Annotated in this window: 33 protein-coding genes; 14 read left to right on the top strand and 19 right to left on the bottom strand. The window is 77.1% G+C overall.

From position 1 onward, the window contains the following. Window positions 1-205 precede the first annotated feature (205 nt). Window positions 206-679, top strand: a complete 474-nt coding sequence (locus ACFY07_RS15645) for a thioesterase family protein (RefSeq protein WP_230650143.1) — start codon at window positions 206-208, stop codon at window positions 677-679. 98 nt (window positions 680-777) lie between these two features. Continuing rightward, on the top strand, window positions 778-1,644 hold the full coding sequence (locus ACFY07_RS15640) for a hypothetical protein (protein ID WP_390869143.1): 867 nt from the start codon (window positions 778-780) through the stop codon (window positions 1,642-1,644). Window positions 1,645-1,826: 182 nt separating this feature from the next. Here ACFY07_RS15640 and ACFY07_RS15635 read toward each other — a convergent pair whose 3' ends face one another. From ACFY07_RS15635 to ACFY07_RS15625, 3 genes are all read right to left on the bottom strand, one after another. Continuing rightward, window positions 1,827-2,231: a globin gene (locus tag ACFY07_RS15635; RefSeq protein WP_390869142.1), complete on the bottom strand. Its 405-nt coding sequence runs from the start codon at window positions 2,229-2,231 to the stop codon at window positions 1,827-1,829. A gap of 83 nt (window positions 2,232-2,314) precedes the next feature. Next, complete coding sequence (locus ACFY07_RS15630) at window positions 2,315-3,664, bottom strand: ABC transporter permease (protein WP_390869141.1); 1,350 nt, start codon at window positions 3,662-3,664, stop codon at window positions 2,315-2,317. Continuing rightward, complete coding sequence (locus tag ACFY07_RS15625) at window positions 3,661-4,578, bottom strand: ATP-binding cassette domain-containing protein (RefSeq protein WP_390869140.1); 918 nt, start codon at window positions 4,576-4,578, stop codon at window positions 3,661-3,663. Before ACFY07_RS15625 ends, ACFY07_RS15630 begins: the two co-directional genes overlap by 4 nt. Before the next feature lie 122 nt (window positions 4,579-4,700). Here ACFY07_RS15625 and ACFY07_RS15620 point away from each other — a divergent pair, with 122 nt between their 5' ends. Beyond that, window positions 4,701-5,873, top strand: coding sequence for a methyltransferase (locus tag ACFY07_RS15620; protein ID WP_390869139.1), 1,173 nt, complete (start codon window positions 4,701-4,703; stop codon window positions 5,871-5,873). Window positions 5,874-5,973: 100 nt separating this feature from the next. Here ACFY07_RS15620 and ACFY07_RS15615 read toward each other — a convergent pair whose 3' ends face one another. The 6 genes from ACFY07_RS15615 to ACFY07_RS15590 form a co-directional block, all read right to left on the bottom strand. Continuing rightward, window positions 5,974-7,104 (bottom strand): FHA domain-containing protein, encoded by a 1,131-nt coding sequence (locus ACFY07_RS15615; protein WP_390869138.1) that lies wholly within the window; start codon window positions 7,102-7,104, stop codon window positions 5,974-5,976. Window positions 7,105-7,388: 284 nt separating this feature from the next. Beyond that, window positions 7,389-8,678, bottom strand: a complete 1,290-nt coding sequence (locus tag ACFY07_RS15610) for a PP2C family serine/threonine-protein phosphatase (RefSeq protein WP_390869137.1) — start codon at window positions 8,676-8,678, stop codon at window positions 7,389-7,391. Between the two features lie 528 nt (window positions 8,679-9,206). Then, window positions 9,207-10,613 carry a hypothetical protein gene (locus ACFY07_RS15605; RefSeq protein WP_390869136.1) on the bottom strand — a complete coding sequence of 469 codons (1,407 nt, stop codon included), beginning with the start codon at window positions 10,611-10,613 and terminating at the stop codon, window positions 9,207-9,209. Between the two features lie 341 nt (window positions 10,614-10,954). Next, window positions 10,955-11,956, bottom strand: a complete 1,002-nt coding sequence (locus tag ACFY07_RS15600) for a glycosyltransferase family 2 protein (RefSeq protein WP_390869135.1) — start codon at window positions 11,954-11,956, stop codon at window positions 10,955-10,957. 214 nt (window positions 11,957-12,170) lie between these two features. Continuing rightward, complete coding sequence (locus tag ACFY07_RS15595) at window positions 12,171-12,452, bottom strand: DUF4190 domain-containing protein (protein WP_230650114.1); 282 nt, start codon at window positions 12,450-12,452, stop codon at window positions 12,171-12,173. An 876-nt stretch (window positions 12,453-13,328) separates the two neighbouring features. Further along, window positions 13,329-14,453, bottom strand: a complete 1,125-nt coding sequence (locus ACFY07_RS15590) for a mechanosensitive ion channel family protein (RefSeq protein ID WP_390869134.1) — start codon at window positions 14,451-14,453, stop codon at window positions 13,329-13,331. Between the two features lie 310 nt (window positions 14,454-14,763). Here ACFY07_RS15590 and ACFY07_RS15585 point away from each other — a divergent pair, with 310 nt between their 5' ends. Then, on the top strand, window positions 14,764-15,426 hold the full coding sequence (locus ACFY07_RS15585; protein WP_230650111.1) for an HNH endonuclease: 663 nt from the start codon (window positions 14,764-14,766) through the stop codon (window positions 15,424-15,426). Window positions 15,427-15,567: 141 nt separating this feature from the next. On the opposite strand, the gene ACFY07_RS15580 is transcribed toward ACFY07_RS15585, so the two are convergent. Continuing rightward, window positions 15,568-19,860, bottom strand: a complete 4,293-nt coding sequence (locus tag ACFY07_RS15580; RefSeq protein WP_390869133.1) for a beta-N-acetylglucosaminidase domain-containing protein — start codon at window positions 19,858-19,860, stop codon at window positions 15,568-15,570. 398 nt (window positions 19,861-20,258) lie between these two features. Between ACFY07_RS15580 and malQ the strand changes: the two genes are divergently transcribed. Further along, window positions 20,259-22,481, top strand: coding sequence for a 4-alpha-glucanotransferase (gene malQ / locus ACFY07_RS15575; RefSeq protein WP_390869132.1), 2,223 nt, complete (start codon window positions 20,259-20,261; stop codon window positions 22,479-22,481). 56 nt (window positions 22,482-22,537) lie between these two features. After that, a complete protein-coding gene (locus ACFY07_RS15570; RefSeq protein ID WP_230650105.1) occupies window positions 22,538-22,771 on the top strand; it encodes a hypothetical protein in 234 nt (77 codons plus the stop codon). 202 nt (window positions 22,772-22,973) lie between these two features. Here ACFY07_RS15570 and ACFY07_RS15565 read toward each other — a convergent pair whose 3' ends face one another. Next, window positions 22,974-24,038, bottom strand: coding sequence for an asparaginase (locus ACFY07_RS15565; protein ID WP_390869131.1), 1,065 nt, complete (start codon window positions 24,036-24,038; stop codon window positions 22,974-22,976). An 84-nt stretch (window positions 24,039-24,122) separates the two neighbouring features. On the opposite strand from ACFY07_RS15565, the gene ACFY07_RS15560 reads away from it, so the two are divergent. Continuing rightward, on the top strand, window positions 24,123-24,575 hold the full coding sequence (locus ACFY07_RS15560; protein ID WP_230650100.1) for an Lrp/AsnC family transcriptional regulator: 453 nt from the start codon (window positions 24,123-24,125) through the stop codon (window positions 24,573-24,575). Between the two features lie 295 nt (window positions 24,576-24,870). On the opposite strand, the gene pepN (ACFY07_RS15555) is transcribed toward ACFY07_RS15560, so the two are convergent. Beyond that, window positions 24,871-27,459: an aminopeptidase N gene (pepN, locus tag ACFY07_RS15555; protein ID WP_390869130.1), complete on the bottom strand. Its 2,589-nt coding sequence runs from the start codon at window positions 27,457-27,459 to the stop codon at window positions 24,871-24,873. Window positions 27,460-27,618: 159 nt separating this feature from the next. Beyond that, the gene (gene pepN / locus ACFY07_RS15550) at window positions 27,619-30,234 is read right to left on the bottom strand and encodes an aminopeptidase N (protein ID WP_390869129.1); all 2,616 of its coding nucleotides are present in this window, start codon (window positions 30,232-30,234) and stop codon (window positions 27,619-27,621) included. Window positions 30,235-30,524: 290 nt separating this feature from the next. Here pepN (ACFY07_RS15550) and ACFY07_RS15545 point away from each other — a divergent pair, with 290 nt between their 5' ends. Together ACFY07_RS15545 and ACFY07_RS15540 are read left to right on the top strand one after the other, a co-directional pair. After that, the gene (locus tag ACFY07_RS15545) at window positions 30,525-31,208 is read left to right on the top strand and encodes a DsbA family protein (RefSeq protein ID WP_390869272.1); all 684 of its coding nucleotides are present in this window, start codon (window positions 30,525-30,527) and stop codon (window positions 31,206-31,208) included. Window positions 31,209-31,762: 554 nt separating this feature from the next. Beyond that, complete coding sequence (locus ACFY07_RS15540; protein ID WP_230650089.1) at window positions 31,763-32,362, top strand: biotin transporter BioY; 600 nt, start codon at window positions 31,763-31,765, stop codon at window positions 32,360-32,362. A gap of 92 nt (window positions 32,363-32,454) precedes the next feature. Here the strand turns inward: ACFY07_RS15540 and ACFY07_RS15535 are convergent, their stop codons facing one another. Next, a complete protein-coding gene (locus tag ACFY07_RS15535) occupies window positions 32,455-33,978 on the bottom strand; it encodes an amino acid permease (protein ID WP_390869128.1) in 1,524 nt (507 codons plus the stop codon). A gap of 205 nt (window positions 33,979-34,183) precedes the next feature. On the opposite strand from ACFY07_RS15535, the gene ACFY07_RS15530 reads away from it, so the two are divergent. The 4 genes from ACFY07_RS15530 (at window position 34,184) to ACFY07_RS15515 (ending at window position 37,572) form a co-directional block, all read left to right on the top strand. Further along, complete coding sequence (locus ACFY07_RS15530; RefSeq protein ID WP_230650083.1) at window positions 34,184-34,672, top strand: ribose-5-phosphate isomerase; 489 nt, start codon at window positions 34,184-34,186, stop codon at window positions 34,670-34,672. Window positions 34,673-34,689: 17 nt separating this feature from the next. Next, window positions 34,690-35,499, top strand: a complete 810-nt coding sequence (locus ACFY07_RS15525; RefSeq protein WP_390869127.1) for an Fpg/Nei family DNA glycosylase — start codon at window positions 34,690-34,692, stop codon at window positions 35,497-35,499. A 277-nt stretch (window positions 35,500-35,776) separates the two neighbouring features. Continuing rightward, complete coding sequence (locus tag ACFY07_RS15520) at window positions 35,777-36,958, top strand: PP2C family protein-serine/threonine phosphatase (protein ID WP_230650080.1); 1,182 nt, start codon at window positions 35,777-35,779, stop codon at window positions 36,956-36,958. A gap of 488 nt (window positions 36,959-37,446) precedes the next feature. Beyond that, window positions 37,447-37,572 (top strand): hypothetical protein, encoded by a 126-nt coding sequence (locus ACFY07_RS15515; RefSeq protein WP_390869126.1) that lies wholly within the window; start codon window positions 37,447-37,449, stop codon window positions 37,570-37,572. A gap of 69 nt (window positions 37,573-37,641) precedes the next feature. Here the strand turns inward: ACFY07_RS15515 and ACFY07_RS15510 are convergent, their stop codons facing one another. The 5 genes from ACFY07_RS15510 to ACFY07_RS15490 form a co-directional block, all read right to left on the bottom strand. After that, window positions 37,642-38,457 (bottom strand): DUF6348 family protein, encoded by an 816-nt coding sequence (locus tag ACFY07_RS15510; RefSeq protein WP_390869125.1) that lies wholly within the window; start codon window positions 38,455-38,457, stop codon window positions 37,642-37,644. Between the two features lie 242 nt (window positions 38,458-38,699). After that, window positions 38,700-39,062 carry a hypothetical protein gene (locus ACFY07_RS15505; RefSeq protein WP_390869124.1) on the bottom strand — a complete coding sequence of 121 codons (363 nt, stop codon included), beginning with the start codon at window positions 39,060-39,062 and terminating at the stop codon, window positions 38,700-38,702. A 341-nt stretch (window positions 39,063-39,403) separates the two neighbouring features. Beyond that, window positions 39,404-40,609, bottom strand: coding sequence for an NAD(P)/FAD-dependent oxidoreductase (locus ACFY07_RS15500; protein ID WP_390869123.1), 1,206 nt, complete (start codon window positions 40,607-40,609; stop codon window positions 39,404-39,406). Window positions 40,610-40,743: 134 nt separating this feature from the next. Beyond that, the gene (gene sigJ / locus ACFY07_RS15495) at window positions 40,744-41,688 is read right to left on the bottom strand and encodes an RNA polymerase sigma factor SigJ (RefSeq protein WP_390869122.1); all 945 of its coding nucleotides are present in this window, start codon (window positions 41,686-41,688) and stop codon (window positions 40,744-40,746) included. 338 nt (window positions 41,689-42,026) lie between these two features. Further along, a complete protein-coding gene (locus ACFY07_RS15490) occupies window positions 42,027-42,209 on the bottom strand; it encodes a hypothetical protein (protein WP_390869121.1) in 183 nt (60 codons plus the stop codon). Between the two features lie 198 nt (window positions 42,210-42,407). Between ACFY07_RS15490 and ACFY07_RS15485 the strand changes: the two genes are divergently transcribed. After that, window positions 42,408-43,022: a DUF2785 domain-containing protein gene (locus ACFY07_RS15485; RefSeq protein WP_390869120.1), complete on the top strand. Its 615-nt coding sequence runs from the start codon at window positions 42,408-42,410 to the stop codon at window positions 43,020-43,022. Window positions 43,023-43,075: the final 53 nt, after the last annotated feature.

Raw genomic sequence — 43,075 nt, 5'->3', positions numbered from 1 at the left:
CGCCCAACCACCACTATCCCCCCCCGGGGCGGCGCCCCCCCCCCCGCCCGCGGGCCCGGGGGCCCCCGGGGGCCCCGGCGGCACCCGGCCCGGCGGGCCGCCCGTGCGGCGGCCCGCCGGGCCGGTGCACGTAGGCTTGCGGGACGACGGGGCTCCGGTACGGCTGCGGGCCTCCCGCAGGACGAGGACGAGGAGAGCACCACCCGTGGCACGCCACATCTACGCATGCCCGATGCGCTGGTCGGACATGGACGCCTTCGGCCACGTGAACAACGTGGTCTTCCTCCGCTACCTGGAGGAGGCCCGGATCGACTTCATGTTCACCCAGGCCGCCGAGGCCGGGGCCGGGGAGTTCGCGGGCGGATCGGTGGTGGCCCGCCACGAGATCGACTACCTCAAGCCTCTCGTCCACCGGCCCGAGCCGGTCACCGTGGAGACCTGGGTGACCCGGCTCGGCGCAGCCTCGCTGCACGTCTCCTACGAGGTCAAGGACACCGACGCCGCCGGCCGCGAGACGGTGTACGTCCGCGCGTCCACCGTGGTCGTCCCCTACGACCTGGCGGCCGGCCGCCCCCGCCGGATCTCGCCCGTGGAGCGCGCCTTCCTCAGCCGCTTCATGGACGGCGCCGACGACGACGCCGGCGTGCGCGCCGGTGCGGCCGAGGGGGCGGCGGCCTGAACACCGCACCGGCCCCCACCGCGTCCGACGCGCGCACACCCGCCGCCTCGGGCGCCGCCGCCTCCGCGGAAGCCCCGCGGACGGGCGGCAGGCCCGCCGTGACCGCACTCCGCCTCGCGGACGCCGGGGAGGGCGCCGACCTGGCGTCGTTCCTCCAGCGGCTGCTCCGCTACGACCGCGCGGCGGCGGTGCGGCTGCAGGCCGCCCCGGTACCGGCTCCCGGGCCCGTCCCCGGTCGTGCCCCCGCCCCCGGGTCCGTCCCCGCTCCCGGGCCCGCTCCCGCTCCCGGGCCCGCTCCCGCTCCCGGGTCCGTCCCCGGTCCCGGGTCCGGCTCCGCACCGGGCGGGGACGCCCGCCCCGGCGCCGCCGGAACGCCGACCGGAACGCCCGCCGGAACGCCCGCCGGGGTGCTCGCCGTCTTCGGGCGCCTGCCCCTGGGGGCCTCGGGCACCGTGGCCGTCCGCGCCGTCCGCCTCGCCGGGCCCGTCGAGCCGCTGGACGCCACCGTCTCCGCCGGGCAGCTGCTGGAGGCCGTCGACGAGTCCGGCCCCTCGCTGTCCGTCCCCCCGGGCGTCACCGGACCGGCCTGGGCGGGCATGCTGCCGCCCCGCGGCGGCTGGCGGCCGCTGGGCGGTCCGCTGCCCGGCGAGCGGATCGCCGCATCCGTCGCGGCCGCCGTCGCCGAGTTCCGCGCCCGCAGCGAGGCCCTGGCCCCGGAGGATCGGACCCGCGCGGCACTCGACGCGCTGGCCGACGAGATCTGGTCCCGCCCGCTGGAGGACGCTCCCGAGCTCCCGCTGCGGGCCGCACACGCCGCCCGGGTGCTGGGCTTCGTCCGTCCCGGGGCCCCGCTCGGCGCCTTCGCGTCCGGCGCGTGGCTGCGCCTGAGCGCCCCCCACGGGTCGGTCGCGCTGCGCCGCGCTCCCGCCCCGGGCAGCGGCCTGGGCCTCACCCCGCTGGGCTGACCCCGCCGTCCCGGCCCGCAGCCCCGTCCCCCGTCTCGCGCCCGGCGCCCCCGCCTGCTGGCGCCGCCGGGGGACGCCGGGGGAGGGCCGAGGGCGCCGGGGCCGCCCCGGCACCCGCACCCGGCCGCCCGCACCCGCCCGCTCCGACCGGTCGTCGGGCGGGTCCGGGCGGGCCGGGTGCGTCAGCCGGGGGTGTTGACCATCGAGGCGGCCGCGTAGGTGAGGTAGTCCCACAGCTGCCGCTCCTGTTCCGGGGCGAGCCCGAGGCCGTCGAGGGCGGTGCGCATGTGGCGGAGCCAGGCGTCGTGGGCGGCGCGGTCGACGCGGAACGGCACGTGCCGCATCCGCAGCCGCGGGTGGCCGCGGCGCTCGCCGTAGGTGCGCGGGCCGCCCCAGTACTGCATCAGGAAGAGGGCCAGCCGCTCCTCGGCCGGGCCCAGGTCCTCCTCCGGGTACATGGGCCGGAGCAGGGGGTCCTCGGCGACGCCCTGGTAGAAGCGGTGCACGAGGCGGCGGAAGGTGTCCTCGCCGCCGACCGCGTCGTAGAAGGTCTCCTCGCCGGTGGTGCCGCGCCCGATCTCTGTCACCCCACCATGGTCGCAGAAGCGCCGGGCGGGCCGGCGAGGGCGTCCCTCCCCGGCCCGCCCGCCCGCCCGTGCGGCGGCACCGGTCAGGCGTCCTCCCAGCTGAAGAGGCGCCAGGCGATCCCGGTGAGCACGGCCGCGAACAGCAGCAGGCCTCCCATGGTGGGCAGGGCGTCGCCGAAGCCGCCGCCCCGGGTGAGCACGCTCTGCACCGAGGTGACCAGGTGCCGCAGCGGCAGCACCTCGGAGATCCCCTTGAGCCAGGAGGGCGCGTCGTCCATGGGGAAGAACGACCCGGACAGGAACGACATGGGGAGCACGATGCTCTGCGCCATGCCGTTGGCCGCCTCCTGGGTCTTGGCCACCGCGCCGACCACCAGACCGATCGACATGAACGCGATGATGCCGCAGACCACCAGGGGGACCGCCAGCCACCAGTGCCCGGTGAGCCTCAGCCCGAAGAAGGGCAGCGTGGCCACCGAGACGAAGATCGCCGTCTGCACCAGCCCCGTGAGCAGGCTGACGCCGACCCGGGAGGCGACGATGGCCCCCGCGCTCACCGGGGCGAGCCGGAGCCGGCGCAGCAGCCGCTTCTTGCGCCAGGAGACCAGGGTGAGCGCGGCGCTGAAGACGGCGCCGGTGGCGATCGCCCAGCCCAGCAGGCCCGGGGTGAAGAACTGGATCGCCTTGATCGACTCGTCCTCGACCTGCGCGCTGCGGAGCCGGTACGCCGGGGGCCTCCCGCTGGCGTCCTGGTTGGCCTGCTGGACGAGGGCGTTGACGACGCCCTGGACGGCGCCCGCGCGGACCTGGTCGGCGGCGCTGAAGCGGAGCACCACGGTGCCGGAGCCGTCCTGCTCGATCAGGGCGTCCAGGTCGCCCTTGCGGACCTTGCGCAGCGCCTCGGCCTCGTCCGGCATGCGGGTCACGGTGAGGACCTTGTCCAGGTCCTCCCTGGCCGGGCCCTTCAGCGAGTCGACCACGGCCACCGGGCCGACCTGGGCGACCTTGGCGTGGGGGCTGGAGGCGCTCTTGAAGAGGGTGCCGAAGAGCACCAGGAACATGAGCGGGAAGAGCACCACGAAGAAGAGCGCCGACCGGTCCCGCAGGAAGGCGACGACCATCACCTTCGAGAGGCTCCCGAAGGCGCTCACGCCACCGCGTGAGGCGCGCGGCGGGTGCGGGTCGCGCGGGGCGGGCGGGGCCGGGGCGGCGGTCCGGCCGTCGGGGTCGGGCGCCCCGGGGACGGGCGCCCCGGGGACGGGTGCCCCGGGGGCGGTGGCGGCGGCGGGTGTGCGCGCGGCCGGGAGGCCGGCCGCGCCGCGGGGGACGGCACCTCCGGGGGCGGCGCCGTCGTGGGTGTCCCTGCCGGGCGCCGTGCCGTCGGGGGCGGCGCCGTCGGCGGGGCCCCGTACACCGGTCCGGTCGTCGGTCATGCCCGGTACTCCCGTCCGGTGAGGTGGAGGAAGACGTCCTCCAGGGTGGCGCCGCGGACCTCGAGCCCGCGCAGGGCGTTGCGCTCGGCCAGGGCGGAGAGCACCGGTGCGGGGGTGCGGGTCGAGGCGGAGAGCGTCGTGCCGTCGTCCTCGACGCTGACGTCCCCGGCGCCGGCCGCGGCCAGCGCCTCGCGCAGGGCGTCGGCGCCGACCACCCCGGACTCCACGCTGACCCTGACCTTGTCGTCCAGCTCCCGGACGAGCGCGGCCGGGGCGCCGGTCCGCAGGACCCTGCCGTGGTCCATGACCGAGACGCGGTCGCAGAGGATCTCGGCCTCGTCGAGGTAGTGGGTGGTGAGGACGACGGTGCGACCCTCGGCGTTGATGCCCCGCAGCAGGTCCCACAGGTTGCGCCGGGCCTGCGGGTCGAGGCCCGTGGTGGGCTCGTCCAGGAAGACGAGTTCCGGGTCGTGGACCAGCGCGCAGGCGATGGAGAGGCGCTGGGCCTGGCCGCCGGAGAGCTTCTCGGCGCGCACGCTCCCGAACCCGGCCAGCCCGACGCGGTCCAGCATGGTGTCCGCGGCCCCGGCCCCGACCCCGTAGAGGGAGGCGAAGGTGCGGATGGTCTCACGCGCCGTCAGGCGCTCGAAGAAGGCGGAGGCCTGGAACTGCACGCCGATGCGCGGCAGCAGGCGCGGGTTGCGCGGCCACGGGCTCTCGCCCAGCAGCTCGACGCGGCCCTCGTCGGCCTCGCGGATCCCCTCCAGGATCTCCAGCGTGGTGGTCTTACCCGCCCCGTTCGGCCCCAGGATGCCGTAGAACTCGCCCGACTCGACGGTGAGTGACACACCGTCGACGGCCTGGATGTCCCCGTACCGCTTCCGGATTCCCTCGGCGGCTATTGCAGCTGTCATGACACACCACCCTAGGGGCGCAAAGTGACCACCGATGGTTTTTTGCCCGGCCTTCGGGACCACTTCGCGGCAACGCGCCGCCGGGCAGCGCGGCGGGCTGCCGGAGGTGCAGAGTAGGGCCCATGAAGCAGCGGTCAGGGGAGGCCGGCGGGGTGCGGGAGCCGTGGGCGGGGCTGGTGGCGGAGCTGGCGGCGCAGGGCGCCCTGGACGATCCGGCGTGGCGCACGGCGTTCGAGGAGGTGCCCCGCCACGCCTTCGTGCCCGCCTTCCACCGGCCCCTGCCCGGGCAGGGCTGGGTCCGGGCCGCCGCGGACGACCCCGACCCGCGGCGGCGCGCCGACTGGGCCCGGGGGGTGTACGAGGACACGGCGCTCGTGCTGCGCCTCGACGGGGGCGCGGCGGCGGCGTGGTGCCGGAGGCCCTTGCAGACCGCCCGGCTCCTGGACGGCATGCAGGCCGGGGACGGGCAGCGGGTGCTGGAGGTCGGCACCGGCAGCGGGTACGGCGCCGCGCTGCTCGCGCACCGGCTCGGCGCGGAGCGGGTGTTCACCGTCGGCCCCGGGCCGGCCGAGGAGCCGGCGCGGCGGCTGGCCGACGCCGGGTACGGCGGTGTGACCGCCGTGTCCGGGGACACGGCCAAGGGGTGGCCGGCCGGCGCCCCGTACGACCGGGTGGTGGTCGCGGGCGACGTGTCCGGGCCGGCGGCCGTCTCCGCCGACTGGGTGGCGCAGTGCCGCCCCGGGGCCGCCGTCCTGGTGCCGGTGGGCGGCGCGCTCGTCCGGCTGCGGGTGGCGGCCGACGGGACGGCCGCCGGGCGCTTCCTGCCCGTACCGGTGCGGCTGGGACCCCTGCACGGACCGCCGGGTGCGGGCGGCGGCGCGGGTGCCGGCGGCGGCCGCGACGGGACGAGGGCGGCCCGCCGGACCGGCTGGCTGCGGGCGCGGCGCTCGCGGACCGGCATCCGCCCCGAGGGCCCGGCCTTCCTCTTCGCCCTGGGACTCGCGCGGCCGGAGCTGGAGGCGCGGGCCGCGTACGACCGCGGGCGGCGCAGCACCTGGCTCACGGTGGCGGCGCCCGACGGCTCGACGGCGCGGGCCGCGCCGGACGGCGCGGTGAGCCGGACCGGCCCGCAGGAGGTCTGGCCGGCCGTGGAGGAGCTGCACGACCGGTGGACGGCCGAGGGCCGGCCCGGGTGGGAGCGGTTCGGGCTCACCCTGGCCGGGGACCGGCAGTGGGCGTGGCTGGACCGGCCGGACCGCGCGTGGGCGGCACCGGGGCGGCCCGGGGCGCCCTGAGGCGCCCGGGCTCCCCGCCGCCCCCGGTCCGTCCCGTGCCCCGGTCGGCCCCGTGGCCCCGGTCCGCCCCGTGGCCCGGCCGGCCGGGGCACGGGGCCGGTCAGACGCGGTGGACGGTGATGGTCGTCCAGGCGCCCACGTGGATGCGGTCGCCGTCCCGGAGCGGGACCGCGGTGTGGGGGGACACGGGATCCGCGCCGCCGTTGACGGTGGTCCCGTTGGTGGAGTCCTGGTCGACCAGGATCCAGCCGCCGTCGGGCTGCTCCTGGAGCAGGGCGTGCTGGTGCGAGGCGCCCGGGTCCTCCGGCGGCACGGAGAGGTCGATCTCGGGCACGGTGCCGCGGTGGTGGCTGCGGCGGCCGATCCGCAGCTGCCCCCGGCCCGTCATCGGGATGCGGCGCTCGGGGCAGTAGGGCGGGAAGTACAGGCCCTGCGCCTCGGGGCCGCTGCGGGCCATCATCTGCTCGAAGTACTCGCGGTCCGCGCTCACGACCGCGACCCACGCGGTCCTGGCGGGCTGCGGGGGCTCGGGGGTGTGGTCCGGGCGGTCCGGGCGGGACGCCTCCCGGGGCTGCCCGTACTGCCCGTAGCCGTCGGACTGCCCGTACCGGTCGGACGGCCCGTACGGCTCCGGCCGCCCGTACTGCTCCGGCCCGCCGTACGGGTCGGCCTGCCCGTACTCCCCGGGCCGGCGCGTGGGCGGGACGAGGCGGAAGTCGGTGTCGTGGCCGCCGTAGGAGGGGGCGGACCCGGGCACGCCGGGACCGCCGGCCCCCGGGCCGCCCCTGGATCCCGCGCCGGGCGCCTGCGCCGGGGCGGCCGGCGCGCCGCGGTCCGCGTAGGGGGCCGCACCGAACGGGTCGGCGGCGGGCTGCCCGGGCTGCCCGGGGTGGCCGTAGCCGTACTCCGGCCGCTCCTGCCGCCGCGGGGGCTCGGCGGCGGGCTGCCGCGGCGGCGAGGAGAGGTCGTAGTCGTAGCCGCACTCCTCGCAGTACCGGCCGCTCTGGGGCGTCCGGCAGATCGGGCAGGTGGCGAGGACGTCGGTGGCCTCGGGCTCGGCGAACGGAGGGGGCGCCATCGCCCCGGCGGACGGCGGCGGTGCGGCCGCGTAGGACGGCCCGCCCCGGCCGCCCTGGGCCATGGGGAAGCCGCAGACGTCGCACCAGTCCTCCGCGTGCGAGTCGTGGCCCCGCGGGCAGATCGGCATCAAGGCCCCCTGTTGCTTCTTCACACGTACGGTCTTCGTCGAGCGGATGCCGGGGCCCCCGGACCGGTCCCGCCCGCATGCTTCCGGAACCGAACGGTACCTTCCCGGCCCCCGGCCGCGCCGACCAGCTCGGACGGTGGGCGGAAGGCGTGCCCGCCGCCCGGGGCGCCGCCGGGCCCAACCCCTCAGCCCGCAGGGCCGGTTGGCGGATCAGGGCCACCGTGCCGGTGCGGCCCGGCGCCCCGCGGACGCCGCCCCGGCCGGGACCCCGGCCGGAGTCCGTCCCGGACCCCGGCCGGGGCCGCCGCTCAGGCGGTCGGCGGCTCCGCGACGGGGAGGTCCACCAGGGTCGGCTCCGGCGGCGTCTCGGGACGGCGCCCCGGGGCGGGCGGGAAGGGCAGGACGGCCACCGTGATGTTGTCGTGCCCGCCGCCCGCGAGGGCGAACCGCACCAGCTCCCGCGCCGCGTTCAGCGGCTCGGTGCGGGCGTCGGCGGGGACGGCGTCCGCGAGGTCGGTGGCGGCCTCGGCGTAGTTCCACAGGCCGTCGGTGCAGACCAGCACCACACCGGGGACGTGCGGCGTGAAGCTGACGGTGTGCGGGTCCGGCTCGCCCGCGTCGGCGCCGAGCCAGCCGGTGATGGCGTGGGCGCGGGGGTCGGCGTACGCCTCGGCCTCCTCCATCAGCCCGGCGGCGACCATGCGCGCGGCCCACGAGTCGTCCTCGGTCAGGCGGTAGGGCTCGGCGGACTCGCGGTCGTCCGGGATCCAGTAGGCGCGGCTGTCGCCGACCCAGCCGATCGTCACCGCGCCGCCGGCGGCGACGGCGCTCACGCAGGTGCAGGCCGGGGAGTTGCGGCCCGGTTCGGGCTCGCCGCCGTCACGGGCCAGGGCGTCGACGGCGCGGGCCGCGTCGAGGAGCGCGTCGTGCATGGCGCGGACGGGCCCGGTACCGGACTCCAGGGCGGTGAGCAGGGACTCCGATGCGGTGTCGGCCGCGGTCCGTGACGCCTCGTCGGGGCGGGTGGCGGAGGAGACGCCGTCGCAGACCACGGCGACCACGGCGGAGCCGCCGTCGGGCAGCGAGGTGGCGGCGACGGCGAAGGAGTCCTCGTTGCGGTGGTGCCGCAGGCCGCGGTCGCTGACCCCGGCCACGCCGTCCAGCGCCTGCTCCGTGCGGTCCCCGGAGCTGCCGGGCGCGGTGCCGCAGGCGCCGCACCGGCCGTCGGCGGCGGCGCGTCCGCCGCACCGCGGGCACGGCGGCCCGTCCGCGGCCTCCTCCCGGTCCCGGCCGGACGCCGCGGCCCCGCCGTCCTCCCCGTGCGCCGCCCCGCCGTGCGCCGCCCCGCCGTGCGCCGCCTCGCGGTCGCGGTCGTGGTCCCCGTCGCGGCCGCCGTCCTCGTCGTCCTCGCCGTCCTCGTGGTCGAGGAGCAGCCGGGCTGGCGCGGCGAGGACGAAGTCCCCGGTGCCGCCCCGGGGCGCGGCCGGAGGCGCGGACGGAGGCGCGGCGCCGGCCAGTTCGGCTCCGCACGCGCCGCAGAACGCGTCGTCGGGCTCCAGCGGCTCCGCGCAGGAGGGGCACACGGTCATCTGCGGCATCCTTGTCACACCCACGTCCTGGGCCGGGTACGGTCCGTGCGCTCCACGAGGACGGACCGGGTCTCCTGCCGGTCCGCCAACCGGGCCGGCACCCGGTAGGAGTCCTTTGGGGCCCTGCGCAGTTCCCGCTGCGGGGCGGAACCTCCCCGCAGGGCGGGGGGCGTGCCCCGGCCGGGGGCCGCCGGAGGCGCGGCCGCCGCACCGGCGGCGGCCCGGCCCGCGGTCCGGGCCGGATGCCCGATGGCGGGGTGCCCCGTGCTGTGGTGCCCGATACCGGGGTGTCCTGTGCCGGGGTGTCCTGTGCCGGGATGCCCTGTGCCGGGGTGCCCGGGGCCGCCGCGCACGGCGCCCCGGGGGGCAGGCCCGCGCCCGGCGCGGCACCCGTCCGTGCCGGCCCCGTGCGTGCGGCCCGCCCCTGCTCCTGTCGCGCCCATGTTCTCCTTCCCCCTGTTCCCCCTGGTCCGGGCGGTTCCCCTGCCCCGGACGCCGTGCGGCCAGTCCCGTGCGCGGCCGGCCCCCCGGGTGCCGTCAGTCCGCCGGCCCGCCCGCACCCTGCTCCGCGACAGGCTCCGCGACAGGCTCCGCGACAGGCTCCGCGACAGGCTCCGCGACAGGCTCCGCGACGGACTCCGCGGCGGGCTCCGGCACCGGCCGCAGCGCCTGCTGGTAGCGCGCCACCGCCGACTCGGCGGCCCGCAGGTCGCACGGCGCGCTCCACAGCAGCCGGCGCGCCTTCTCGTACCGCTCCACGATCTCCGGGTCCCCGGAGAGCCCGAGCCGGGCGGCCACCGCCCGGTACGCGTCCAGCCGCCCGCGCAGCTCGGCCCGGACCGCCAGCGGCCCGGTCACCGCCGTCAGCGCGTGGCGGGCCCGGACCAGCTCCTTGGCCGCCGCGTCCTCCAGCGCGTCGAGGAGCGGCGCCAGCCGGTACCACTGGCCCTGGCGGCGCAGTCCGGCCGCTGCCGCCACCCGCTCCCGGAGCGCCGACGCGGGGCCGGGCACCGCCGGCACCTCGGCCCCCGCGATCCGGGCCAGCACCTCGCCGCGCGCCCGGCGGGCCTCCGCCAGCGTCGCGTCCGCGCGGACCAGCAGCTCGGCGACCTGCTGCAGGCGCTCGTCGGCCTCGTCGCGCACCCGGAGCAGGCCCTCCAGCTCCACCCGCAGGTCGTCCAGCGCGCGGGCCGCCCGGTCGAAGCGGGAGGTGTCCACGGTGCCCGGGAGGGCGCTGCGCGGGTCCCCGGGCCGGGGGCCGCCCGGTGCCCACAGCGCCAGCGGGTCGCGGGCCACTTCCGCCCGCAGGGCGGCGAGTTCGGCGCCGAGGCCGTCCAGGGCGTCGCCCGCGGGGTGCGTCCCCGGCAGCACCCCCACGGAGCGGGCCAGCGCCTGGACCCGCTGCAGCTCGGCCGCGAGGAGGTCGATGCGGGCGGCCAGCGCGGACCGGACGGCGTCGGCCGCGGACACCACGTCCGCGACGGCCGCGCACCAGGCGTTCATCCGCTCGACCAGCCCGTCGAGGGTCAGCTGCTCGCTCGGCCGGGCGGAGCCGGCCAGGGCCCGCGCCGCGTCCGCCGCACTGCCGGGCGGCACCTGGCCGGCCGGGACGGCGACCCCGGCGCCCCGGAGCAGTCCGGTGAGCTCCGCCAGTTCGGTCTGGCCCGGCCTGCCGCGGCGCGAGCGCACCGCGCGTGCGGCGGCCAGCGCCTCCGCGTACCGGTCGAAGAGCGACCAGAGCAGGGCCAGTCCCTGCTCGGCGACGGCCCACCGCTCGGCGGTGCGGCCCTCCAGGACGGCGCCCTCGAGCAGGCGCCTGCCCGGATGGTCCTGCAGCGCGAGCAGCGCCGCCTCGACGGCGTCGCGCTCCGCGCCGAGCCGCACCAGGGCGCGGTCCGCCTCCTCCCGGTTCATCACCGGGCCCGCAGGTCCCGTCAGCGCCATGCCCCGCCTTCCTCGTCCGTCCGTCCGACCCGGAGCCGTCCGGCCCTACGGACGGTACCGTGCCGCCGACGGCACGGCGGACGGCCCGGACGGGGAGGGGGCGCCGGCGGGACACGCCGACGGCCGTGCGCGGTCCGCCCCCGCCCCCGCCCCCGCCCCCGTGCGTGAGGACCGGTCGGGCCCGCCGGCCGCCCGCAGGAGGGCGCCGGCGTGCCCGAGGGCATCCTTCTCCACCGCATCCCGCGCCGTCGAGCCCCCGGGCGGGGCGTCCGGCCCCCGCGCGGACGCGCGGGGCGCCCGGCGGGCCGCGGACCGCCGGGCGCGGGACGCCGCCCGGTTGCTCAGCGGAGCCGGGAGGCCACCCTGCCCCCGGCGATGTGCGACAGCTTCGCGATCTCGTAGGCGCTGTAGGAGCCGCCGGCGAGCAGGGAGAACTTCACGCCCTCCCGCCCCTCGGGCCGCCGGTGCCCGGCCGGGAGGTACCGCCGGTGGTGGTCGGCCGCCGCCCGGAAGAACGCCTGCCGGGACGCCCGCGGCACGCAGCCGCCGAGCTCCAGGACGAACAGGCAGTGCCGGACCATCCGGTCGAAGAGGTGGACGCGCACCGGCTCCGCCGCCGGACCCAGCGCCTCCACGTGGGCGAAGGCGCGCTCGTACTGGCCGAAGATGTCGAAGTGGCTGCTCCCCGGCGACCCCGCCGGGTGCAGGGTGTGGCGCCGGTGGAGCTCGACGCACTCGCGGGGGAGGACCGCGGCGCTCCGCGCGGCCAGCATCGCCCGCACCACCACCGGCACCTCCTCGTACAGGCCCTCGGGGAAGCGCAGGCCCTCGCGCACCCACAGCTCGCGGCGGACGAGCCGGTCCCAGCTGTGGGCGGGCGCCCCGAACAGCTCGGGCCGCTCCAGCGGGGCGAACGTGCCGGACGCCGCCGCTTCCAGCAGTTCCGCGGCGGCTCCGGGCCGGCGGCCGGCGTGCAGGTGGGCGTGGCCGAACAGCAGGACGTCCGGGTCGCCGGCCTCCCGCAGCCGGTCGGCCAGCGCCTGCAGGGCGCCGTCGGCCAGGGTGTGGTCGGCGTCGAGGAAGAGCAGGTGGCCGCCGCGGGCCCGGTCGGCGCCCGCGCTGCGGGCCTGCCCCACGCCCACCGCCGCACCGAGCCTGAGCACCGCCACCCGCGGGTCGCGGGAGGAGGCGGGGAGCGTCTGCGGTGTCTGGGGGGAGCGATCCTGTACCACCAGGACCTCGACGTCGGCGAAGGACTGCCGCAGGACGGAGTCCAGGCAGTCGCCGAGCCGTCCGGACTCGTCGTGGGCGGGGACGACGATGCTGATCAGCGGTGCGTGCACGGTCGACGACCGTAGGCCGAGGCCCGCCGTCGGGCAAGTGCGCGCAGGCCGGCGGCGGGCCTTCCGCGCCGAACGTGCCAGCGGCGGGCACGGGACCTTCACCGGCGGCGGGGCGCGGGGGCGGGGGCGACCGGCGGCGGGCCGGCCCCCGCCGAGGCGGGAACCGGCCCGTGAGGTGCCGTCAGGTGCGCGGGCGGCCGCCCGCGCCGCCCGGTCACATGTGCCAGTACAGGCCGTTGCCGCTCATGGCGGCGATGCCGACGATCGCCAGCACGGTGGCGATCGCGCCCAGCACCAGGCCGACCACGGCCATGGTGTGGTCGCCGCCGCGCGCCCCGCGGGTGCGGTTCATCGCCAGGTAGCCCGTGACCACGGCCACCGGGCCGAGCACGATGCTGAAGACGATCAGGCTGAGGATGCCGGTGATGAGACTGGCGAGGGAGAGCGCGTGCGCGTTGCCCCGTGTGACGTGGTTGCGGTGCCCGTAGCCTGCCATGTCGTGCTCCTCCCGGAGGTTCTGCGGGACCGGGCCGCCGGTGGGGCGCCTGATCCGCGGTCAGGTGGTGTCCTCCACGCGGCTGCCCCGGGAGCGCGGCCGTATGCCTGCGCCGCCGCGCCCGCCCCGGCACCCCGCTCCTCCCGGCCCCCGCTCCTCCCGTCCGCCCCCGCCCGCTCCCGCCTGCGCCGCCCGCCCACCGCTCTGCCTGCCCCGGCCGCCCCGTCCGCCCTGCCCCGCCCGCCGCCGGAGGCTCCCCGTGACCGCACGGCGACGCACGGTGAAAATGTGCCGCGGGTCACACTCGCTGACTCTCCGTCACGCACCGCGTGCGGAGGGTGCGGAAAATGCGGGGAGAGGGCATTCGGGAGCGCATTCACCGCTACCCAACGTCATAGATTCTTCAGGATTGAACATATGACCAGGAAGGTCGGTTTGACGGGGGACCGTCAGCAGTGAAGGATCTCCGTTGTGCCGCCCGCCGGACCAGTCCGGAAGCGGCACGAGGAGTGCGGACGGTCGTACGGGAAAGCCCTTCGGGCCCCCGGCCGCGTGTATCCCCGGGCAGTTTCCGGCCTGCCCGGTGACAGCGCGGTAAATACGGCAGACCGCATATCCGGGAACCGGCGCGGCGGAACCCGGGAAAGGGGTGGATACGGCTGCCGCCGCCGCTCCGCACTCCGACCGGTCGCGCGGCGGGCCAGTTCCGGGCCCGCCGCACGGCCGGCGCGGCGCCGGCCGGGGGGCCGGTCGGCGCCGCACGCCTCCCCGCTCGCATCGAGCGGACAGCACGCGGCCCCGGACCCCTCCACGGGGTCCGGGGCCGCGTCGCATGCCTCTGCACGCCTCCGCGCGCGCCTCTCGGGCCGGCGGGGCTCAGCCCTTGCCCGCCTCCTGGCCCGCGGACGGCTCCGCGCGCGGCACGGGGGCGTCCCCCGCGGGCACCGCCTCCGTGACCGCCACCGCCGCCGCTGCGGCCCCGTCCGCCGCGTCCGCCGCCGGCACCGCGGTCACGCCCTCGTCCTTGAGCCGGATGCCCGCCGCGTCGAACGCCGCCTTCAGCCGCGCCCGCAGCGTGCGGCCGACCAGGCCCGCCCGGCCGGGCATGGTGCGGGCCTCCACCCGCAGCACCACCGAGTCGGCGGCCACCTCCTCGACGCCCAGCACCTGCACGGGCTCCCAGAGCATCTCGTCCCACGGCGCGGACTTCGCCATCTCCTCCGCCGTCGCCAGGATGACCGCCTGCACCCGGTCCAGGTCCTCGCGGTAGCCGACCTGCACGTCCACGGCGGCGGTCGACCAGCCCTGGCTCATGTTGGCGATCCGCTTCACCTCGCCGTTGCGGACGTACCAGATCTCGCCCCCGGCGCCGCGCAGCTTGGTCACCCGCAGGCCCACCTCCAGCACGGTGCCGCTGGCCACGCCCGCGTCGATCTCGTCGCCGACGCCGTACTGGTCCTCCAGGATCATGAAGACGCCGGAGAGGAAGTCGGTGACCAGGTTCCGGGCGCCGAAGCCGATGGCGACGCCCGCCACGCCGGCGCTGGCCAGCAGCGGGGCGAGGTTGACCCCCAGGGCGGACAGCACCATCAGCGCCGCGGTGCCGAGGATGGTGAAGGACGCCACGCTCCGCAGCACCGAGCCGATCGCCTCGGACCGCTGCCGCCGCCGCTCGGCGTTGACCAGCAGCCCGCCCAGGCGCCCGGCGCCCGCGGCGCTCTCCTCGGCGCCCCGCGTCATCCGCGCGATCAGCTGCGTGATCATCTTGCGGACCACGGCCCGCAGCACCAGGGCCAGGACCACGATGAAGATGATCTTCACGCCGCCCGCGACCCAGCCCTGCCAGTTCTGGTCCACCCAGCTCGCCGCCTGGTCGGCGCTCTGCTGGACCTGGGTCAGGCTGGTGGGGGTGTTGCCGAGCAGCCCGTCGGAGGAGGGGCTCGGGGACGGGGACGGGCCGGCGCCTGCGGCGGGAAGGCCGGCGCTACCGGACGGTGGCACGGTGGAGACCCTTCGGTTCGGGGGCGTTGGGACCCCTCACCCTACCGGCGCAGCCCGCGACGCCCGCCCGGACCGGGACGCTCGGTGAGCGTCCGGACGCGGAACGGCGCCGGTCGGGGGCGATCGGGGGTGAACCGGGCCGCTCCGCGGGGCATACCGCCTGTGGGAGAACACACACCTGGTCCGTTACACGGGATTGGTGGCGCCGTGGCCAGGCATGCGGCGACACTGAGGGGAGATCGCGCAGCGATGCGCGACACCCGCTCGTCCCGGCGCGAGCCACGCGCCGTAGGCGTACAAGGAGGCATCCGTGCCGCATGTCCTCGTCCTCAACGCGTCGTACGAGCCGCTCGGCGTCGTCTCGATGCGCCGCGCGCTCATCCTCGTCCTCAACAACAAGGCCGTCAGCCTGGAGGACTCGGGGATCACCCTGCACAGCGCCACCAGCGCCGTCACGGCGCCGTCCGTCGTCCGGCTGACCCGCTTCGTGCGGGTCCCTTTTCGAGGTCCCGTCCCGCTGACCCGCCGCGCGCTCTTCGCCCGCGACAACGGCCGGTGCGTCTACTGCGGGGCCGCCGCCACCAGCGTGGACCACGTGGTCCCGCGCAGCCGCGGCGGCCAGCACCGCTGGGACAACGTGGTGGCGGCCTGCCGCCGCTGCAACCACGTCAAGAGCGACCGCCACCTCTCCGAACTCGGGTGGCGGATGAAGCGACCACCCGCGCCACCCACGGGCCTCGCCTGGCGCATCATCGGCACCGGGCACCGGGACCCGAGGTGGCGCCCCTACCTGGAGCCGTACGGCGGCCGCGAGCAGTTCGACGCGCCCGACCGCCCCGGCCTCCCCGACCGACCCGACCTCCCCGGCCTCGCCGACCCCTCCGGCCGGCCGGCCGTCCCCCTCGACCGCTCCCCCCACGGGCGGACCCTCCACGACCACCGCGGCGAGCCCGCACAGCAGCTCTCCGCCTGACCCGCTGCCGTCCCCCCGCCCGGCGGGTCACGGCACGGCACGCCTCATGGGCCGGCGGCGCGTCCCCGACGGACGCGCCGCCGGCCCTCCGCGTTCCGGCCCGGTCCCGGTCCCGGTCCCGGACGGTACCGCCCCCGGCCGCTACGGCGTCCGCGGCAGCTCCGTCGCCTCCGGCGACGGCACCTCCGCGTCCGGCGACACGGAGGCGAACGGCGAGGCGGGGACGGACGGCGTGGCCGGGGTGTACGGGGGCGCGGGCACCGCCGGGGGAGCGCCGTCCCGCTCCGGGGCGGGTACCGGGGCGGCCGGCTCCCGGCCGGCCGGCGCCGCGGCCCCGTACACCTCCACCGAGGAGAGCGAACAGCCGAACCGGTTGGCGGCCAGCACCCCCTGGACCCGTACGAAGCGGGCGTCCGACGCGTCCAGCCGCACGGTCTCGGTGCCGCCGTGGCCGTCCTCCACCGAGGCGGCGGTGGTCCAGGAGACACCGTCGGGCGAGGTCTCCACCCGGTAGGCGACCGCGTAGGCGTTCTGCCAGCCGAGGACGGCGTCGTCCTGCCAGTGCAGCACCACCGAGCCGAGCCGGGCGGCCTGCGGCAGCTCCAGCTGCAGCCAGGAGTCGTCGCCGCCGGAGGAGGCCCAGCGGGTCGCGGGGTCGCCGTCGACGGCGGCCGAGGCCGGGTGGCCGTCGCGGTCGCCGGACGAGGTGGCCGCGGCGCCGCGGGCCAGGTCCGGGCCGGAGACCGGCGGCACCACCCTGACCTGCAGCTCCTCGCCCACCGTGCGGCCGTCCGCGGTGAACTCCACCGGCACCCGGTACACCCCGCTCGGCGTGCCCGCCGCGGCGGACACCGCCAGCGGCACGGCCAGCCGGCCGCCGCGCGGCACCGTCACGGTGGCCGGCGCGGAGGCGGTCAGCCCCTTCGCCCCGGCCGGGAGCCGCAGGGTGAAGCGCCCGGAGGCCGCACCGGCCCGGGTCGCGCTCAGGACGGCGCCCGCCGTGGCCGGCCGCGGGTCGCCCGCCACCACGTCGAGCACGCTGCGGGACACCTCCAGCCGGGCGACGGGCGTGTCCGCGTACCAGGGCACGATCTCGTTGACGACCGGTGCCTCGCTGCCGTCGGTCCAGGTCAGCCGGACCGCGTCGGCGCGCTCGCCCCCGGCGGCCAGCTCGGTGTAGCCCGGCCGCAGCGACCCCAGCCGGGTCCAGGCGCCGCCCGGCCGCCGCACCTCGACCTCGGCCTCCGCCCGGACGGAGGGGTCGGTGAGCACCGAGACCCGGTCCAGCGGGCGGTCGGCGCCGAGCTCCACCACCAGCCGGCGGTCGGCGGGGGTCGGGGCCGCGGCCGCCCGGTAGGCGGTGTCCGGGTCGCCGTCGACGGCGGCCGAGGCGGGGGAGCCGGGCACGGCGGGCGGGCCGCCGTCGGCGGTCGGCTCGCCGGCGCCGGGCGCCGTCACCGTGAACTCGCGGACCGCCACCGTCTCCTCCTGGCCCTCGGTGGCGCGCAGCCGCACATAGCGGGCGACGGTCCCCGGCGGCAGCGCCGCCGAGACGGTGCGGGCGTCGGAGACCTCCGTGACCCGGTGCCAGCCGCCGTCGCCGTTGGAGTACTCCAGCACCGCGTGGTGCAGGTAGCCCTCGTCCACGTCCTCCCCGGCGGCCGAGTCGGCGTCCGCGTCGGAGGACGGGTCGCCGGACGGGTCGCCGCCCGGACCGGCGGCCGCGCCACCGGAGGGGGCGGCAGAAGGGACCGCCGCGCTTCCGTCCGCGGCCCCGTCCGGGTCCGCGGAGCCCATCCGGACCGTGATCCGCCCCACCGGCCGGTCCGACCCCAGGTTCACGCCCACCGAGTCGTCCCGCTGGGGCGGCGCGTCGCTCCAGAAGAAGGTGTCCGGGTCGTCGTCGGTCATCATCGCCGCGCCGTGGCCGGGCTCCGGGCCCATGGTGGTGGTGGCCCGGCCGCCCGCGCCGCCCGTGCCCGCCCACGCGTCGCCGGTCCGCAGCACCCGCCTGAGGAACGGGTCCAGCACCCCGGCGCCGACCGTGGCCGACCCGCGGGCGATCTCCGCCGTCAGGCCGCGCAGCTCCAGGCGGGCCCGCCAGGCCGCCGCGCCGTCCCCGCCGCGCTGCGCCATCAGCATGTCCACGGCCGCCCGCCCGGCGCGGCCGTAGCGGCCGAGCTGCTCCAGCCACGGCCCGGCCTCGTCGGCGAGCGCGCCGCCCGCCACCGGCCGCAGCGCCTGCTGGGCCCGCTCCATGGCGCCGAAGGCGTCGCGCAGCGCCCCGGCCGCCTGTGCCAGCTCCGCGTCGCCGCCGCTCCGCGCCGGTGCCTGCGGCCCGGCGGCGGCCTTCCCGGCTGTGGCCTTCCCGCCGTCGGCCCTCCCCGCGGCGCCGGCTTTTTCGCCGCCGGGCCGCCGCTCGTCCGACGCGGCGACGGTGGGCTCCAGGGCGGCCCAGAAGCGCCGCAGCAGCGGCTGCAGGTACGCCGACTCCCGCCCGTCCAGCGGCGAGGAGGCGCTGTTGGCCGCCAGGGTCCGCAGCGCCTCGCCGGCCGCCGCCCCCGAGCCGTCGGCCAGGGTCCGCAGCGCGCCGCGCCACGAGGCCGCCGGGTCGTACCCGACGGGGTTCCAGGCGTAGTCCGCGGCGGTGGACAGGGCGATCCGGGAGGCGACGGGCTGCTCCATCGCGTTCACCAGCAGCGCCGCCGAGCCGGTGGCCACGCCCGCCTCGCGGCCGGTGTACGGGCCCAGGTAGAGCCGGTCCTCGGACCAGTCGTTGACCGGGTAGTTGTCCATGGTGACCAGCGGGTGCGCCAGGACGGCCGCGGTCCCCCGCAGCTGGTCCGCGCCGATCCGCCGCGGCACGACGCCGACGCCCGTCCACGCCACCTGCACGGACGGCGGCAGCTCCTTCGCCAGCGCCCTGCGGTACGGCGTCGCGCCGACCTGGTGGTACTCGGTCGGCATCACCGTCAGCGGCGCGGCCCCCTGCCCGCCGTGCACCGCCGCGAGGCCGTCCAGCACCCGCCGCACCAGCCGGCCCTGCGCCCGGGCCGCCGCCTCCGGGCCGGTCCCGTAGGCGGAGCGGTCGGCGCGGCAGTGCCACTCGTCGTACGACACGTCCGGGAACTGCAGCTGGAACGACCGGAAGCCCAGGCCCCACAGCGACTCCAGCTTGGCGACGAGCGCCCGCACGTCGTCGTCGGAGGTGTAGCAGAGGGACTGGCCGGGCGCGAGGGCGTACCCGGGCACCACGTGGTTGCGGGCGGCGCGCTCCGTGAGTGCGCGCAGCTCCGCGGCGCGGGCCGCCGGGTAGGGCTCGCGCCAGCGGGAGACCCGGTAGGGGTCGTCGCCCGGCGCGTAGAGGAAGGCGTTCTGCTTGGTGCGGCCCAGGAAGTCGATCTCGGAGAGCCGCTGCTCGGCCGTCCACGGCTGCCCGTAGAAGCCCTCGACGGTGCCCCGCACCCCCGTTGACGGCCAGTCGCGGACGGTGACGCCCGGCAGGCCGCGCCCGGTGCCCCCGTCCCGGCCGCCGGAGGGGACCGCGGTCACCAGCTGGCGCAGGGTCTGGGCGGCGTGGAAGGTGCCCTCGGCGTCGACGCCGGCGAGGACCACGGCGCCGTGGGAGCCGCCGCCGGGCAGGGACAGGCGGCCCGCCGACAGCACGTAGCCCCCCGCGGGCAGCCCGGCGGGGGACGGCGCCTGCGTGTCGGGGCGGCCCGCGGCCGCGGCCAGTTCGCGCAGCGTCCGGTCGGTCGCGCCGTCGGCGTCCTCGGCCGCGCCGCCGACCAGCACGGTCAGCCCGCCCGCGACGGGGGCGGGCGCCTGCGGCACCACCCGGACGTCCCGGGCCCCGGCCCCGAGCAGCACCTCCCGCACCGCGTCCACGGCGCCGGGGTCGGCCGCGGGCGCGGCGACCAGCACGACCCGGCGGGGCACCGGCACCGCCTGCCCGCCGGCCCGCACGTCCTGCGGGCGGGGCAGGACCTCGGGGACGGCCGGCGCGGTGTGCCCCTCGCCGGTGACCACCGCCGCGCCGTCCGCGGCGACGGCCGCCGCGCCGCCGTCCCGCCCGGCCGCGGCGGCGGGCTGGGCCCCCGCCACCAGTCCGCCCACGACGGCGGCCGCCGACAGGGCGGCGGTGGCGCGCAGGGTGGCCCGCCGGCCGCCCGCCCGGGAGCGGGGGAGGGGCCGGCCGGGCGCGGTCGCGGCACGCTCCGCGCGGACCTCCTCCAGCAGCGGGTCGGTGCCCTTGAGGTCCGCGATGAGCCGGTCGGCGGTGAGCGGCGCGATCCGGCGCGCGGTGCGGGCGGTGGTGCGGCGGGCGGCGAGCGCCGCGGGGTGGTGGACGACGTCGCGCAGGACGGCGCTGCGCTCCAGCCGGCGGCGGAGCTGGACCCCGGCCGCGGCGGGCACCGAGAGGCGGGTCTGCACGGGTCCTCCTACCAGCGGGTCGTCCGGCGGCCGGTGAACCCGGCCACGGCTGACCCCGCGGCCTCACGGGCCGCGTGCGCGCCGCGCGGATTCGGCATGAGCCCACCATTCGGACGGCGGGGGTGTCAACGCCTCCGGCACGTATGTCCTTTTTGTCGCCACCGATCGACCGGCCGCGCCGCCCGCCCCGCCCCGGCCGCGCCGCCCGCCCCGCCCCGCCCCGGCCGCGCCGCCCGCCCCGGCCCCCGGCGGGCCCGGGCCGCTCACGGCCGTTGGACCGGAGCGGCGAAGAAGCGCCGGCGGCGGGCGCGCCGGAGTGCCGCAGGCGGGCGGGCGGGGTAGGTGTCTTCCCGTCACCCGTTCCCGCACGGCGTCGCCGACCCCCGAGGAGCCCGACGTTGTCCGCATCCCTGGACAGTGCAGCAGCAGGCAGTGCAGCAGCCGACGGGGCGGCGTCCGCCGGCCCCGGCGCCCCGCCGCCCGACGGTGCGCTCGCCGAACTGGCCGCCGCCCACCGGGTCCACACGGAGTACGACCCCGGCAGCGGCCCGGTCGCGGTCTCCCGGGACACCCTGGTCGCCGTCCTCGCCGCGCTCGGCGTCGACGCCTCCACCCCCGAGGCCGTGCGCGCCGCCCTCGAGGAGCACCGCCGCCGCGCCGCCGCCCGTCTGCTGCCGCCGTGCGTGGTCGCCCGCGCGGGCCGCCAGGTGTCGGTCGCCGTGCCCGCCGGGGCCGAGCTGTGGGTGGAGCTGGAGGACGGCGGCGTCCGCCGGGTCGCGGCCGGCGCGGGCACCCCCGCCCGGGTGCTGCCGCCCGACCTGCCGCTGGGCCGCCACACCCTGCACGCCCGGCTGCCCGACCGCACGGCCGCCGCCCCGCTCGTCGTCGCACCCGCCCGGCTGGAGCCGCTCCCCGGCCGCAGCTGGGGCTTCCTGGTGCAGCTCTACTCGGTGCTCTCGGAGCGCTCCTGGGGCATGGGCGACCTCGCCGACCTCGCGGACCTCGCGCAGTGGTCCGGCCACGCGCTGGGCGCCGGGTTCGTCCAGGTCAACCCGCTCCACGCCGCCCTGCCGGGCACCCCCTCCGACCCCTCGCCGTACCGGCCCTCCTCGCGCCGGTTCCCCGACCCCGTGCACGTCCGGCCCGAGGCGGTGCCGGAGTACGCGTACCTGCCGCCGAAGGAGCGGGAGCGGGCCGACCGGCTCGCCGCCCGCGGTGCCGCGCTGCGCGACACGGTCCTGCTCGAGGAGGGCCTCGTCGACCGCGACGCCGTCTGGGAGCTGAAGCGGGAGGCCCTGGAGCTGGTCCACCGGGTGCCGCGCTCCGTCGGCCGCGAGGCCGCCTACCGGGCGTTCCTCGCCCGCGAGGGCGGCCGCCTGGAGGACTACGCCACCTGGTGCGCCCTCGCCGCCCTGCACGGCGGCGACTGGCACCGCTGGCCGCAGGAGCTGCGCGACCCCGCGGGCCCGGCCGTGGCCCGTGCCCGGGAGGAGCACGCCGAGGCCGTCGAGTTCCACCGCTGGCTGTGCTGGGTGGTCGACGACCAGCTCGCCGCCGCCCAGGACGCCGCCGCCGGCGCCGGGATGCCGGTCGGCCTCGTCCACGACCTCGCCGTCGGCGCGCACCCCGACGGCGCCGACGCCTGGGCCCTGCAGCGGGTCCTCGCCGAGGGCATCTCGGTCGGCGCCCCGCCGGACGCCTTCAACGCCCACGGCCAGGACTGGGGCCTGCCCCCGTGGCGGCCCGACGCCCTCGCCGAGGCCGGCTACGCCCCCTACGCCGACCTGCTGCGCGGCGTCCTGCGGCACGCCGGGGCGCTGCGCATCGACCACGTCATGGGACTGTTCCGGCTCTGGTGGGTGCCCGCGGGCCTGCCGCCGACGCAGGGCACCTACGTCCGGTACGACAGCGAGGCGATGCTCGGCGTGCTCGCCCTGGAGGCGCACCGGGCGGGCGCCGCCGTCATCGGCGAGGACCTCGGCACCGTCGAGCCGGGCGTGCGCGAGGAGCTGGCCGACCGGGGCGTGCTCGGCACCTCCGTGCTGTGGTTCGAGCGCGACTACGCGCCGGACGGCTCCGGCGGCCCGCTGCCGCCCGAGCGGTGGCGCGAGCAGTGCCTGGCCACCCTCACCACCCACGACCTGCCGTCGACCGCCGCCCGCCTCTCCGGCGAGCACGTGGAGCTGCGCCACCGCCTCGGGCTGCTCGCCCGGCCGCTGGAGGAGGAGCAGGCCGCGGACGACGAGGAGCGCGAGGAGTGGCTGGGCGAGCTCGCCCGCGAGGGCCTGCTCTCCGTGCCGCCGTACGGGGAGGGACCGGCCGCGGACGAGGACGCGCCCGGCACCGGCCCCCACCTCCCCGACGCCGTCGCCGCGCTCCACCGCTACCTGCTGCGGACCCCGGCGAAGCTGCTGGGCGTCTGGCTGCCGGACACCCTCGGCGACCCGCGTCCGCAGAACCTGCCGGGCACCTGGGACCAGTACCCCAACTGGCGGCTGCCCGTCGCCGACGCCGCCGGACGGCCCGTGACGCTGGAGCGGCTGGCGGCCGCGCCCCGCACCGCCGAGCTGGCCGCGGTCATGGCGGGGCTGCGCGGCGGCGGGGACGGGGGGACACGCTGAGCCGCGGGGCGACCCCGGCGCGCGGCTCCGGCCGCGAGGGGTCTACCTTTAGGGGCGTGGACAAGAGGAATGCCCTGCGTGCCGGTGCGGTCTCGGCCGTCGCCACGCTGATGATGCTGATGTCGTCCCCCGCCTTCGCGAACATCCGGGACGACGGCGACGACCCGGGCAGCGGCCTGAGCGTCGTCGAGACCGTGGGCCTGTACGTGGTCATCCCGGTGGTGGCGTTCCTGGTGATCGCCGGCCTTGTGATGCTCCCGTCGGTCAGCGGCCGCAAGAAGCGGTCCTGACGGACCGTGACGACTGCGGCGGAGCGCCGCCGGGCACCCGCCCGGCGGCGCTCCGCCGCATCCGCGTCCGTCCGTGCGGGGCGGCCCGAGCCGGGCTGTCCTGAACCGCGCCGTCCTGAATCGCGCCGTCCCGAGCCGGGCTGACCCGGACCGGACCGCCTGCACCGGACCGCCCGTACGGGCCCCGCACCGGTCCGCCGGGTCAGGCGGCCCGCCCGGCCCCCTCGGCCCCCTCGGCCCCCTCGGCCTCCGCCGCGGCCCCGGCCCCGGCCTGCGCCGGTCCGACGAGGCCGCGCAGCACCTCGGTCCGCCGCTGCGCCTCGTCCTCCGCGAGGAGCGCCGCGAGCACCGCGATCCGGGCCTGCCCGGCACGGAGCGTCCCGGTGAGGACGGCGCCCGCCGCCGCGAGGTCGACCGCCCCGCCGCCGGTGTAGAGCGGGACGACCGGACCGGCCGGCACCCGCGTGGTGACCGCCACCAGCACGCCCGCCCGCACCGCGCGGGCCACCGCCTCCGCGAACTCCGGGGTGGCGTTCCCCGCACCCGTCCCCACCAGCACCAGGCCCTGCGCCCCGGCGGACACCGCCGCCTCCAGGAGCAGCGGGTCGGCATCGCTGTGGTGCATCACGATGTCCACCCGGGGCGTGGCCGCGTCCGCCGGGGGCAGCGGCAGCCGCGTCCGGCGCTGCGCCGGCGGCAGGGGGCTCACCGCACCGAAGCCGACCTTGCCCAGCGGGGGCCCGGACGGGTCGCAGAACGCGTCCGCCGCCACGGTGTGCGTCTTCACGGTGCCCCGGGCGGCGTGCACCATCCCGTCGAAGACCACCAGCACGCCCGCGCCGCGCGCCCGCGAGGCCGTCAGCAGCGCGTCGTGGAGGTTGCCCGCGGCGTCGCCGTCGGCGTCGTCCAGCGGGCGCTGGGCCCCGGTCAGCACCACCGGGCGCGGGTCGTCGTGGTGGAGGTCGAGCAGGAAGGCCGTCTCCTCCAGGGTGTCGGTGCCGTGGGTGACCACGACGCCGTCGACCCCGGGGTCCGCCAGCGCCTCGTGCACGGCCCGCACCACCGCGAGCTGGTGGGCGGTGGTCAGCCGCGGGCTGTTGACGGTGAAGAGGTCGACGACGCGCACGGCGACGCCGTCCGGCACCGGGGCGGAGGAGAGCACCTCCTGCCCGGGGGCCTCGGCGGCGTACCCGGTGCCCTGCCACCTGCTGGCGATGGTGCCGCCGGTGCTCACGACGACGACGGTCTTCTGGTCCACGTGTTCCACATGGGCAAGAATATCCGTTTCCTCCTGGCATAGGCTTGCGGAAGGAGCCCCCTGCGGGCCCGCAGCGTGGCAGAAGGGTGCGTCGTGGACGCGATCGACAGAAGGATCCTGCGCGAGCTCCAGGCCGACGGGCGGCTGACCAACCAGGAGCTCGCCCACCGGGTGGGGCTGTCGCCGTCCCCGTGCCTGCGCCGGGTGCGCCGGCTGGAGGAGTCCGGGGTGATCCGCGGCTACCGCGCGGAGGTGGACCCGGCGGCGGTGGGGCGGGGCTTCGAGCTCTTCGTCACCGTGGAGGTGCGGCGCGACCGCGAGGCGGTGGAGGCCTTCGAGGCGGAGGTGGCGGCCATCCCGGAGGTCGTCGAGGCGTACCGGCTCTACGGGGCGCCGGGCTGCCTCCTGCGGATCGCGGTCGCCGACAGCGACGCCTTCGAGCGGTTCTGGATCGAGCGGCTGACGGCCCTGCCGGGCGTCCACGAGGTCAACTCGCAGATGATCATGAAGCGGATCAAGGAGCCCTCCGGCATGCCGGTCGACTGAACCGGCCCGGCCCGGCCCGGCCTGTCCCGTCCTGTCCTGATCCGCGCCCGACCACCCGCGCACGCCGGACGCCCCGCCCCGGGGCCGCCCCGACCCCCCCGGGCCGCCCCGACCCCCCCCGGGCCGCCCGGCCCCCCGGGACCGTCCCGGCCGCCCGCACCGCCCGGCCCGCACGCCGGAGGGGCGGGAGCACGCACCGTGCTCCCGCCCTTCCGGGTGCGCCCGCAGCCCGCAGCCCGAGCGGGCCCGCGGCCCGAGCGGGCCCGCGGCCCGAGCGGGCCCGCGGACCGACGCGTCAGCGCCCGCCGGCCGCCCGGTCGGCGGCCTGCGCCCGCAGCGCCCGCTCCACCCCGGCCCGGGACTCCACCACCATGCGCCGCAGCGCCGGCGCCGGCTCGGCGGAGGCCAGCCAGGCGTCGGTGGCGTCCAGCGTGGCCTGCTCCACCTGCAGCGACGGGTACAGGCCCACGATGATCTGCTGGGCGATCTCGTGCGACCGGGACGCGAAGACGTCCTTCGCCACGCCGAAGTACCGCTCGGTGTACGGGGCCAGCAGCTCCCGCTGGTCGGTCTGGACGAAGCCGCCGATCACCGCCTCCTGCACCGCGTTCGGCAGGGTGTCGGACTCGACGACCGAGGCCCAGGCCTCCGCCTTCGCCTCCGCGGTCGGACGCGAGGCCCGGCAGGTGGCGGCGTAGCGCTCGCCCGCGGCCGTCCGGTCGCGCTCCAGCTCCGCCTCGACCGCCTTGTCGTCGGCGGTGCCGGTGGCGGCGAGCCGCTGGAGCAGCGCCCAGCGCAGCTCGGTGTCGACGGTGAGGCCGTCCACCGCCTGCGACCCGTCGAGCAGCCCGGCCAGCAGCGCCAGGTGCTCCTCGGAGCGGGCGACGGCGGCCAGGGCCCGCGCCCACGCGAGCTGGTGGTCGCCGCCGGGGGCGGCGGCGCGCAGCTGCTCCTCGCAGGCCGCGGCCCAGCGGGCGAGGCCCTCCTCGCGCCACGCGGGGTCGGCGTACAGGTCCAGCGCCAGCTTCACCTGCCGCTGCACGGTCTGCACCACGCCGATGTCGGACTCGCGGCCGAGGCCGGAGAGCGCCAGCGCCAGGTAGTCCCGGGTCGGCATCTCGCCGTCGCGGGTCATGTCCCAGGCGGAGGCCCAGCACAGGACGCGCGGCAGGGAATCGGCGAAGTCGCCCAGGTGCGCGGTGACGGCCGCCAGCGACTCGGCGTCGAGACGGACCTTGGCGTACGACAGGTCGTCGTCGTTGAGCAGGAAGACCGCGGGCCGTGCGCGGCCGGCGAGCTGCGGGACCTCGGTGCGGGCGCCGTCCACGTCCAGCTCGACGCGGTCGGTGCGGACCAGCCGCCCGTCCTGGAGCTCGTAGCAGCCGACCGCGATGCGGTGCGGGCGCAGCACGGCCTCGCCGCGGGCGCCGGCGGGCAGGGCCGGGGCCTCCTGGAGCACGGCGAAGGAGGCGACGGTGCCGTTCTCGGCGAGGGTGACCTCCGGGCGCAGGACGTTGATGCCCGCGGTCTCCAGCCACGCCTTCGACCAGGCCTTCAGGTCGCGGCCGGAGGTCTCCTCCAGGGCGCCGAGCAGGTCGGTGAGGCGGGTGTTGCCCCAGGCGTGGCTGCGGAAGTACGCCTGCACGCCGCGGAAGAACTCGTCCTTGCCGACGTACGCCACCAGCTGCTTGAGCACCGAGGCGCCCTTGGCGTAGGTGATGCCGTCGAAGTTGACCTGGACGTCCTCCAGGTCGTTGATCTCCGCCATGATCGGGTGGGTGGACGGCAGCTGGTCCTGCCGGTACGCCCAGGTCTTCATGGAGTTGGCGAAGGTGGTCCAGGCGTGCGGCCAGCGGCTGCCCTCCGCCTCGGCCTGGCAGATGATCGAGGTGAAGGTGGCGAACGACTCGTTCAGCCACAGGTCGTTCCACCACTCCATGGTGACCAGGTCGCCGAACCACATGTGGGCCAGCTCGTGGAGGACCGTCTCCGCGCGCAGCTCGTAGGCCGCGTCGGTGACCTTGGAGCGGAAGACGTACTGGTCGCGGATGGTGACGGCGCCCGCGTTCTCCATCGCGCCGGCGTTGAACTCCGGCACGAAGAGCTGGTCGTACTTGGCGAAGGGGTACGGGTGGTCGAACTTCTCCTCGAAGTAGGCGAAGCCCTGCTTCGTCACCTCGAAGATCTGGTCCGCGTCGAGGAACTCGCGCAGCGAGGGACGGCAGTACACGCCCAGCGGCACCGTCCGGCCGCCGTCCTCGTAGGCGTCGAAGACGCCGACGTAGGGGCCCGCGATCAGGGCGGTGATGTACGAGGAGATCCGCGGGGTGGGCTCGAACGCCCACACCTGGGTGCCCTCGGCCGTGCCGGGGGACGGCTCCGGCGTCGGCGCGTTCGAGACCACGGCCCAGCCGGCCGGGGCGGTCACCGTGAAGCGGAAGGTCGCCTTGAGGTCCGGCTGCTCGAAGGAGGCGAAGACGCGCCGGGCGTCCGGCACCTCGAACTGCGTGTAGAGGTAGGTCTCGCCGTCCACCGGGTCGACGAAGCGGTGCAGGCCCTCGCCGGTGTTGGTGTAGGCGCAGTCCGCGACCACCCGCAGCTCGTTCTCGGCGGCCAGCGACGGCAGCGCGATCCGGCTGTCGGCGAAGACCTCCGCCGGGTCGAGCGCGGTGCCGTTGAGCACCACCTCGTGGACGGCCGGGGCCACCAGGTCGATGAAGCTCGACGCCCCGGGCTCGCGGGAGGTGAACCGGACCACGGTGGTGGACCGGTAGGTGCCTCCGTCCCGGGCCCCGCCCAGGTCGAGCTCGATGTCGTAGGCGTCCACGTGGAGGAGCTGGGCCCGGGTGCGGGCCTCCTCACGGGTCAGGTTGGTGCCAGGCACGTCGCGTGACTCCTTCGTCGTCGTTCCCGGGCATCCTCCCACGCGGGCCCCTCCCGGCCGCGGGCCCCGCGCCTCCGCCCTCCGCGAACGCGTCCGGCCGCCCCGCCCGCCCGGCCCGCGCTGCGGGGACCGGGCACGCGGGGCGGCCGGGGCGGGGGCCTACGCGGCGGCCGCGTCGCACTCCTGGGCGCGCAGGGCGCGGGCCAGGTCGTCGCGGGCCTCCAGGACCAGCCGGCGCAGTGCCGGGGCGGCGTCCGGGCGGCCCTCCAGCCACGCGTCGGTGGCGGCCAGCGTCTGCGGCGTGGTCTGCAGCCGGGGGAAGAGGCCGCTGACGATGCGCAGGGCGATCTCGATCGTCCGCTTCTCCCAGACGTCCTCCAGGACGGCGAAGTACCGCTCCGCGTAGGGCGCCGTCAGCTCCCGCTGCCCCGCCTGCTGGAAGCCGCCGATCTGGGCCTCCACCAGGGCGTTCGGCAGCTCGTCGGACTCCACGACGGAGCGCCACGCCTCGGCCTTGGCCTCCGCCGTGGGGCGGGAGGCCAGGGCGTGGAGCTGCAGCCGGCGGCCGCTGGCGGTGTCGTCGCGCTGCAGTTCGGCGGCGAGGTCGGCCGCGGTCGCCGCGCCCGCGGCGGCCAGCGTCTGCCACAGCGTCCAGCGCAGCTCCTGGTCGACGTCGAGGCCGTCGACCGCCTCCGTGCCGTCGAGGAGGCCGCGGACCAGCCGCAGGTGCTCGGGGGAGGAGGCGACCCGGGCGAGGAACCGGGCCCAGGCCAGCTGGTGGTCGCCGCCGGGGGCGGCGGCGCGCAGTTCCCGCAGGGCGCCGTCGGCGAGCTGCCGCCCGGCCTCCGCGCGGTGCTCCGGGGCGACGTACACGTCCAGCGCCGTCGCGGCCTGCTGGTGCAGCGACTGCAGCACGCCGATGTCCGACTCGCGCCCGGCGAAGCGCAGCACCAGGGCCAGGTACTCGCGGGCGGGCAGCACGCCGTCGCGGGTCATGTTCCACACCGCGGACCAGGCCAGGGCCCGGGCCAGCGGCTCGGCGACGTCGCCGAGGCCCTCGCGCAGGGCCGCGAGCGAGGCGTCGTCGAAACGGACCTTGCAGTACGTCAGGTCGTCGTCGTTGACCAGGACCAGCTCCGGGCGCGGCTGCCCGGCCAGCTCGGCGACGACGGTCCGGGCGCCGGTGACGTCGAGCTCGGCGCGGGCGGTGCGGACCAGGGCGCCGGAGGCGTCGCGGCCGTAGAGGCCGACGGCGACCCGGTGCGGGCGCAGCCCGGGGTGGGAGGCGGCGGCCTCCTGGACGACGGCCAGCTCGGTGATCCGGCCGTCGCCGTCCACCGCGACCTCGGGGGTGAGGGTGTTGACGCCGGCCGTCTGCAGCCAGGCCCGGGACCACTCCGCCATGGCGTCGGCGCCCCGCCCGGAGGTCTCGCCGAGGACCGCGAGCAGGTCGCCGAGCACGGTGTTGCCGAAGGCGTGCCGCCGGAAGTAGCGCCGCGCGCCCTCGAAGAAGGCGTCCCGGCCGACGTACGCCACCAGCTGCTTGAGCACGGAGGCGCCCTTGGCGTAGGTGATGCCGTCGAAGTTGAGCTTGGCGTCCTCCAGGTCCCGGATGTCGGCGGTGACCGGGTGGGTGGTGGGCAGCTGGTCCTGCCGGTACGCCCACGCCTTGCGCCGGTTGGCGAAGGTGGTCCAGCCGGCCTGGTACCGGGTGGCCTCCACCAGCGCGAAGGTGCCCATGAAGTCGGCGAAGGACTCCTTGAGCCACAGGTCGTCCCACCACTGCATGGTGACGAGGTCGCCGAACCACATGTGCGCCATCTCGTGCAGCACCACGGTGGCGCGGCCCTCGTACGCGGCCTCGGTGACCTTCGAGCGGAAGACGTACTCCTCGCGGAAGGTGACGCAGCCGGGGTTCTCCATGGCGCCGAGGTTGTACTCGGGCACGAACGCCTGGTCGTACTTGCCGAAGGGGTAGGGGTAGTCGAACGCGCCGTGGAAGAAGTCCAGGCCCTGCTTGGTCACGGTGAAGACCTCGTCGGCGTCGAAGTGCTTCGCCAGCGACCGGCGGCACAGGGCGCCCAGCGGGATCTCCAGGACGGTGCCGTCCGGCAGCTCGCGCCGGTAGTGGTCGCGCTCCACGTGGTAGGGGCCGGCGACGACGGCGGTGATGTAGGTGGAGATCGGCAGGGTCGGGGCGAACCGCCAGGTCCGCAGGCCCTCCCCGTCGGGCCCGCCGTCCTCGGGGTCGCCCTCGGGGGCCGAGTTGGAGAACACCTCCCACAGGGCCGGCGCGGTCACGGAGAAGGTGAAGGGCGCCTTGAGGTCGGGCTGCTCGAAGGTCGCGAAGACCCGGCGGGCGTCGGCCGGCTCGTACTGGGTGTAGAGGTAGGTCTCGCCGTCCACCGGGTCGGTGAAGCGGTGCAGGCCCTCGCCGGTGCGGCTGTAGGCGCACTCGGCCTCCACCGTCAGCTCGTTGGCCTCGGCCAGGCCCTCCACCGCGATCCGGGAGCCGTCGAAGACCTCGGCCGGGTCCAGCGCGCGGCCGTTGAGGACGACGGAGTGCACGGCGGGGGCGAGCAGGTCGAGGAAGGTCGCGGCGCCCGGCTCGGAGCAGCGGAACCGCACCGTCGTGCGGGAGCGGAACGTCCCCGCCGTCCCGTCGTCCACCGGCACGGCGGCGGAGCGCAGGTCGAGGTGGACGTCGTACGCGTCCACCGTCAGGATCCGGGCCCGCTCGCGGGCCTCCTCGCGGGTCAGGTTTCGTCCCGGCACTGCGGTACTCCCTCGTCCGTGTGCGGCTTGTCCGGCTTGCGGCGGTCAGGTGAGGTCTGGGCAGGTCGCGACCGGTGGGCCGCCCTCCCGCATCCTCCCACGCGGCCCCCTTCCCGGGGGTGCCCCCGGCGCCGGCGCCGTCCCCGGGGGCCGCCCCGCCGCCCCCCGGGGGCCGCCCGCCGCGCCCGCGGGCGGCCTGCTGCCGCCGGGTCCCGGGCCGGGTCCGGCGCCGGGGAATGCTCCGCGGGCGTGTCGCGTTGGGCGTCCTGGACACCGCCGTGCCGACGAGGATGGGAACCGTGACCGCAGAGACCGCGCACACCGCCGAGACCGCAGAGACCGCAGAGACCGCAGACGGGGCCACGACCGCCGACTTCTGGTTCGACCCGCTCTGCCCCTGGGCGTGGATCACCTCCCGCTGGATGCTGGAGGTGCAGCAGGTGCGCCCGGTGCGCACCCGCTGGCACGTGATGAGCCTCGCCGTGCTCAACGAGGGCCGCGACCTGCCCGAGCAGTACCGGTCGTTCCTGGACGAGGCGTGGGGCCCGGTCCGGGTCTGCATCGCCGCCGCGGCGCAGCACGGCGACGACGTGCTCGGCCCGCTGTACACGGCGCTGGGCACCCGCTTCCACCACCAGGGCCTGCCGCGCGACCGCGCGACGATCGAGGACGCCCTGGAGGAGGCGGGCCTGCCCCGCGAGCTGGCCGCCGCGGCTGACAGCGACGCGTACGACGAGGCGCTGCGGGCCTCCCACAAGGAGGGCATCACCCTGGTCGGCGAGGACGTCGGCACCCCGGTCATCGCGGTGCCCGGCGCCGACGGCGAGCAGATCGCCTTCTTCGGCCCGGTGGTGACGCCCGTGCCGCGCGGCGAGGCCGCCGGCCGGCTGTGGGACGGCACGCTCCTGGTCGCCGGCACCCCCGGCTTCTACGAGATCAAGCGCACCCGGACCGTGGGCCCCTCCTTCGAGTGACCCCCGTCCTCCCGTGGCCTGGCCCCGGACCGCACCGCGGTCCGGGGCCCGGCCCGTGTCGTGCACCGCTCGGGCCCGGTCGGCTCGGGCCCGGGCCGGCTCAGTCCCGGGCGCGCCGCCGTCCGCGCACCGCGCCGACCAGCGCCAGGGCGGCGGTCAGGCCCGGCGCGGGCGCCTCCCCGGGCGCCGCGGCCGTCGCGTCCGCCGGGGCTGCCGGGCCCACCGGTCCTGTCGGGCGCGCCGGGCTTTCCGGGGTCGTCGGGGTCGTCGCGGGGGAGTGGGGCATCGGGACGGGTTCAGACGTGGTCGACTGCAGGGCAGCGCCCCGTCCTCCGGACGCCCGGCGGCCCGGCGCAAGGACGAACTGCGCATGCCCGGCATCCGGGACACCCGCTCGCGCTCCGTGGCAGTGCGGAGTGCACAACGCACCGCCCCCCGGCTCTGTCGGCACCTGCATGGGAGCCGCCGCGGCCGCCCGAGTACGTTCACAGGTGTCCGCGTGCGCCCCCGCGTCCGCGGACGCGCCCCCGACCCCCACCACCGGAGACCCGCGCATGAGCACCGCCACCGCCACGACCCGCCCCGGCGCCGTCCTCGCCGACCTGCTGCCCGCCGCCGAGGGCGCCCGCGCCCTGGCCCGCGACGCCGCCCTGGTGGTGGGCGGTGCCGCCCTCACCGGCCTGGCCGCGCAGCTGAGCGTCCCGGTCCCCGGCTCCCCGGTGCCGGTGACCGGCCAGACCTTCGCCGCCCTGCTCGTCGGCAGCGCCCTGGGCGCCCGCCGCGGCGCCGCCTCGCTCGGCCTGTACCTGCTGGCCGGCGTGGCCGGGCTGCCCTGGTTCTCCGAGGGCGCCTCCGGCGCCGGCCTGGCCACCCTCGGCTACGTCGTCGGCATGGTGCTGGCCGCCGGCCTGGTGGGCGCGCTCGCCCGCCGCGGCGCCGACCGCGGCCCGCTGCGCACCGCGGGTGCGATGGCCCTGGGCAACCTCGCCGTCTACGCCGTCGGCGTGCCGTACCTGGCGGCCTCGCTGCACGTCTCCCTCGGCCGCGCTGCCGAGCTGGGCCTGTACCCCTACCTGCCCGGCGACGCCCTGAAGATCGCCGTCGCCATGGGCGCCCTGCCGCTCGCCTGGCGGGTGGCCGGCCGCCGCGGCTGAACCGTCCCGCAGCACGCCGGAGGCCGGCGGCCGACCCCCCAGGCCGGCCGCCGGCCTCCGGCGTGCGTGCGCCCGTCGCGGACCGGGCGGGCTCAGCGCGCCGCGCCGGCGCCCGCCGCGGACCCCGCGGCCTCCGCGGCCTGTGCGTTCCCGCGCCGCCGCCGCTGCACCACCGCCGAGGCGACCAGCACCAGTGCCGCCGCCGCCAGCGAGAGCACCATCTGCGTCCGGCCGTCGTGCGTGGTGAACATGTAGACCACGACGAAGCCGATCAGGCCGATGGCCGCCCAGGTCAGGTACGGGTAGAGCCACATCCGCACGGTGAGGCGCGCCGGGTCCTCCCGCTCGTGGATCCGCCGCATCCGCAGCTGCGAGAAGCAGATCACCAGCCACACGAAGAGCGCGACCGCGCCGGAGGAGTTCAGCAGGAACTGGAAGACGGTGTCCGGCGAGGTGTAGTTGAAGAACACCGCGACAAAGCCGAAGACCACCGACGCCAGGATCGCCACCCGCGGCACGCCCCGCCCGCTGACGCTCGCGAACGCCTTCGGCGCGTCGCCGCGGCGGCCCAGCGAGAAGGCCATCCGGGAGGCCGTGTACAGGCCCGAGTTCAGGCAGGACAGCACGGCGGTGAGCACGATCACGTCCATCACCTGGGCGGCGCCCGGGATGCCGACGTGCTTGAGGACCGCGACGTACGGGCTCTCCGCCACCGAGGAGGCGTCCCACGGCAGCAGGGTCACCACGATGGCGATGGAGCCCAGGTAGAAGACCGCGATCCGCCAGATCACGCTGTTGGTGGCCCGGCTCACGGCCTTCTCCGGCTCGGCGGACTCGCCCGCCGCCAGGGTCACGATCTCGCTGCCCATGAAGGCGAAGACCACGGTGAGCATGCCGGTGAAGACGGCGCCGACGCCGTTCGGCAGGAAGCCGCCGTGCCCGGTCAGGTTGCTCGCCCCGACCGCGTGGGTGCCCGGCAGCACGCCGAACACCGCCAGCGCGCCCACCACGATGAAGGCGACGATCGCCACCACCTTGATCCCGGCGAACCAGAACTCGAACTCGCCGTAGGACGACACCGAGAAGAGGTTGGTCGCGGTCAGCACGCCCATCACGGCCAGGGCGAACGCCCACTGCGGCACCGCGGGGATCCAGTGGTTGAGGATCGTGGCACCCGCGGTGGCCTCCACCGCCAGCACCACCACCCAGAAGAACCAGTACAGCCACCCGATCGAGAAGCCGGCCCAGCGGCCCAGCGCCCGGTCCGCGTACGCCGAGAAGGACCCGGACTGCGGGTCCGCGGCCGCCATCTCGCCCAGCATCCGCATCACGAGGACGACCACCAGGCCGGCCAGCGCGTAGGAGAGGAGGATGCCGGGGCCCGTCGCGGCGATGCCCGCGCCGGAGCCGACGAAGAGGCCGGCGCCGATGACGCCGCCGATGGCGATCATCGACAGGTGCCGGTTCTTGAGCCCTGCCTGCAGGCCGCCGTCGCCGGGGCCGCCCTGGGCGCCCCGGCCGCCGCGGCCCGCGGGCGCCGTGCCGGACGTGCCGGGGGAGGGGGGTGCGCCGGCGTCGGCGCGGACCTGCTTCCCGGGGGTCGTTTCCGTGCTCATCTGCTGACTGCTGCCTTTCCGCGCGGTGGGGACAGCCCTCGGCAGCGGTTGCCCGAGAGCGGGGGACGGGACCGCGCAATTCGGGCAACGTAACCGCTCTGTCCGATTTTCGGAACCCCCTCACCGGAAAGGCGCAGCTCAGCGGTGCCCCACCTGGCCGACCCCGGGCCGCCCCTGCCCCGTGCTCCGTGTCACACTCCTGTACATGCGCGTGTACCTGGGATCCGACCACGCCGGATACGACCTGAAGCAGCACCTCGTGCAGTGGCTGAAGGCCGCCGGCCACGAGCCCGTCGACTGCGGGCCGCACCTCTACGACGCCGAGGACGACTACCCGCCGTTCTGCCTGCGGGCCGCCGAGCGCACCGCCGCCGACCCCGAGGCCCTGGGCGTCGTCATCGGCGGCTCCGGCAACGGCGAGGCCATCGCCGCCAACAAGGTCAAGGGCGTGCGCGCGGCCCTCGCCTGGAGCGACGAGACCGCCATGCTCGGCCGCGAGCACAACAACGCCAACGTCGTCAGCGTCGGCGCCCGCATGCACACCCAGGAGGAGGCGACCCGCTTCGTCGAGGTCTTCCTCAGCACCCCGTACTCCGGGGCCGAGCGCCACACCCGCCGCATCGCGATGCTCAGCGAGTACGAGACCACCGGGGCGCTCCCGCCGATCCCGGCCCACCACCCGCAGGAGTCCTGAGCCCCGAGGACGGACCGGTGCCCGAGGGCCACACCATCCACCGGCTGGCCGCCGCACACCTGCGGGTGTTCGGCGGCCGGCCCGTCCGCGCCTCCAGCCCCCAGGGCCGCTTCGCGGAGAGCGCGGCGCTCGTCGACGGCCGGGTGCTGGAGGAGGCCGACGCCCACGGCAAGCACCTCCTCCTCGGCTTCGGCGCCGCCGGCTGGGTCCACATCCACCTCGGCCTGTACGGGAAGGTCGCCTTCGGCGGCGCGCCCGCGCCCGCGCCGGTCGGCGCCGTCCGGCTGCGGCTGGAGAGCGAGGACGCCCACGCCGACCTGCGCGGCCCGGCCGCCTGCGAGCTGTACACCCCCGCCGAGAAGGACGCCCTGCACGCCCGCCTCGGCCCCGACCCGCTGCGCCCCGGCGACTCCCCGGACCGCGGCTGGCAGCGGGTCTCCCGCAGCCGCACCTCCGTCGCCGCGCTGCTCATGGACCAGAAGGCCGTGGCCGGCGTCGGCAACATCTACCGGGCCGAGGTGCTCTTCCGGCAGGGCATCCACCCGCACCGGGCCGGCCGCGACCTCGATCGCGCCGAGTGGGACGCCCTCTGGGACGACCTGGTGCTGCTGATGCACGACGGTGTCGCGGCGGGCCGCATCGACACCGTCCGCCCCGAGCACACCCCGGAGGCGATGGGCCGCCCGCCGCGGCTGGACGGCCACGGCGGCGAGGTCTACGTCTACCGCCGGGCCGGCCAGCCCTGCCTGGTCTGCGGGCAGCCCGTCCGCACCGAGACCCTGGCCGCCCGCAACCTCTTCTGGTGCCCGGGCTGCCAGCGCCGCTGACCCGGCCCCCCGGCGTATCCCGGCCCTCTGCGTCTTCAGCCCCCGGCGTACCGCCGACCCGGACCCCGGCGCACCCTTTCCCGAGCCGGCCGTCCCCGGCCGGTACGCCCGGCCGCGGGCCGGCCCCCCGGCGCGTGCCGACGGCACGCACCCCCGCGCGCACCCGTGCGCCGCCGCGCCGCCGCAACCCCCCGAACGTCCCGGAACGGCCGAAGACGGGCCTTCCGCCGGCGCCGGACGTCGACGCGTGCGCGGCGGCTGGATAAGGTCGTGCCCCATGGCAGGCAGCAGGCCGGGCACCGCACCCCGGACGACCGCGACGGCCCGGGTGCGCAAGGCGCTCCGCCGGGCCTACCGCAGGCTGCGCCGCACCGGGGTCGACTACTTCCGCGGGGACGCCTCCGACTGGCTCGCCTTCGGCGTCCTGCTCGCCCTCTGCCCGCTGCTGGTCGTCCTCAACATCCGGCAGCCCGTCTGGTGCCCGCCCACCGCCCTGGTCCTGCCCATCCTCGCCGGCGCCTTCCTGCTGCGGCCCAGCAGCCTGGTGCTCCTCTACGCGGCGGCCGCCGCCGGGCTCTCCGTCGAGTCCGTGGTGCACGCCGCCGAGCGCGCCGCCTCCGGGGGACCGGGGTCCTACCAGGCCGGCGTCACCCCGGGCGCGGCGCTGGTCGTCGGTGCCGTCGGCATCGCCGGGCTGCTCCTCGCCCAGTTCCGCAGCCGGGTCGGCGTGCCCTGGCGGCGCGGCGGCTCCATGCTCTTCGACCTGCGCGAGCGGCTGCGGGTGCAGAGCCAGATCCCGCCGCTGCCGGCCGGCTGGCACGCCGAGGTGGCGCTCAAGCCCGCCGGCGGCCAGTCCTTCTCCGGCGACTTCGTGGTGGCGGCCCGCACCGGCCAGGACGGCAGCGTCCTGGAGGCGGTCGTCGCCGACGTCTCCGGCAAGGGCATGGACGCCGGCTCCCGCGCCCTGCTCCTCTCCGGTGCCTTCGGCGGCCTGCTCGGCTCGCTGCCGCCGCACGACTTCCTGCCCGCCGCCAACGGCTACCTGCTGCGCCAGGAGTGGGAGGAGGGCTTCGCCACCGCCGTCCACCTCGCGCTGGACCTCGACAGCGGCGAGTACGAGCTGCTCTCGGCGGGCCACCTCCCGGGCATGCAGATGTGTGCGGGCGCCGGCCGCTGGGAGGTCAAGGAGGCGGCCGAGGGGCCGCTGCTGGGCATCTACGACGGCGCCAAGTTCGCGGGGGTGCGCGGCCGCCTCGACCGGGGCGACGTCCTGATGCTCTGCACCGACGGCATGGTCGAGGTCCCCGGCCGGGACCTCTCCGAGGGCATGGACCGGCTCATGGGCGAGGCGGACCGGATGGTGGCCGGCGGCTTCCGCGGGGCGGCCTGGCGGCTCATCGAGACGGTGGCCAAGGACGTCAACGACGACCGGGCCCTGCTGCTGGTCTGGCGCGCCTAGCGGACCGGCGGGCCGGCGGGCCGGCGGGCCCGCCGGCGGCCCCGGGCCCCGCACGACGCCCCGGTGGCGGCGGGTCAAACGGCCGAGTCGATCTTCGGACAACCTCGGAGCCGTCCGGGACCCCTGCCCGGCCCGGCTCCTCCGTGCACCGCACGCCGCCGGAGCCGATCAACGGCACCTCGCTGATCGGCGCGTTTTCGCCGTGGTGGACGCCGCGTGATGTGATGTGAGCGGTGGGTCCTTTACGGGGCGGGTGCGGCGGACCAGACTGGGTTGCGGGCGGGACCGGTCGGGAACTCGGAAGGGGGGCGTCGCATGCGAACCGGCGGGCGGCGTACCGAGGGAGCGTCACCGGTCGTCCCTGCCCGGGACCGTCGGCACCAGGCCCTGAGCAGTAGCGACCGAGGAAGTGAATCCGGGTGATCTTCTCCGTCTCCGCGTTGGTCCTGTTCGCGATCATTCTGATCATTCTGATCAGGAACAAGTCGATGAAGCTCGGGCACGCCATACTCGGCGCCCTCTTCGGCTTCTTCCTCGCGCAGTCGTCCGCGGCGACGCCGATCCAGCACTTCCTCACCGAACTCGCCAGAACGCTCAACAACCTGACGAGCTGACGGCTGGCGACTGACGAGCCGGCGAACCGGCGGGCGGATCCGTCCGGCCGCCTCCGGTCCGGCCCGCGCCTACCGGCCGGCCCGCCGCGCCCCCCACCACCGCCGCAGCCCCGAGGGCCGCCCGGCGGCGGCCCGCACCCCGACGTCCTCCACGGGGGGCGGCCCCGCGGGCACGGGGGCCTCCTGCTCGGCCGCGCGCACGTCCGCCGCGTCCGCGCCCTCGGCCAGCAGCAGCACGAACAGCCGCGCCCAGGCGAGGCGTTCGCCGCGCGGCCAGTCCAGCGCCCGCAGCGCCGCCGATGCGCCCTCCGACACCTCGCCGTTGACCCGCACCTCGGCCACGTCGTCGCCGGCCCGGCCGCCCAGGAACAGCTTCACCCCGTTGACCAGCGGGTGGTCCAGCTCCGGCGCCAGCGCGGCCGCGAGCGCCGGGAGCACGTGGTTGCCGCCCAGCCACTCCGCCAACTCCCCGGCGCCGAAGCCGAACACGCACGCCGGGCCCTGCACCGCGTGCCACCCCGGCATGCCGCCCGGCCGGTCCGGACCGTAGTGGTCGCCGTGCTCACCCCGCCGGTCCAGCAGCTCCACCACCGTGGCCGCCGTGGTCGTCGCCCACATGCGGACCGCGTTGTCCAGCTTCTCCTCCTCGGTCTTGCCGAGGCCCGCCGCGCAGTCCCACAGCACCGGCACGTCGGCGCGGCCCAGACGCAGCACGAACCCGAGGTCCACATGGCCGCCGCCCGCGTCCGGGTGCTCCCGCACCGCCACCGCCGTCGTCCCGGGGCCGCGCACCACCGCGCCGTCCACCGTGAACTCCCGCCCGAACCGGGCCATCTCCCGCACCACGCTGCGCTGAATCACGTCCAGCCGCTCCTGGGCACGCACGGCACGCTCCTCCGGACTCCGAAGCCCTCGTCCACCCGTCGGACACCTGTCCGACACCCGTGAGGCTATCGGCGTCCGGCCGTCCCGGGAAACCGCCGCGGCATCCCGCCGGCACCGTTCCCCGCGACGCCCCCGGGCGGTCCGGGGGAGGCCCTTCGACGCCCCCTCCGGCGCCCCCGTGCCGCACGCGCACCGGACGGCGGCCGCGGGCCCGCCCGGGGCGCCCCGGGCGGGCCGCCGGATCAGGGGCGCTGCCTCCGCCGGGGCGGGGACTCCGGCGGGACGTCCACCGGCCGGATCGTCAGGTACCAGGGGTTGTCGGTGCAGTCGACGAGCAGGAAGCCGGGGCGGGGCAGGCGCAGCGTGTTGCGCCCGTCGCGCAGGCCGTACGCGGAGAGGCGCAGTCTGTGGTCGCTGCCGGGGGTGTCCCCGGGCCACGCGGGCGGGCGGCACCTGCAGGCGGACCGGGACCGCAGGCACCGGTACACGTAGTGGACCTCCCACTGCCAGGCGTCGTTCCGCTCGAACCGGGCGGTGAGCACCGCCGGACCGCCGTCGTGGCGCAGCACCTCGGAATACCGGCCGCGGTGTTCGGGGGCGAGCACGGCCGCGGCCGACAGCGGGGCGAGCCGGATCGACCAGCGGCAGTCGTCTCCTCCCCGAAGGCGGTCACCGACTCCTCCACCGCCGCGGACAGCGCGGGCCGGCGCGCCTGCCGCATCCACATCAGGCAGAGGCCCGCCCCCAGGCCGAGCAGGAAACCCACCGCATGGCCGATCATGCCCGGCATTCCGGCACGGGCGGCCGCCGCTCGGCCGCTCCTCGGACCGGTTCGACCGCCCCCCTCGGCGAACCGGTCCGGCCCCGGCACCGAGGGCTGTCCCGCAACCGCCGGCCGAGTCGCGCCGCCGGGGTTCCGGCCGGTCGGATGCCCCCGGGCGCGGGGTCAGGCCGCGGTCGCCTCGCGCCGTGCACGGCTGCGGTCCTCCTGCCGCACGACACGCCGGCGCCGGGACGGGACGCCCAGGGTCGGGTTGGCGACGCCCCAGGCCGCGCTCCTGCAGATCAGTTCCTTGTAGAGGGCGGCCACGCGGCCCGTGAGGGCGCGGTCGACCGCTCGGTCGTCGGCGGTGACGAACTGGATCAGGCCCTCCTTGCGGCCGAGGGAGACGCACTGCTGGAAGTAGCGGATGGTGACGCCGGGGACCTCGGTGCCGGTGAGGCGGGCGGCGATGGCGTCGGCGGCCTGCCAGGCCATGGGAACGCCCGAGGCGCACGACATGCGGAGGGGCTTTCCGCCCGGGCCGACCGCCATCGCCGCGTCGCCCACGGCGTACACGTCCGGGTGGGAGACCGAGCGCATCGTGGAGTCGACCACGATCCGGCCGCCGGGGGCGAGCTCCAGCGCGGTGGCACGGGCGATCGGGTGGACGGCGAAGCCGGCGGTCCAGACGGTGACCTCGGCGGGGATGGTCCTGCCGTCGGACACCGTCAAGCCGTCCGCCCCCACGGCGGTGACCGCCGTGTGCTCGTGGACCTCGATGCCGAGCCTGTCCACCACCTTCCGCAGGTGGGCGCGGCCCTTCTCCGAGAGCCAGTCGCCGAGGGCGCCGCGAGCCGCCAGGGCGACGTCGAGGTCCGGCCGCGCCTCGGCGATCTCGGTCGCGGCCTCCAGGCCGGTCAGGCCGCCGCCGACCACGACCACGGGCCGGCCGGCGTCCAGGGCGGCCAGACGCTCGCGCAGGCGGAGGGCTCCGGGGCGGCTGGAGACCTCGTGGGCGTGGTCGGCGGTGCCGGGCACGCCCCCGTCGTTCCAGCCGCTGCCGAGGGCGTACACCAGCGTGTCGTACGCGAGTTCCTCCTGCGCGGGGCCGTCCACGGCGGTGATCGCCACCGTCCTGCGGTCCACGTCCACAGCGGTGACCTTCGCGAGCCTCAGTTCCACGCCCGTGCCCGCGAACATCTCGCCGAACGGCCGGGGCACCAGGTCCTGGCCGGCCGCGAGCTGGTGCAGCCGGACACGCTCGACGAAGTCGGGCTCGGGGTTGACGAGGGTGAGGGCGACGTCCTCGCGGCGCAGGCGCCTGGCGAGGCGGCCGGCGGCGACCGCTCCGGTGTAGCCGGCTCCGAGGACGACGATGCGGTGCTGCATGGGCCTGCTCCTGTCTGCGCGGGGTCCGCCGCTGTCGTGCGCGGGTTCGCCCCTTGAACCGGGCAGCCCGACGTTTCCTGACAGGGCCGGGATGTGAAGCACGTCACAGCGCGCGCCGTGCCGGACCGGAGGGTTCAGAGGGTGTGGAGCGGGGCTTCCCGGTGGCCCGCGGCGGCCCACCGCCCGGTCGCGCGGACGAGCTTGTCGGGGTTGACCTGGCTGCGGACCGCGGCGATGCCCTCCGCGGTGACCTCCAGGCACGTGATCCCGACGACCCGGCCGTCCACGACCGCGACGACGGCGGGCTCGCCGTTGGCGGTCGTGGCGTGGATCTCGGGCGCGCCGCCGATGTGGGCCCGCTTGGCCTCGCTGGGCTTGAACAGGCCGCGCAGGAACCTGGCGACCGCGAGCGCGCCCTCGAACGCCTTCGCGCGGGCCGGGACCTTCCCGCCGCCGTCGCCGACCGAGACGGCGTCCTGGGTGAGCAGGCGTACGAGGGGTTCGGTCCGGCCGCTGGTCGCCGCGGCCAGGAACTCCTCGACGATCCTGCGGGCGGTGGCCCCGTCGATCTCGGTGCGCGCCTTGCCTCCCGCGACGTGCTTCTTGGCCCGGTGGTGGATCTGCTGGCTGGCGGCCTCGGTGAGGTCCAGGATCCCCGCGATCTCCCGGTGCGGGTAGTCGAAGGCCTCGCGCAGCACGTACACCGCCCGCTCGTTGGGCGACAGGCGCTCCAGCAGGACGAGGACGGCGTAGGACACCGACTCGCGCTGCTCCACGGTGTCGGCCGGGCCGAGCATCGGGTCCCCCGCGAGCAGCGGCTCGGGGAGCCATCTCCCCACGTACGTCTCGCGCCGGGCGCGTGCCGAGGTGAGCTGGTTGAGGCAGAGGTTGGTGAGGACCTTCGTCAGCCAGGCCTCGGGCACCTCGATGCGCTCGACGTCGGTCGCCTGCCAGCGCAGGAACGTCTCCTGCACGGCGTCCTCCGCCTCGCCCGCCGAGCCGAGCAGGCGGTAGGCAAGGGCCTCCAGCCGGGGCCTGGCGGCCTCGAACCGGTCCACGTCGCTCATGCTCAGGGCCATGCCCGCGGATCGTACTCGCCCCGGCGGCGCAACGGCAGGCGCGACAGCGCTCCCGCTGCGGGGGCGACGGCCGCTCCCGCCCGGCCGGCGCCCTCCGGGCCCGTGGTGCCCTGCCGGCCCGGACCGGCCGCACCGCCCTGCCCCTCGCCGATGAGGACGCCTCCCGGAGTGCGCGGCGGGTGCGGGGGCGCGTGCGCGGGCGGTGCGGACGACATCCGTGCCGTCGCCGGTGCCGCCGGCCCGCGTCCCAGGTACCGTCGCACCGGCGGCGAATCCGTCCGGCGTCAGGTGTCCATTCCGGAGCTGATGCAGGAGGGCCCCTGCCGCAGCGGATGCCGTCAGCCGTCCTGGGGTTCGGCAGATGGCGCCGCGCCGACGTCGTCCAGGCCCTCCCCGACGACGCGCTCCTGCGGCCAGTCACCCCCCGTGCTCTCGAGCCGCACGACGAGCGGATCGCTTGTCCCTGCCGCTTCCTGTCCGAGGCCGGCACGGACCGGCTCCACCCCCGCGAGCGCATTCATCGGCAGCCTCCGCACAGCACATGACCGTTCGTGCGCGAGCGCTGCACCACGTCAAGGGACAGGACCCTCGTCAGTCGGCCGTGTACGGCCTGTGACGGTCGACTGCGTTCGCCTTGGTTGCTGAACTTCGCTGCTCTACCGCCGCCAGGATGCAGCAGGGTGCCTTCACGACCGCCTCCCGGCATAGTCTTGGCACCCATGAGTCTGTGGCAGGAGATCACCAACGACGGCAGTTTGCCTGCCGAGCGCTCTCACACCGACCTCGTCGCAGAGCTCAGCGTGGCACTGCGCTCGCCCGACCCTGAAGTTCGTGACGAGCACGCCTACACCCTGGTCGCACGCTGGACGCCGCTGCTCGAACCCAAGGCCGCCCGACTTCTGGGAGACGAGATGGCCGCACGGTTCGCAGATCCGGAGATCCAAGCGCGAACCTTTGCGCCCCTGGTCCTGGCCAAGGTGGTCCGGTGCGGCCACTACGACCCGCACTGGCTGACCGCCTTCACGCACTGGTATCCGACCGAGACCGACCTGCGTGGTTGGGATCCAGTCCTCGGCTGGCTTCACGCTGTCGCCCATGGCGCCGATCTCCTGGCTGCGTTCGGCTCCCATCCAGAAGTGGATCCGGTCCCTCTGCTGGCGTTGGCGACGGATCGTCTTCTGGCGCCCACGGATCATGTCTTCGACGCTCAGGAAGACGACCGAGTGGCTTTCGCGCTCGCGCAGATCATCTCCCGACCGGAACTCACCGAGCGCCAAGCCGTGGCCTGGCTGGGTTGCGTCCAGAGAAGTGGTGTAACGGGTAGCTCCCCGTGAGGGTGGAGCTGCCCCGGGCGGGCGCGTGTCGCCCGCCAAGCAAGACGGCCATC

Origin of the sequence: Streptomyces sp. NPDC001380 (assembly GCF_042895785.1) — a bacterium.
GTDB lineage: Bacteria > Actinomycetota > Actinomycetes > Streptomycetales > Streptomycetaceae > Peterkaempfera.
This window is presented reverse-complemented; position numbering and strand designations above follow the sequence as displayed.

Bases quoted from the DNA above. Each gene is read 5' to 3' on its own strand.
- ACFY07_RS15630 (WP_390869141.1), bottom strand. From the start codon at position 3,664: ATGACCGACGACCGGACCGGTGTACGGGGCCCCGCCGACGGCGCCGCC.
- ACFY07_RS15490 (WP_390869121.1), bottom strand. From the start codon at position 42,209: ATGAATGCGCTCGCGGGGGTGGAGCCGGTCCGTGCCGGCCTCGGACAG.
- ACFY07_RS15610 (WP_390869137.1), bottom strand. From the start codon at position 8,678: ATGCCGCAGATGACCGTGTGCCCCTCCTGCGCGGAGCCGCTGGAGCCC.
- ACFY07_RS15605 (WP_390869136.1), bottom strand. From the start codon at position 10,613: ATGGCGCTGACGGGACCTGCGGGCCCGGTGATGAACCGGGAGGAGGCG.
- ACFY07_RS15530 (WP_230650083.1), top strand. From the start codon at position 34,184: ATGCGCGTGTACCTGGGATCCGACCACGCCGGATACGACCTGAAGCAG.
- ACFY07_RS15540 (WP_230650089.1), top strand. From the start codon at position 31,763: ATGAGCACCGCCACCGCCACGACCCGCCCCGGCGCCGTCCTCGCCGAC.
- ACFY07_RS15515 (WP_390869126.1), top strand. From the start codon at position 37,447: ATGAAGCTCGGGCACGCCATACTCGGCGCCCTCTTCGGCTTCTTCCTC.
- ACFY07_RS15500 (WP_390869123.1), bottom strand. From the start codon at position 40,609: ATGCAGCACCGCATCGTCGTCCTCGGAGCCGGCTACACCGGAGCGGTC.
- ACFY07_RS15520 (WP_230650080.1), top strand. From the start codon at position 35,777: ATGGCAGGCAGCAGGCCGGGCACCGCACCCCGGACGACCGCGACGGCC.
- ACFY07_RS15545 (WP_390869272.1), top strand. From the start codon at position 30,525: ATGGGAACCGTGACCGCAGAGACCGCGCACACCGCCGAGACCGCAGAG.
- sigJ (WP_390869122.1), bottom strand. From the start codon at position 41,688: ATGGCCCTGAGCATGAGCGACGTGGACCGGTTCGAGGCCGCCAGGCCC.
- ACFY07_RS15625 (WP_390869140.1), bottom strand. From the start codon at position 4,578: ATGACAGCTGCAATAGCCGCCGAGGGAATCCGGAAGCGGTACGGGGAC.
- ACFY07_RS15485 (WP_390869120.1), top strand. From the start codon at position 42,408: ATGAGTCTGTGGCAGGAGATCACCAACGACGGCAGTTTGCCTGCCGAG.
- ACFY07_RS15535 (WP_390869128.1), bottom strand. From the start codon at position 33,978: ATGAGCACGGAAACGACCCCCGGGAAGCAGGTCCGCGCCGACGCCGGC.
- ACFY07_RS15595 (WP_230650114.1), bottom strand. From the start codon at position 12,452: ATGGCAGGCTACGGGCACCGCAACCACGTCACACGGGGCAACGCGCAC.
- ACFY07_RS15620 (WP_390869139.1), top strand. From the start codon at position 4,701: ATGAAGCAGCGGTCAGGGGAGGCCGGCGGGGTGCGGGAGCCGTGGGCG.